This window comes from Streptomyces sp. NPDC030820, from assembly GCF_055572075.1.
Genome location: NZ_JBVIEB010000021.1, coordinates 1 through 57671, shown reverse-complemented (window position 1 = coordinate 57671; position 57671 = coordinate 1). Strand labels below are relative to the sequence as shown.

The 57671-nt window shown below is 69.7% G+C and carries 37 protein-coding genes and 2 pseudogenes (1 of these 39 running past the window's edge); 15 read left to right on the top strand and 24 right to left on the bottom strand.

What is annotated here, in order from left to right; all coding sequences use genetic code 11:
* The 6 genes from ACZ418_RS38575 to ACZ418_RS38550 form a co-directional block, all read right to left on the bottom strand.
* On the bottom strand, positions 1–905 hold the 5' portion of the coding sequence (locus ACZ418_RS38575; RefSeq protein ID WP_468372381.1) for a hypothetical protein. Its footprint begins 112 nt before the window's first position; the window shows 905 of its 1017 coding nt (coding positions 1–905); its start codon is at positions 903–905; its stop codon lies beyond the left edge, outside the window.
* Between the two features lie 47 nt (positions 906–952).
* Positions 953–2005, bottom strand: coding sequence for an NlpC/P60 family protein (locus tag ACZ418_RS38570; RefSeq protein WP_468372379.1), 1053 nt, complete (start codon positions 2003–2005; stop codon positions 953–955).
* 37 nt (positions 2006–2042) lie between these two features.
* Positions 2043–2525, bottom strand: coding sequence for a poly-gamma-glutamate biosynthesis protein PgsC/CapC (locus ACZ418_RS38565; RefSeq protein ID WP_031169214.1), 483 nt, complete (start codon positions 2523–2525; stop codon positions 2043–2045).
* On the bottom strand, positions 2522–4114 hold the full coding sequence (gene pgsB, locus ACZ418_RS38560; protein WP_468372377.1) for a poly-gamma-glutamate synthase PgsB: 1593 nt from the start codon (positions 4112–4114) through the stop codon (positions 2522–2524). Before pgsB ends, ACZ418_RS38565 begins: the two co-directional genes overlap by 4 nt.
* 6 nt (positions 4115–4120) lie before the next feature.
* Entirely contained in the window at positions 4121–6457 is a 2337-nt protein-coding gene (locus tag ACZ418_RS38555; RefSeq protein ID WP_468372374.1) for a HAMP domain-containing protein, read from the bottom strand.
* Between the two features lie 209 nt (positions 6458–6666).
* Entirely contained in the window at positions 6667–7881 is a 1215-nt protein-coding gene (locus tag ACZ418_RS38550; protein WP_468372372.1) for a CapA family protein, read from the bottom strand.
* 20 nt (positions 7882–7901) lie between these two features.
* On the opposite strand from ACZ418_RS38550, the gene ACZ418_RS38545 reads away from it, so the two are divergent.
* Positions 7902–8876 (top strand): hypothetical protein, encoded by a 975-nt coding sequence (locus ACZ418_RS38545; RefSeq protein WP_468372370.1) that lies wholly within the window; start codon positions 7902–7904, stop codon positions 8874–8876.
* Between the two features lie 38 nt (positions 8877–8914).
* On the top strand, positions 8915–9313 hold the full coding sequence (locus tag ACZ418_RS38540) for a PIN domain-containing protein (protein WP_468372368.1): 399 nt from the start codon (positions 8915–8917) through the stop codon (positions 9311–9313).
* A 210-nt stretch (positions 9314–9523) separates the two neighbouring features.
* Here the strand turns inward: ACZ418_RS38540 and ACZ418_RS38535 are convergent, their stop codons facing one another.
* The 9 genes from ACZ418_RS38535 to ngcE form a co-directional block, all read right to left on the bottom strand.
* On the bottom strand, positions 9524–11047 hold the full coding sequence (locus ACZ418_RS38535) for an amino acid permease (RefSeq protein WP_468372365.1): 1524 nt from the start codon (positions 11045–11047) through the stop codon (positions 9524–9526).
* Between the two features lie 153 nt (positions 11048–11200).
* Positions 11201–13165, bottom strand: coding sequence for a 1-deoxy-D-xylulose-5-phosphate synthase (gene dxs / locus ACZ418_RS38530; RefSeq protein ID WP_468372362.1), 1965 nt, complete (start codon positions 13163–13165; stop codon positions 11201–11203).
* 135 nt (positions 13166–13300) lie between these two features.
* Entirely contained in the window at positions 13301–14593 is a 1293-nt protein-coding gene (locus tag ACZ418_RS38525) for a sugar ABC transporter permease (protein WP_468372359.1), read from the bottom strand.
* On the bottom strand, positions 14590–15381 hold the full coding sequence (locus ACZ418_RS38520) for an ATP-binding cassette domain-containing protein (RefSeq protein WP_451007203.1): 792 nt from the start codon (positions 15379–15381) through the stop codon (positions 14590–14592). The genes ACZ418_RS38525 and ACZ418_RS38520 overlap by 4 nt, the downstream gene beginning before the upstream one ends.
* Positions 15382–15567: 186 nt before the next feature.
* Complete coding sequence (locus ACZ418_RS38515) at positions 15568–16665, bottom strand: sugar ABC transporter substrate-binding protein (protein WP_468372538.1); 1098 nt, start codon at positions 16663–16665, stop codon at positions 15568–15570.
* Between the two features lie 133 nt (positions 16666–16798).
* Positions 16799–17998: an ROK family transcriptional regulator gene (locus tag ACZ418_RS38510; protein WP_468372356.1), complete on the bottom strand. Its 1200-nt coding sequence runs from the start codon at positions 17996–17998 to the stop codon at positions 16799–16801.
* A gap of 187 nt (positions 17999–18185) precedes the next feature.
* On the bottom strand, positions 18186–19106 hold the full coding sequence (locus ACZ418_RS38505; RefSeq protein ID WP_468372354.1) for a carbohydrate ABC transporter permease: 921 nt from the start codon (positions 19104–19106) through the stop codon (positions 18186–18188).
* A gap of 15 nt (positions 19107–19121) precedes the next feature.
* The gene (locus ACZ418_RS38500) at positions 19122–20057 is read right to left on the bottom strand and encodes a carbohydrate ABC transporter permease (protein ID WP_468372353.1); all 936 of its coding nucleotides are present in this window, start codon (positions 20055–20057) and stop codon (positions 19122–19124) included.
* Positions 20058–20131: 74 nt separating this feature from the next.
* On the bottom strand, positions 20132–21574 hold the full coding sequence (gene ngcE, locus ACZ418_RS38495) for an N-acetylglucosamine/diacetylchitobiose ABC transporter substrate-binding protein (RefSeq protein WP_468372352.1): 1443 nt from the start codon (positions 21572–21574) through the stop codon (positions 20132–20134).
* Between the two features lie 361 nt (positions 21575–21935).
* Here ngcE and ACZ418_RS38490 point away from each other — a divergent pair, with 361 nt between their 5' ends.
* Positions 21936–25742: a GH92 family glycosyl hydrolase gene (locus ACZ418_RS38490; RefSeq protein WP_468372350.1), complete on the top strand. Its 3807-nt coding sequence runs from the start codon at positions 21936–21938 to the stop codon at positions 25740–25742.
* Positions 25743–25803: 61 nt separating this feature from the next.
* Here ACZ418_RS38490 and ACZ418_RS38485 read toward each other — a convergent pair whose 3' ends face one another.
* On the bottom strand, positions 25804–29079 hold the full coding sequence (locus ACZ418_RS38485) for a GH92 family glycosyl hydrolase (protein WP_468372347.1): 3276 nt from the start codon (positions 29077–29079) through the stop codon (positions 25804–25806).
* 471 nt (positions 29080–29550) lie between these two features.
* Between ACZ418_RS38485 and ACZ418_RS38480 the strand changes: the two genes are divergently transcribed.
* The gene (locus ACZ418_RS38480) at positions 29551–32220 is read left to right on the top strand and encodes a SpoIIE family protein phosphatase (protein WP_468372344.1); all 2670 of its coding nucleotides are present in this window, start codon (positions 29551–29553) and stop codon (positions 32218–32220) included.
* Between the two features lie 177 nt (positions 32221–32397).
* Here the strand turns inward: ACZ418_RS38480 and acnA are convergent, their stop codons facing one another.
* Positions 32398–35115, bottom strand: coding sequence for an aconitate hydratase AcnA (gene acnA / locus ACZ418_RS38475; protein ID WP_468372342.1), 2718 nt, complete (start codon positions 35113–35115; stop codon positions 32398–32400).
* A 378-nt stretch (positions 35116–35493) separates the two neighbouring features.
* Between acnA and ACZ418_RS38470 the strand changes: the two genes are divergently transcribed.
* Together ACZ418_RS38470 and ACZ418_RS38465 are read left to right on the top strand one after the other, a co-directional pair.
* Positions 35494–37023, top strand: coding sequence for a helix-turn-helix domain-containing protein (locus tag ACZ418_RS38470; protein ID WP_468372340.1), 1530 nt, complete (start codon positions 35494–35496; stop codon positions 37021–37023).
* Positions 37024–37078: 55 nt separating this feature from the next.
* Positions 37079–37213, top strand: a complete 135-nt coding sequence (locus ACZ418_RS38465) for a hypothetical protein (protein WP_468372337.1) — start codon at positions 37079–37081, stop codon at positions 37211–37213.
* Positions 37214–37488: 275 nt separating this feature from the next.
* On the opposite strand, the gene ACZ418_RS38460 is transcribed toward ACZ418_RS38465, so the two are convergent.
* The 3 genes from ACZ418_RS38460 to ACZ418_RS38450 form a co-directional block, all read right to left on the bottom strand.
* Positions 37489–39093, bottom strand: coding sequence for an alpha/beta hydrolase (locus tag ACZ418_RS38460; protein WP_468372335.1), 1605 nt, complete (start codon positions 39091–39093; stop codon positions 37489–37491).
* Positions 39094–39387: 294 nt separating this feature from the next.
* The gene (locus tag ACZ418_RS38455) at positions 39388–40086 is read right to left on the bottom strand and encodes a response regulator transcription factor (protein WP_351227778.1); all 699 of its coding nucleotides are present in this window, start codon (positions 40084–40086) and stop codon (positions 39388–39390) included.
* Positions 40083–41258: a sensor histidine kinase gene (locus tag ACZ418_RS38450; RefSeq protein WP_468372535.1), complete on the bottom strand. Its 1176-nt coding sequence runs from the start codon at positions 41256–41258 to the stop codon at positions 40083–40085. Before ACZ418_RS38450 ends, ACZ418_RS38455 begins: the two co-directional genes overlap by 4 nt.
* 448 nt (positions 41259–41706) lie before the next feature.
* Here ACZ418_RS38450 and ACZ418_RS38445 point away from each other — a divergent pair, with 448 nt between their 5' ends.
* The 7 genes and pseudogenes from ACZ418_RS38445 to ACZ418_RS38415 all read left to right on the top strand — a co-directional run bounded on the left by ACZ418_RS38445 (position 41707) and on the right by ACZ418_RS38415 (position 47615).
* Positions 41707–42156, top strand: coding sequence for a hypothetical protein (locus ACZ418_RS38445; RefSeq protein ID WP_468372333.1), 450 nt, complete (start codon positions 41707–41709; stop codon positions 42154–42156).
* Positions 42153–42849, top strand: a pseudogene (locus ACZ418_RS38440) (MFS transporter); the annotation flags it as partial. The gene ACZ418_RS38445 and the pseudogene ACZ418_RS38440, both read left to right, overlap by 4 nt.
* 878 nt (positions 42850–43727) lie before the next feature.
* Positions 43728–43895, top strand: a pseudogene (locus ACZ418_RS38435) (SDR family oxidoreductase); the annotation flags it as partial.
* Positions 43896–44000: 105 nt separating this feature from the next.
* The gene (locus ACZ418_RS38430; RefSeq protein WP_468372331.1) at positions 44001–44534 is read left to right on the top strand and encodes a hypothetical protein; all 534 of its coding nucleotides are present in this window, start codon (positions 44001–44003) and stop codon (positions 44532–44534) included.
* Positions 44531–45661: a peptidoglycan-binding protein gene (locus tag ACZ418_RS38425; protein WP_468372329.1), complete on the top strand. Its 1131-nt coding sequence runs from the start codon at positions 44531–44533 to the stop codon at positions 45659–45661. The genes ACZ418_RS38430 and ACZ418_RS38425 overlap by 4 nt, the downstream gene beginning before the upstream one ends.
* Entirely contained in the window at positions 45658–46374 is a 717-nt protein-coding gene (locus ACZ418_RS38420; protein WP_468064045.1) for an ABC transporter ATP-binding protein, read from the top strand. Before ACZ418_RS38425 ends, ACZ418_RS38420 begins: the two co-directional genes overlap by 4 nt.
* Positions 46371–47615 (top strand): ABC transporter permease, encoded by a 1245-nt coding sequence (locus ACZ418_RS38415; RefSeq protein ID WP_468372326.1) that lies wholly within the window; start codon positions 46371–46373, stop codon positions 47613–47615. The genes ACZ418_RS38420 and ACZ418_RS38415 overlap by 4 nt, the downstream gene beginning before the upstream one ends.
* A 160-nt stretch (positions 47616–47775) precedes the next feature.
* Here ACZ418_RS38415 and ACZ418_RS38410 read toward each other — a convergent pair whose 3' ends face one another.
* A complete protein-coding gene (locus ACZ418_RS38410) occupies positions 47776–49143 on the bottom strand; it encodes a cation:proton antiporter (protein WP_468372323.1) in 1368 nt (455 codons plus the stop codon).
* A 174-nt stretch (positions 49144–49317) separates the two neighbouring features.
* On the opposite strand from ACZ418_RS38410, the gene ACZ418_RS38405 reads away from it, so the two are divergent.
* Complete coding sequence (locus ACZ418_RS38405; protein WP_468372321.1) at positions 49318–49971, top strand: response regulator transcription factor; 654 nt, start codon at positions 49318–49320, stop codon at positions 49969–49971.
* 11 nt (positions 49972–49982) lie between these two features.
* Complete coding sequence (locus ACZ418_RS38400; protein WP_468372319.1) at positions 49983–51158, top strand: sensor histidine kinase; 1176 nt, start codon at positions 49983–49985, stop codon at positions 51156–51158.
* A gap of 24 nt (positions 51159–51182) precedes the next feature.
* On the opposite strand, the gene ACZ418_RS38395 is transcribed toward ACZ418_RS38400, so the two are convergent.
* The 3 genes from ACZ418_RS38395 to ACZ418_RS38385 form a co-directional block, all read right to left on the bottom strand.
* On the bottom strand, positions 51183–52250 hold the full coding sequence (locus tag ACZ418_RS38395; RefSeq protein WP_468372317.1) for a YncE family protein: 1068 nt from the start codon (positions 52248–52250) through the stop codon (positions 51183–51185).
* Positions 52251–52291: 41 nt separating this feature from the next.
* Positions 52292–53101 carry an alpha/beta fold hydrolase gene (locus tag ACZ418_RS38390; protein WP_468372315.1) on the bottom strand — a complete coding sequence of 270 codons (810 nt, stop codon included), beginning with the start codon at positions 53099–53101 and terminating at the stop codon, positions 52292–52294.
* Positions 53102–53120: 19 nt separating this feature from the next.
* A partial coding sequence (locus ACZ418_RS38385) for an amino acid adenylation domain-containing protein (protein WP_468372312.1) occupies positions 53121–57671 on the bottom strand: 4551 nt, incomplete at its 5' end.

Here is a 57671-nt window from a genome sequence, read left to right as displayed (position 1 = left end):
TCCGTGGTGAGGGACACCGTCGCGTCCACCGGCAGTCGCGGGCCCGACTCCGTCCACCAGGCGCCCGCCGACTCCAGTTCCGTCGGGTAGGCGGCGAAGGCGACGCGGCCGCTCGCCGAGCGCTGGGCGAGCAGGGTGCAGTCATGGCCGTCGAGTTCGCAGCGGACCGCGGAGACCGGGCCGGAACCGGTCGAGGGCAGAAGGACGGCCGGCTTGGTGCCGGGACGCCAGGCGCACAGGTCACCGTCCGTGTCCGTGTAGAAGAGCGTCGTGCTGTCGGCGGACGTGGCGAGGGCGTACAGGGTGCCGGGGCGGACCGGGGTGCGCAGGGACTCCGTCAGGACCGGCTCGGCGCCCGCCTCCTCCTGGCGCCAGTGGCGGATTCCGTCGCAAAAGGCCGCGTACAGCTCGACCCGGCCGGACTCCCCCGTCACCGCCGCCAGACCGTCCCGGACGGTCTCGCCCTTCAGGTCCCGCCAGGCCTCCCAGCCGCCCTTCTCCTTCTGTGCGAGCAGCCGCACCCCGCCCTGGCCGTCGGGCACGAAGACATGGGCGCGGCCCTGTGCGTCGACGGCGACCGCGGGCGTGCCCGTGCGGTCGCCCTTCTTCAGCGGGTGGCCGAGCGGGTTCCAGTCAAGGGCCGCCAGCCGCGGGCGGAAGTGGGTGGAGTGCACGAGTCCCGACTCGCCCTTGACGGTGGGGCGCCAGGAGACCAGATGGGCGTAGCCGTCGGCGCCCTGGCCGATCGCCAGGACGGGGTGCAGCTTCTGGTCGCCGCCCACCGTGCGCGGGGTGGTCCAGGGGCCGCCGGGTTCGCGCTCCGCCCGGCACAGGACGGCGTCGCCCGACAGCTGGTAGACACTGAGCCGGCCGTCTCGGCCGCGCAGGAGCCAGTCGCCGTTCACCGGTTCACTCTAGCCGCGGGCCGCACGGACGCCCTCGGCGCCCCTGGTCACAGCCGCTTCGCACTGCGGAACAGCCCGGCGTAGAAACCGTTTCCGTCGAGGCGCGAGACACCGCCCTGGTCGCCGATCGTGGGACCGTTCTGCTCCTTGCGGCTGGAGATGAAGACCTTGTGGCCCTCGGTGTCCGGGCCGAGGTAGATCGCGGAGTGGTCCATGTGGTTGCCGGTGCGGTGGTCCATCTTGAAGAACAGCAGATCGCCGGGCTGGAGGACGTCGATGTTCTGCGGCCGCACGTACCAGGGGCTCGGGCCCTGGAGCTTGATGATGTCCACGCCCTCCTTGCCGCGGGCCATGCCGTCGGCCGTGCGCGGCAGCCCGTCGCCGTGGTCGTTGTCGGACATCAGCGGGTAGCGGGCCCGGTAGCCGTAGACCAGGCGCAGATAGCCGGAGCAGTCCACGGCGCGCAGCCGGTCCTTCTGCGGGTACTTGGTGACGCCGTCCCGGAAGGTGTACGGGATGCCCAGGTAGTCGTAGAAATCGGTCTGTTCGTAGCGGTCGACGCCGTCGGTCTTGAGCGGGCCGTAGGTGGCGTGCCCCGCGTACTGGACGCCCTGGTCGTCCTTCTTGGCCGGCGCGCCCACGATGTACTGGAAGGCGAACGCGAAGACGTCGTCCTCCTCGCTGCCGTAGTACTGCTTGAACCAGTCCTTGAACCACTGCTGCTTCTCGGAACCCTTGGTCCAGGTCTCCGGCATCAGGCGGACCCAGTCGTCGGTGACCACCTTGGTGGTGGTGTTGGCGGGTTCACTGAAGGTGCGGGTCGGGCCCTTGAGGGTGGCGGTGCGGGCGCCGTCCGTGAAGGTGGCGATGACCGCGCCCTTGCCGTCGCGCAGCACCGAGCGCGCCGGGTTGTTCAGCCGTTCCCAGGTCTGCTTGCCGGTCGCCCCGCCCGAGCTGTGCAGGTTCTCGGTGATGGTCTGGGCGGCCGGGAGCTTCGCCTGCTGGTCCTTGCGCAGCTCGTAGGTGAAGAAGGCACTGCCCGCGAGCAGCGCCAGGACCGTCACCGTGTGGACGACGGGGCGGCCTTTGCGCTTCGGCATGGTGGGGGCTCCAGGAATGCGTCGGATACGGGCGGGTTCAGGCGGTCGGCATGGCACCCAGGAGGATGCCGGCGGTCAGCACCACATACGTGGCGAGGGAGACGGACGCGACGGACAGCAGGGTCGCGCCCTTGGGCTGGCGGACCAGCTGGTAGCCGATCAGGCCGGGGACGATGAAGCCGAGCGTCTGGTTCGCGTACAGCAGCGGGAACTCCATCTGCAGCACGATGATCACGGTGGCCTGGATCAGCACACCGCTGAGCACGACGGCCGCGAAGAGCCGCTTGCCGTACAGGATCACGAACTTCTGCATGAGCAGCGTGGCGAGGTACGTCAGCACGGTCACACCGACGACGAGCGCGGCGCGCTGGAGGTCCTCGATGAGCGTGAGCGCGAGCCAGCCCGGAGTGATCATGCCGCCCGGCGACAGGTTGGTCGTCAGGTAGCACATGAGCGAGAACATCAGGCCCAGGCCGATGCCGATCGCGGCGATCTCGGGGGTGAGGACGGAGGGGATCAACGCTGTTCTCCTGGGCTGTGCCACTGCTGGCTGTCGTCGGCGGAAGGCTGGGGTGGGATGCGGGGCTCGAACAGCCCGCGGGACCGGTCCGGTTCGGCCGCCCGGCCCGTGTCGGCGGGTGCCTGCAGCGCGGCGGGGGCGGACCCGCCGGGGTACGGCTGCGGCTCGGTCCAGGTGTCCTGAGCGGTCTCGTACGACGGCGCCTGCTCGTACCCTGCCTGGTGCACCCGGGCCTGGGGGGCGTAGGGCTGCTGGTACTGCGCGTAGCGCGTCTCGTACGCCTCCGAGTAGTGCTGGTACGGGTCGATGCGGGGCGCGTACAGCTGCATGGTCTCGGAGGAGTCGACCGCGGCGGGTGCCGTCCCGGTCCGGTCGGCCGGGGCGGTGGCCACCGGTTCGTCGGCGCTCTCGTCCGGCGGCAGTTCGGCGAGGTGCTCCAGCAGGATCTCGCCCTGGCCGTGGATGTTGCCGATCGCGACCATCGACGAGTCCGGGCCGAGCATGTCCAGCATCTTGCCCATGAACTCCTCGGGGTCGCGCCGGTCGCCGCCGAGGTCCACGGCGCGCGAGCGGAACTCGGCGGGGATGGCGTCGATGGCGGACTTGGCCGGGTGGCCGATGACGAAGACGCGCTCGGGGTCGAGGTCGGGGATGATCTCGCCCATCTGCCCGTTGCGTTCGACGCGGTCGGGGCGGCAGTTGATCACCACGTTGAGCGGGCGGTGGATGGCACCGAGGTCGAGCAGCTGGTTGATGTTCATCAGCGTCGACTCGGGGTCGTTGGCGGCGAAGACGTTGGCGAAGCGCAGCTTCTTGCCCTCGTGCGTCAGATAGCGCTCCACGGAGAGGACACCGGGGTCCGGCGGGGCGTCGTACATGCCCTGCAGGGCCGTCTCGCGGTCCACGCCGAGGAGTTCGGCGACGGCGAGGGCGATGGCCACGTTCTCCTTGAAGGTGAACCAGCTGAAGCCGCGCAGCTCCTCGTCGGTGACCGTCTCCGGGTCGGCGTAGATGAGCTTGCAGTTACGGGCGTCCGCCTCCTCCTGGAGGATGGGGAAGCGGTCCTTCTCGGCGGTGACGCAGATGCCGTCCTCGGGCATCGAGCGGCACAGCGAGCGGGCCACGTCGTCCAGGGTGGGGCCCATCTCGGCGAGGTGGTCCTCGCGCACGTTGCACAGCACGCCGATGGTGGAGCGGATCAGCTTGGACTGATTGACCTCCTGCAGGGCCGGCATGACGGCCATGCACTCGATGACCAGCGCGTCCGGCTTGTACGCGGCGGCGCGCCGCACGATGCCGATCTGCTCGACCACGTTGGCGATGCCGAACTTGCGGTAGACCGGTTCCTCGGTGGCGTCCGGGTGGATGAACCGGGCCGCGGTGCCGGTGGTCTTGGCGACGGTGGTGAGGCCGCCGCCGCGCAGGGCGCCCGCGCACAGCCGGGTGATGGAGGACTTGCCGCGGATGCCGTTGACCAGCACCCGGGTGGGTATGTGGTCCAGGTTGGTGAAGTGCCGCCGCTGTTCCACGATGCCCGCGGCGAGCAGTATCGCGCAGCAGACCAGCAGCACGGTGTAGAGGAAGAGCACGGGTGATCAGTTCCTTGTGTACTGCTGGGGCGGGTACTGCTGAGGCGGGTAAGGGTCCGGGTACGACGGCGGCTCGTACTGCTCGGGCGGGTCCTGCCGCGGTGCGGAGGGCGGGGCCGGCGGGGTCCGGCGGGGCTGCTGTTTGCGCTGGCCCTGCAGTTGCTGCCGGATGAGTTCCAGGGAGCGGGTGACGGCGCCGACCTCGTCGTGGTGCTGCGGGAAGAGCACGGTCTTGCGGTCGCCCCCGGCGAGGGCCTCGGCCCGGTCGGCGAGGGTGCGCAGCGGCCGGGCCACGACGATGTGCAGCCAGCCCAGGCAGGCGACGGCCGCGGCGGCGCCGAGCAGACCGGCGAGGACGGTGCGGTTCTGGGTGTCGTACTCCGGGATGGCGAGCCGTTCGACGGGCTGCCAGCTGACCACGCTCCAGTGCAGCGACTCGGCCGAGCCGCTGCCGGAGAACGGCGCGGCGGCGGCGATCCGTATCCCGTTCTCCCGGTACAGCACGCCGTTGGGCCGCGGCTTCTTGCCGAGCCGCTGGGAGCTGGCCTCGACGAGGTCCTTCAGGTGCTGGTCGGGCAGCGACTGGAAGGCGAGGAAGCCGGTGTTGCCGGCGATGACCCCGTTCCGGTCGTCCACGAGCCGGACGGCGCCGAGGCCCGGCCGGGTCAGCAGGCCGTTGAGGAACTCGACGCGGAACTCGCCGACCAGCCGTTCCCCGGCCCGGCCGGGTATCTCGGCGGAGGCGACGACCACGGGCTCCTTGCCGCCGCGGCCCAGCAGCCGCAGGGGCTTGTCGGAGACGCGGTTGGCCCGGATCAGCTTCGGGTCCTTGCCCTCGCGGACCCGGATCTCGCCGGAGGAGTCGACGACGTAGAGGGAGCGGTAGCGCTTGTTCTCGTTGTAGGTGCGCTCCAGCACCTCGTTCATGGCCTCGGGTGAGGTCTTGTCACCGATCATGGAGGCGACCAACTGCAGGTCGGCGTCGCCCTCGTCCAGCGCGCGGCGCACTCGGTCGCTGAGCGTGTCGGTGCGTTCGCGCTGGTCGTTGACGAGCTGCCGGGGGACGTCGGCCGTGCTGTCGGCGCGGTTCACCAGCAGCATCAGCGGCGCGGCCCAGGCCAGCAGCAGCACGGCGCAGACCGCGAGGAGGGCACGGGTGCCCACCCGGCGCGGCCCGCGCGGGCGTTCGGCCTCTCCGGTGGCCTCGGCGCTCTCGCCGAGCAGCTGTCGGCGCAGCCGTTCAAGGGCGCCGCCGATGCGGCGCGCCTCGCCGTAGCCCGGGACGGTGACGGGCCGGGTCAGATCGCCGCGGGTGAGTCGGCGGGACTCCAGGAACAGCCGGATGAGCGGGCGCTGCACGGTGCCCAGCAGCACTGCCACGGCCAGGGCGCCGACGACGAGCAGCGCGGCGCCCGCCGCCAGCCCGAACACCGGGGACTGGGTCCCGCCGGACTCCTCGGTCACCTTGACCATGGCGACCACGGAGAGGCCGAGCCCGGTGGCGGTGGTGGTCGCGCCGGAGGGCTCGGCCGCGGCGAGCGAGGCGTATCCGGCGACGGACCGGTCGCCGAGCAGCTTCCCGCCCAGGAGGCTGCCGCTGACTCCCTGGTAGCCGCCGCTGCCGGGCTCCTTGCTGCTGCGCGGATCCTGCTGCGCGCGGCGGGCGGCCTGCACGGCGAATGCCTTCAGCTGCTTGCGGGAGTCGGTGATGTCCTTGCGGTCGATGCTGTTGCGGGCGGACTCGGGTTCGGCGATGCCGTCGCTGCTGAGGATCGTGCCGGCCGCGTCGACGACGGCGATGGAGCGGAACTGGCCGAGGCTGATGCCGGGGAACTTCAGGTTCCGGGAGGCCACCAGCAGCAGCTGCGGCTTGCCCGGCCAGGTCAGCAGCCCGAAGGACAGCAGCCGCACCTCGCCGTTCTTCAGCCGCACCATGCGCGGGGCCAGCCCGTCCTCGCCGTTGAGGGAGGAGAAGTCCACGGAGGTCAGCGGCACCGTCTCGCCGCGGGCCGCGACCAGTTTGCCGGTGCGGATCTCCACGACGGCCGTACCCATCCACTTCTGGTAGGTGCTGCCGAGTTTGTCGAGGACCGCGTCACCGGAGACCGGCTGTCCGGCGCTGAACAGCGCGGCGGAGCGGGTGACGTCCGTGACGGACACGTCGATGGAGGCGCGCATGGCGATGGCGCCGTCCTCGGCGAAGTGCTGCTGGGACGTCAGCACCGCCTTCGGCACCCCGGCGTCGTCGACCCGGCCCAGCACGAGTGCCGTGATGGCGGCGAGCGTCAGCAACAGCGCCGAGAGGACCGCGATCGGCGGGCGTATGCCTCCGATCAGCGACATGTCGGCTCGACGACGGGCTCGGTGGTGCCGCGCCGGGGGCGGTGACGCCAAGGGAGGTGTCCTCTCATGAATGCGGTCCGGGCGCGCCGATGGTAAGACCCCGCACCCCGAAACCTCAGACAGATAAGAGAGGCATTAAGTTGCAGTAAGTCCCACGTGATCTAGGCAACATCGCGCAACCGGCGGACAAGTTGCGACAAATGCCCTGCTTATTCCGGCAGCGGCGTGAGCGGCTTCAGCCCGTCCTGGCCCGCGCCGCGGTTCAGCAGGGTGCCCTCGGTGCGCTCGAAAGCCAGCCGCAGCCGGGCCTTCTGAGCGTCTGTGAGGTCGTGCTCGTCACGCAGCGCGGCCGGCACGTCCAGCAGGCGGTAGTCCCGTACGTCGTCGTCGGTGTACGCGGCGGTGCCGCCGTCCCGTACGTTCTCGGCGTCCGGCGGTATCGTCAGCAGCGTCGGCTCGAATCGCGGCTGGACGTCCCAGTGGCCCTTGCCGCGCTCGGTGAACGTGAACCAGGCGATCACGCCCTCCTCGGTCAGACCCGTCGGCACCTCGTGCCGGGCGATCTGGTTGCCGAGGCCGTAGGAGATCCAGGTCCCGTCGACCTTCTCCATCGGCTCCACGACGTGCGCGTGATGACCGATGACCAGGTTGATGCCGGTGTTGCGGGCGATCTGCCGGGCGAAGGAGATCTGCGAGACCGACGGCTCCGGATGGTGCTCACGGCCCCAGTGCAGGGAGAGGATCACCACCTCGGCACCGGCCCTGCGAGCCCGCTGCTCGGCGGCCTTGATCCGGCCCAGGTCCTGCAGATTGGCCAGCCACGGCTTGTCCTTGGGCAGCGTGTGCGGCTCGTTGAAGCCGTAGGCGAAGGAGATCTGCGCGACCTTGACGCCCTTGACGTCCATGATCAGCGGGGTGTTCGCCTCCTTCTCGGTGCGGGCGGAGCCGGTGTGCTTCAGACCCGCGGCGTCCAGGGCGTCGAGGGTGCGCTTCACCCCGTCGTAGCCGTGGTCGAGGGTGTGGTTGGAGGCGGTGGAGCAGGTGTCGTAGCCGATGTCCTTGATGGTCCTGGCCTGCTGCGGCGGGACCTGGAAGTCCGGGAAGCCCTCGAACGGGCCTTGCGCCGGGCCCATCACCGGCTCGAAGTGGCAGATCGCCAGGTCGGCCTTGCCGATCAACGGCTTGATGCCGGCCATCATCGGCCCGAAGTCCAGCCCGTCCACGCCCTTGCCGGTGCGCTTGGCGTCCTTGCGCGCCTGGTCGACCAGTTCGGGGTGCATGAGGATGTCCCCCGCGGCCGCGACGGTGAAGGAGCGCCCCGAGGCCCCGGCGTCGTCCGAGAGGAGTCCGCATCCGGAGACGGCGGCGAGCAGGGAGAGCGGGGTCAGCAGGGACAGCAGGGTCCGGCTACGGCGTCTGTTCACCGGGATATCTTGATACAACCATGAGAGCCCATCGCTCACGTCTCATAACGATCGCAACACTGCTGCTGGTCGTCACCGGTCTCGCCGCCGGTCTGACCGTCCTGCTCCGCACCCCGCGCGGCACCGTGGACGACGCCCGCCGGCCCGCGCCGAAGGGGGTCGAGCAGATCGACCTGGCCCGCGAGGTGGCGGACTACACGAGCCGGTTCGCCCCCGGCCGGGGCTATCTGCCGCCCGGCCGGGCCGACCGCGAGGACATCGCCGCGGCCATCGGCCTGTTGCTCGACGGTCACCGCGCACAAGCGGAACAGCGTCTCTCGCAACGGGACTTCACCGTACGCACGGTCTTCGACCGGCCCTCCGGCCACCGCTATGCCGAGGTGGCCGACCGCACCGACTCCGCGGTGAGACCGCGTGGCTGGGGCCGGGTCTACCTCGATCTGGACCACCGCCCGAGCTGGTCGGTGCAGGTCCCCCATCCCGGCTTCGATCTGGGCACCGAGCAGCTGGGCGTGCGGGTGCTGCGCGGCTCACCCGGCGGGGTCCTGGTGATCGCAGGAGCACATCGCAAAGCCGGAGTCGGCAATTCCGCGGATGTGGCGCACCGCCTGGACACCGTTTTCCACGCGGTCTGCGCCGAGCTGGCCCGCCGCGGGATGCCCGGGATCCAGCTGCACGGCTTCGCCGCCTCCGCCGCGCCCGGCTACGACGTGGTCGCCTCCACCGGTGCCGGGTCGGCGGGCCGGCAGGACGGCCGCGACCTGGCCGACGCCCTGCGCGGCCATGGCTTCAGGGTGTGCCGGGCCTGGGCGCGCTCGTGTCCGCTGGAGGGCCGGACGAACGTGCAGGGCCAGGCGGCCGACGCCGACCATGTGCCGTTCCTGCACGTCGAGTTCTCCCCCGAGGTGCGCGCGGGCGGGCGGCCCGCGGAGCGCGCGGCCGCCGCGATCGCCGGGATCACCCGGCGGTGGGCGAGCAGACCCGTGACAGACTGAGTCCGCCAGGAACACGGCAGAACAGGGCTGTCAAGGACATGACGGACACTACGGGTGCTGCGCGCGGGTCGCTCCCGCTGCTCATCGTCGACGGCGCGAACGTCGTCGGGTCGGTGCCCGACGGCTGGTGGCGCGACCGCCGCGGCGCCGCCGAGCGCCTGCGCGACCGGCTGGCGCCCCTCGCCCGGTCCGGCCTGCCCGGCCTGCCCGGTCCGCTGGAGCTGGTCCTGGTGGTGGAGGGCGCGGCCCGGGGCGTGGAGTCGGTGCCCGGGGTGCGCGTCGAGGACGCCCCCGGCAGCGGCGACGACCACATCGTGAACCTCGCGGCGGCGGCCGGCGACCGCCCATGCCTGGTCGTCACGGCCGACCGCGAACTGCGGCACCGGGTCCAGGAACACGGGGCACAGGTGACGGGGCCGCGCGCGGTACTGGGTTGACCCGGCCGGCTGCACGGTTCGGCACCGGGCCGGGCGTCCGTGCGGTACGGCGCCGGGCCGGACGCCCGTGCGGTACGGCACCAGGCCCGTGAGCCCCCGAAGGTCGTTGGCGAGGACGTGGAGTTCGGAGCCGGTGCAGGAGGCGTGGGCGGCGGAACCGGTCACGGTCTGCGCCGGCAGCCTGCACGAGGAGCCGCCGGGTGGAGGCGGTTACGGAGCGTTTCCGGCGGGCGGCCGCTGGGTCTCTCCGGTGGCGGTCTGTCCGCCCGGGGCCAGCCGGCTGTGGGTGCGGCCGTAGAAGAAGTAGACGGCGAAACCGATCACCATCCAGATGGCGAACCGCAGCCAGGTCTCGGCCGGCAGGTTGAGCATCAGCCACAGCGAGGCGCACACCGACAGGACCGGGACGACCGGGACCCACGGGGTGCGGAAGGCACGCGGCAGGTCCGGCCGGGTGCGGCGCAGGATGATCACGCTGATCGCGACGACGACGAACGCGAAGAGCGTGCCGATGTTCACCAGCTCGGCCAGCGCGCTGAGGCTGGTGAAGCCGGCGACGATCGCGATGATCACGCCGAGCAGGATGGTCGGCCGGTGCGGGGTGCGGAAACGCGGATGGACGCGGGAGAAGAAGCGCGGCAGCAGTCCGTCGCGGCTCATCGCGAAGAACACCCGGGTCTGGCCGAGCAGCAGGATCATGCACACGGTGGTCAGGCCGACGGCGGCGCCGAAGCTGATCACACCCGCGAACCAGGGGTGTCCGATGGCCTTGAAGGCGTCGGCGAGCGGGGCCTCCACCTTGAGGTACCGGTACTTCTCCATGCCGGTGACGACAACGGAGACGGCGACGTAGAGCACGGTGCAGATGAACAGCGAGCCGAGGATGCCGCGCGGCATGTCCCGCTGCGGGTTGCGGGTCTCCTCGGCGGCCGTGGCGACGATGTCGAAGCCGATGAATGCGAAGAACACCACCGAGGCCGCGGTGAAGATGCCCATCACACCGAAGTTGGACGGTGCCCAGCCGAACATCAGCTGGATGAGCGGTGCCTTCAGACTGCCCTGGGCGGCCGCGGACTTGGCGGGCGGGATGAACGGCGAGTAGTTCGCCGACTTGACGAAGAAGGCGCCGGCGACGATCACGATGAGGACGACGACCACCTTGATGACGACGACGAGCGAGGTGATCCGGGCCGACAGTTTCATGCCGAGGACGAGGATTCCGGTGAGCACCAGCACCAGGGCGGCGGCGAGGATGTCGAAGCCGAAGCCGGAGGCCGTGTCCCGGCTGGCCAGGTAACCGGGCAGATGCCAGCCGACGTTGTCCATCAGGGAACGGATGTAGCCGGACCAGCCGACCGCGACCACCGCCGTACCGAGCGCGAACTCCAGGACCAGGTCCCAGCCGATGATCCAGGCGGGGAGCTCGCCCAGGGAGGCGTAGCTGAACGTGTACGCCGAGCCCGCCACGGGGACCGTGGAGGCGAACTCGGCGTAACAGAGGGCGGCGAGCGCGCAGACCACGCCGGCCACCACGAAGGCCAGGGACACCGCCGGGCCGGCGTTGTTCTTGGCGACCTGTCCGGTGAGGACGAAGATGCCGGTGCCGATGATGACGCCGACGCCGAAGACGGTCAGGTCGAGAGCGGAGAGGGACTTCTTGAGCGAGTGCTCGGGTTCCTCGGTGTCCTGGATGGACTGCTCGACGTTCTTCGTCCTGAACAGCGCGCTGCTCACGTACCTGCCTCCCACGCTTGGGGACCTCGCCGTGGCCCGACATGATCGAGAGGGTCGGGATGCGTATGCCCCGGCACAGGCAGGTTCACGCAGACGGGCCGGTTCCGCCACCGCAAGGAGTGGCGTGACCGGCCCGTGAGGGACGCGTTCGTGTCAGTCGCGCGCGGGCTCGACCGAGTCCACCTCGGCGGCCGTACGGTCGGTGGGGGTCCCCCCGCTCGGGCGAAGCCGAGAGTGGGGGAGGCCGTCCAGCCTGGCGACCAGTCCGGTGACCTGGCGGGCGATGTCCGGGGCGGTCAGGCCGATCTCGGCGAGGACCTCACCGCGGGAGGCGTGGTCGAGGAAGCGCGGCGGGATGCCGAAGTCGCGCAGCGGCACGTCCACTGCGGCGTCGCGCAGGGCCTGGGCGATCGCGGAGCCGACACCGCCGGCCCGGCTGTTGTCCTCGACGGTGACCACGACCCGGTGCCGCTCGGCCAGCGGGGCCATCGCCTCGTCGACGGGCTTGACCCAGCGCGGGTCGACGACGGTGGTGGAGATGCCCTGCTTGTCGAGCAGGCCGGCGATCTCCAGGCACATCGGGGCGAGGGCGCCCACGGAGACGAGCAGCACGTCCGGCCGGTCGGTGCCGGGCTCGCGCAGCACGTCCATGCCGCCGACCCGGCCCACAGCGGGTACGGCGGGACCGACGGCGCCCTTGGAGAAGCGCACCACGGTCGGGGCGTCGTCCACCGCGACGGCCTCCCGCAGCTGGGCCCGCACCTGCTCGGCGTCCCGCGGGGCGGCCAGTCTGAGCCCCGGCACGACCTGCAGGATCGACATGTCCCACATGCCGTTGTGCGAGGCACCGTCCGTTCCGGTGACACCGGCCCGGTCCAGCACGAAGGTCACCCCGCACTTGTGCAGGGCCACGTCCATGAGGACCTGGTCGAAGGCGCGGTTGAGGAAGGTGGCGTACACGGCGAAGACGGGGTGCACCCCGGCGTACGCGAGGCCCGCCGCGGAGACGGCGCCGTGCTGCTCCGCGATGCCGACGTCGTACACCCGTTCGGGGAAGTGCTTGGCGAACTTGTCGAGACCGACCGGCTGCAGCATGGCCGCCGTGATGGCGACGATGTCCTCGCGCTCCTCGCCGAGCCTGACCATCTCGTCGCCGAAGACGGAGGTCCAGTCGGCGCCCGAGCTGGCGATCGGCAGGCCGGTGTCCGGGTGGATCTTGCCGACGGCGTGGAAGCGGTCCGCCTCGTCCTGCAGGGCGGGCTGGTAGCCGCGGCCCTTCTCGGTGAGGCAGTGCACGATGACCGGCCCGCCGAACCGCTTGGCTCGGGCCAGGGCGGACTCCAGCGCCTCGATGTCGTGGCCGTCGATCGGGCCGACGTACTTCAGGCCCAGGTCCTCGAACATGCCCTGCGGGGCGATGAAGTCCTTGAACCCCTTCTTCGCACCGTGCAGGGTCTCGTACAGCGGCCGGCCGACGACCGGGGTGCGCTCCAGGAGTTCCTTCGTGCGGGCGAGGAACCGCTCGTAGCCGTCCGTCGTGCGCAGGGTCGCCAGGTGGTTGGCGAGGCCGCCGATGGTGGGGGCGTACGACCGCTCGTTGTCGTTGACGACGATGACGAGCGGGCGGTCCTTGGCGTCGGCGATGTTGTTCAGCGCCTCCCAGGCCATGCCGCCGGTGAGCGCCCCGTCACCGATGACGGCCACGACATGGCTGTCCCGCTTCTTCAACTGGTTGGCCTTGGCGATGCCGTCGGCCCAGCCGAGCACCGTGGAGGCGTGGCTGTTCTCGATGACGTCGTGCTCGGACTCGGCCTGCGAGGGGTAGCCGGACAGGCCGCCCTTCATCTTCAGCCTGGAGAAGTCCTGCCGACCGGTGAGCAGCTTGTGCACGTAGGACTGGTGGCCGGTGTCCCAGAGCACCTTGTCCTTCGGCGAGTCGAAGACCCGGTGCAGGGCGATGGTCAGCTCCACCACACCGAGGTTGGGGCCGAGGTGGCCGCCGGTCTTGGAGACGGCGTCGACGAGGAAGGTCCGGATCTCCTCTGCCAGCTGGTCCAGCTGCTCCAGGCTGAGCCGGTCCAGATCGCGCGGTCCCCTGATGCGGGTCAGCAGCGGCACCCGTGCCTCCTTGCAGTAGAGCTGATCGAGCTTTCGCCGGGCTCGCCAGAGTCTAATGTTCCGGCTTTGCACGACACGACAGCGCCCGGCACGTTTCGATGTGCCGGGCGCTGGTCAATCTGTGAAGACCAGGCGTTATGCACGCCCTGCTGTCTTCTGGGTCTTGCGCGTCACCGCGTCGATCACGACCGTGGCCAACAGCACACCACCGGTGATCATGTACTGCACCGGCGAGGCGATGCCCTCCAGCGCGAGGCCGTACTGGATCGAGACGATCACCAGCACACCGAGGAGCGCGTTCCAGGTGCGGCCACGGCCACCGAAGAGGGAGGTGCCACCGATCACGGCCGCCGCGATCGCGTTCATCAGCAGGTCGCCGCCGCCGGCGCCCTGGTTGGCGGACGCGATCTTGGAGGCGATGAACAGACCGCCGATCGCCGCGAAGGTACCGGAGATGGCGAACACCGAGATGCGGACCATGTCCACGTTGATACCGGCACGGCGGGAGGCCTCGACGCTGCCGCCGAGCGCGAAGACCTTGCGGCCGTAGGAGGTGCGGCGCAGCACGAAGTCCGTGATGAACAGCACGGCGACGAAGACCACCACGGCCAGCGGCAGGCCCTTGTACTGGTTGAAGACGACCGCGGCGGCGAAGGCCACGACGGCCAGCAGCGCGGTGCGCAGGATGGTCTCGCTCAGCGGGCGGGACGGCACACCGGCGGCCTCGCGGCGCTTGTTGCCGAAGTAGGAGCTGAGGAAGAACAGCACCGTCACCGCGATGGCCAGGCCGTAGGCGGCGGCCACGTCGGAGAAGTAGTAGCTGGTCAGCTTGGCGACCAGGCCGCTGTCGTTCAGGTTGATCGTGCCGTTGTCGCCCAGGATCTTGAGCATGAGGCCGTTCCAGAACAGCAGACCGGCCAGGGTCACCGCGAAGGCCGGCACGCCGATCTTCGCGAAGAAGAAGCCCTGCACGGCGCCCGCGACCGTACCGGTGAGGATCGACAGCACCAGGGCCAGGATCTCGTTCATGCCGTGGGTGACGTTCAGCACCGCGAAGGTCGCGCCGGCGACACCGGAGAGCGAACCGACCGACAGGTCGATCTCGCCGAGCAGCAGGACGAACACGATGCCGACGGCGATCATGCCCGTGCCGACCATGGCGACGGAGATGTCGGAGAGGTTGCCCGCGGTCAGGAAGTTGGAGTTCAGGCTCTGGAAGATGATCCAGATGACCGCCAGGCCGATGACGACCGGGATGGAGCCGAGGTCACCGGCCTTCATCTTGCGCTTGAACTCGGTGACGTAGCCCGCGAGGCCCTGCTCGCGCACCAGCAGACGGGGGTCGACGGCGACGTCGGAGCCGCGTGCCGCCTCGGGGTTCTCCACGGGGATGTCCTCGGGAGGCGTGGAGGTCTTGTCGATGCTCACTTCTTGATCTCCCCATTGCTGCGCGCCGCACGACGGGTCACGGCGTTGTCCGTGGCGCCGGTGATGGCGGAGATGATCTCTTCCTGCGAGGTCGACTTGACCTCGAAGACGCCGTTGTTCTTGCCCAGACGCAGCACGGCCACCTTGTCGGCGACGGCCTTGACGTCGGCCATGTTGTGGCTGATGAGGATCACGGCGTGACCGCGCTCCCGCAGCCTCTCCACCAGGTCGAGGACCTGGGCGGTCTGCTCGACGCCGAGCGCGGCGGTGGGCTCGTCGAGGATGACCAGCTTGGGCTCGCCGAGCATGGAGCGGGCGATCGCCACGACCTGGCGCTGACCGCCGGAGAGCGAGGCGATCGGGATGCGGACGCTGGGGATGCGGATGGAGAGCTGGTCCAGCAGCTCGCGCGAGCGGCGCTCCATCTCGACCTCGTCCAGCACACCGCGGCGGCGGATCTCGCGGCCGAGGAAGAGGTTGCCGACGACGTCGATGTTGTCGCACAGCGCGAGGTCCTGGTACACCGTCGCGACGCCCAGGTTCTGGGCGTCGTGCGGCTTGTTGACCTGGACGGCCTTGCCTTCCCATTCGATGACGCCCTCATCGATGGGGTGCACGCCGGCGATCGTCTTGACCAGCGTGGACTTTCCGGCACCGTTGTCGCCCACCAGGGCGACCACCTCACCGGCGTGGACCTCAAGCTCTACGTCGGTGAGCGCCTGAACGGCACCGAACCGCTTGGAGACCCCGCGCAACGCCAGCACGGGCGTAGCGGACACGTGAACCATCTCCTTCGCCGCCTGACCCGGCGGGAGGTTGTGCAGAAGTTTGGGGGGTAGTTTCCGTCCGGCACCCCGCACCGAGCTTGCGGGGCTGTGTGTTTGTGCGGGGCGCCGGAGGAGCTTGTGGCGCCTTCCTCCCGCTAGGGAAATTCAAGGGTGAATTCCCCTAGTTGGAAAGGCGCGTGCGGCTGCTTACTTCAGACCGATCTTGTCGCAGGCGGCCTTGTACTGCGGGGTGCAGATGTCGGCGACCGTGTAGACGCCGTCCTTGATGACGGTGTCCTTGATGTTGTCCTTGGTCAGCGCGGTGACGGGCACCAGGACCGAGGGCACCTGCTTGGTGGTCGGGCTGTCGACCTTGTCCTTGGCGACGGAGTCGAGCGACTTGCCCTGGGCGAGGTCCACGGCCATCTCGGCGGCGGCGGCGGCCTCGGGAGCGTACGGCTTGTAGACGCTCATGTACTGCTCACCGGCGACGATGCGCTGGACACCCGCGAGCTCCGCGTCCTGGCCGGTGACCGGGACCTTGATGCCCGCCTGCTTGAGGGCGGTGATGATACCGCCGGCCATGCCGTCGTTGGCGGAGTAGACGCCGATGATGTTCTTCTTGCCCAGAGCGGAGATGGCGCCCTCCATGTTGGAGTTGGCGTTCTCCGGCTTCCACTCCTTGGTGTCGTACTCCTTGCCGACGTTCACCTTGCCGTCGAGCACCTCGTGGGCGCCCTTCTTGAACTGCGCGGCGTTCGGGTCGGTGGAGGAACCGTTCATCATGACGATCTTGCCGGACTTGGCCTTGGAGCCCAGGGCCTTCAGCAGGGCCTCGCCCTGGGTCTTGCCGACCGTCTCGTTGTCGAACGAGGTGTACGCGTCGATCGGGCCCTGCGCCAGGCGGTCGTAGGCGACGACCGGGATGCCGGCGTCCTTGGCCTTCTGGACCGAGTTCTTGATGGCCGCGGCGTCCACCGCGTCCACGATCAGGACGTCCACCTTGTTGGTGATCATGGTGTCGACCTGCTGGTTCTGCAGGGTCGCGTCCTGCTTGGCGTTGGCGTAGACGATCTTGCCCTTGCCGTTGGTGAGCTCCTGGACCTTCTTCTCGATCAAGGGCTTGTCGAACTTCTCGTAACGAGCGGTCTGGTTCTCCGGCAGGAGCAGACCGACCGTGATCGCGTCGCCCTTCTTGGGGCTGGACGACTTGGAGGAGCCACCACCGGACTGCTTGGCGCTACCACAGGCGGCGAGCGAGACGGCCATGGCACCAGCAGCAACGGCGAAGGCCGCACGACGCATACGCATGTTCACTTCAGAAACCTCCCTGACGAGGCCGCGTCGTTGCGGCCGAGGTGGCTGGAAGTCAACTCGGCCACACGTGCGACGTCAAGAAGTAAATCCTTAACGAGATGGCAACGGTGCCATCCGTTCTCTAAGTGAAGGCAGGGGCCGCCATGGACAGCGAACCGTCCAAAAGGGTCGAATCGCCCATCTCGCTGAGGGCGAGGGCGAGCGCCCCGAGCACCTCGGCACGACCGCCAAGTGCCCCCGGGAGAACGGACAGTTGGCGCGCCGCGCTGGGAATGGCGTAGCGGCCGACGGACTCCCTGATCGGCCCGAGCACCAGCTCACCGGCCTCGGCGAGATCACCGCCGAGGACCACCCGGCTCGGGTTGAGGAGATTGCAGAGATTGGCCACTCCACTGCCGATGTGGCGGCCGACGTCGGCGATCACCCGACGGCAGCCCGGGTCTCCGTCCCTGGCCAGCCGCACGACGCCCTCCATGGTCAGGTCCGGGCCATGACTGGGCTGGAGCAGCGGCAGCACATAGCGTGCGGCCGCAAAGGTCTCCAGGCAGCCGCGGTTTCCGCAACGGCAGACCGGGCCGGATTCATCGAGTGTAATATGTCCGATTTCCCCGGCCGTGCCGCCCGGCCCCCGGTAGATCTTCCCGTCGATCACCAGACCGGCGCCGACACCGCTCGCGACCTTGATGTACGCAAGGTCACGGACCCCCTTGCCGGCACCCCAGACCAGCTCGCCGAGAGCGCCGAGGTTGGCGTCGTTGTCCACGTGCACGGGCACACCGAGCCGCTCGCGCAGCTCCTCGGCGGGCTTGGTGCCGGTCCAGCCCGGCAGGATCGCGGTGGATCCCAGTGTCCCCGACTCCACGTCGATCGGGCCCGGCACACCGAGCCCCACGCCGGCCACCTTCGACCGGTTCACGCCCGTGGCCGCGATCAGGCGGCTGACCAGCTCCTCCGCCCGGTCGAAGCCCTGCGCGGCGGAGGCGTCGACGTCCAGCGGCTCGGCCTCCTCGGCCAGCACCTGGTGGGCGAGGTTCCCGATCGCGACGCGCAGATGGGTGTGCCCGAAATCGACGCCGATCACAATCCCGGCGTCCCCGCTCAGACTGACGCTGCGGGCCCTGCGCCCGCCCGCCGACGTGGGCGTGACCTCGACGGTTCCGCCGTCCTTCAGCTCCCGCACGATATTGGAGACCGTCGCGGCGGACAGACCGGTCGTCCGCGCGATCTCCGCCTGCGTGAGGGACCCGGCCAGGCGCACGGCCCGTACGACCCGCTCCAGGTTGGCTCGGTGCAGCGACGACTGCGACCCTGGAGTCTCCACGACGACCTCCTGAGCGCGAGGCCGCTTCGGCGAGGCCCCGCGTATGTCCAACTAGTGAACTCTAAGCTGAGCCGTTCGGGGTGTCTTCCGTCAAGAGGTTGAACCGTTTCCGGGTACCCGGACACACGTGTGCACACCGCTCCGGAGCCCGGAACGGCGTGCACACGGACGGTCGCGGAGCGTTCCGCTACTTCAGGGTGGCCGAGGTCAGACCCGCCTGCACCTGGCGCTGGAAGGACAGGTACACGACCAGCATCGGGATCATCGCGATCGTCACACCCGCGAACAGAACCGGCAGGTCGGAGGCGTACCCCTGCTGCTGTTGCAGCTGGATCAGACCCTGGGTGAGGACATAGCGCTCCGGATCGGAACCGCTCTGCGGCTGCATGAGCACCGTGGGCAGGATGAACTGGTTCCACTGACCCAAGGTGTTGAAGATCCCCACGCTGATCAGGCCCGGCTTGGCCATCGGCAGCATCACCTGGAAGAAGGTCCTGGTGTGCGAGGCACCGTCCAGGATCGCCGCCTCGAACACCGCCGTGGGCAGGGTCCGGAAGAAGGCGTGCATGAAGAACACGGTGAACGGCATCGAGTAGGCGACGTAGACCAGGATCAGACCCTGGTAGGTGTTCAGCATGTCCAGCCGCTTGACCATGAAGAACAGCGGGACGAGCGCCAGGAACACCGGGAACATGGCGCCGGCCACGAAGAAGTAGTACAGCAGCCGGTTGCCCCAGAACTGGTACCGGGCCAGCACGTACGCCGCCATCGACCCGAACAGCATGGTCAGCGGCACGGAGAACACCAGGACGATCACGGTGTTCAGGAAGTAGTCCCCGATGCCCTTGTTCCAGGCCCGGTGGAAGACGTCGAAGGACCAGCTGTGCGGCCAGCCGAAGGCGGAGCCGCCGATCTGCGCGTCGGTCTTGAAGGAGCTGAGCACCAGCCACAGCAGCGGCAGCACGATCAGCAGCGCCCACAGGGCGAGGAACCCGTGCGAGAAGACGTTCAGTACGACGCCCTCGCCGCGCCGGTCACCGGACCGGACGGGCACCTTCGCCACAGGCCCCTCGGCCGGAGCGGGGGCGGTCTCCTTGAGTGCAGTCATCGTCGTTGCTCCGGCTCAGAACTCGATGCGCTCGCGGCGGGTGGCGCGCAGCGTGACCACGGACAGGACCAGGGTGAGCAGCAGCATGACCACGCCCATGGCACAGGCGTAACCGCTCTTCCCGTAGTAGAGGAAGTTGCGCATCATCACGGTCGCCATCACATCGCTGTGATGGTCGGGACCGCCGCCGTACGCGCCCATGCTCTGCGTCATGGAGGAGACCAGCACGAACATGTCCATCGCGACGATGCCGAGGTAGACCCAGGCGGTCTGCACGGTGTCCCACAGCAGCGGCAGGGTGATGCGGAAGAAGGACTGGTTGCGGCTCGCGCCGTCGATGAGCGCTGCCTCGTAGATGTCCCTCGGGATGGACTGCATCGCGGCCGAGAACAGCACCAGATAGAAGCCCACGCCCTGCCAGATCACGGCCACCATCAGCGCCCACAGCACCAGGTTCGGCTCGTTCAGCCACTCCACCGGGTTGTCGGTGTCGACCAGGCCGATCTTGATCAGCACGCCGTTGAGCAGACCGCCGCCGTCACTGCGGTACACCGCGTTGAACAGCACGGCGAGAATCGCCAGCGACAGCACCTGCGGGAAGAAGTAGACGATTTTGTAGAACTTCGACCCCGCCACGCCCTGCACTCCGCCGGCCCTGCTGCGCCCGCCCGCGTTCAGCATGAAGGCGAAGAACAGGGCGAGCAGAATCGTGATCACCGGGATGAAGATCAGGAACAGGATGTTGTGCCAGATCGCCTCCAGGAACACATCGTCCTGGAACAGCGCCTTGTAGTTGTCCAGACCGACGAAGCTGAAGGTCTGCGACTGCCCCTTCCAGTCGGTCAGTGAATAGCCGAACGTCTGGATGTACGGCCAGATCACGAAGATCAGATAGAGCGCCACGGGAACGAAGAGAAACCCCGCGACGAACCGGTACTGCCCTTTGCGCATACCTGCCCCTGGTGTGCCGGACCGGACCGGGAGTCACGAGAACTCCCGGTCCGGAATCCGATGGTCGAGCCGGCTCAGCTGTGGACGTTCTTCTTGCTGGCCGGATCCTTCGCCTGCTTGTCCACCGCCGCCTGACACCTCTTCAGCCATTCCTTCGGCTGAATACGCTTCGCCATGAGCTCATTGGACGCGTTCTGGATCGCCGTGTCCATCTCGCTGTACCAGTCGGGGTACAGATACCGGAACGTGTTGGAGCCGGCCGCCTTGGAGGCCTCCACCGTGGACTGCGTACCGGGCCGCAGCTTCACACTCGGGTCCACACCGTCCTGGAGGATGGTCAGCGAGTTCGCCTCCTTGGCGAACAGCGTCGACCACTCCTTGGACAGCATCCGCCGCATGAACTCCTTGGCGCCGGGCAGGTTCGCCGCCTTCGCCGGGATGATGAAGGGCTCACCGGAGCCGGCCCGGATCGCCTCGAACGGCATCTTGCTGCCGGGCAGCAGCGGCATCGGCAGGAACTTCATGTCGAAGTCCGTCGGCGTCTGCTTCAGCTGCTCGTTCTCCAGCCAGGAGCCACAGGTGATGAACGCGGCCTTGTACTGGTTCCAGCGGGTCTGCGACTCGGTGTGGGTCAGGCCGTTGGTGCCGGGCATCAACAGGCCCTTCTCGACGACCTCGTAGATCGCCTCGACGCCCGCCTGGGCCGCGTCGGAGCCGACGAACGCCTTCGGGTCGAGGTTGTCGATCGCCTTGACCGCGTCGATGCCGCCCTTCTTGGCGATCATGTCCATGATGGCGACATTGATGTAGTACGGGTACTTGCCCTGGTGGGCGAGGCCGCCGATGCCCTGCTTCTTGGCGTCCTGGCAGATGGCGAGGAAGTCGTCCCAGGTCTTCGGCGGCGTCCAGCCCTTCTGCTTGAAGAGCTTGCCGGAGTACCACAGGCCCCACACCGTGTAGATGTAGTTGAGGGCGACGACCTTGCCCTCCTGGATGCCCGGGTCGAGGGTGCCGGGGATCAGGGTGTCACGGACCTTCTTGCTCGGGTCGTCGGCCGACGGCGCGTCGAGGACCTCGGAGAGGTCGAGCAGCGAGCCGTTCTTGTACAGGACGTCGATCTTGATCTGCTGGGCGCCGGAGTCGTCCACGATGTCCGGCGGGTTGCCGGCGTTGAAGCGCGGCTGCAGCTTGCCGGTGATCTCCTGGGTGCCGGTGTGGGTCGAGGTGATGCCGAGCTTCTTGCTGAAGTCGGCCTCCCACGCCTTGGCGTAGTCGTCGCCGTATCCGCCCTTGAAGACGACGACATCGAGTTTGCTGCCGCTCTTCGCACCGAAGGGGTTGTCCTTGGACGCCTTTCCCTTGGTGTTGCCCTCGTCCGAGTTGCCACCGCCACCGCCGCTCGCGCAGGCGGACAGCAGGCCCATTGCGGGGGCCGCGACCAGGCCCAATGCGGCCGAACGCTTGATCAGATCGCGGCGGCCGACACCCTCGCCACCGTGGTGCTCAGTGGATCCCATGCTCAAGTCCTCGCCTTCTCCAGGACTCAGGCGGTGAACCGGATCCTCCCCGGCACCGCGGTCGGGTAGTGCTGGGTCGTGCAGAGTAGTGCTGGGTCTTGCTGGAAGTGCCGACAGGTATAGTCCACTTCCCGTCGGCGGAGCAAGATCGAATACAGGGTTCGCGATGGGTCTTTTCCGAGTTGAGACCTGGCGGAAATATGAGGCCCCTGTGGAGTGCCCGGCAGAAAAACCCGCGGCATAAGTGCCCGAATGCCACAGCCAACACCCTTGACACCATGGGCCACTTGACGCCCTACTGGTTCCTGCGCACCGAAGTTGACAACGTTGTCCAGAGCGGTCGCAGGAGGGGAATCCGTAGATGCAGCGGAGAACTCGGCACAGATGGGGTCCGGCGGTCGTTCTCACGGCCGCCTTTGTCTTGGCCGTCGGCGCACAGGGCGCGGCGGTCGCCCTGCCCGCCAAGGCTCCGGCAGCCGACCGGGAGTTCGCATCCTCGTTCGAGACGGGCGATCCGGCGCCCGACTGGCTCGATACCGTCGACACCGCGCCCGACGGCACCAAGCGCGCCTCGGGGGTCGACGGCGGCTACAGCACCGGCATTCCGGGCAATGTGAACGACCATGTCACCGAGGTCCGGGCGAGCGGCGAGAACACGGGCCCGGGCGAGGTCAAGGAGAACCTGGTCGACGGCGAGTCCGGCACCAAGTGGCTGACCTTCGAGCCCACCGGCTGGGTCGAGTTCGACCTCGACAAACCCATCAAGCTGGTGACGTACGCGCTCACCTCGGCCAACGACTACGCCGAGCGCGACCCGAGGGACTGGACGCTGCTCGGCTCCACCGACGGCAAGGACTGGAAGACGGTCGACACCCGGGCGGGCGAGACCTTCTCCGAGCGGTTCCAGACCAAGTCCTACGACCTGGCCGAGCCCGCCGAGTACCAGCATTTCCGGCTGGAAATCACGAAGAACTCCGGCGCCGACATCCTGCAGCTCGCCGATGTGCAGTTCTCCACCGGCGGCGGGGGCGGCCCGGTGCCGCAGGACATGCTGACGCTGGTCGACAAGGGCCCGACCGCCTCACCGACGGCCAGGGCCCGGGTCGGGTTCACCGGGAAGCGGGCGCTGCGCTACGCCGGGCGGCACACGGCGGGCGGCCGGGCGTACTCGTACAACAAGGTCTTCGACGTGAACGTGAAGGTCGGCGGCGACACGGAGTTGTCGTACCGGATCTTCCCGCAGATGGCCGACGGCGACCGGGACTACGACGCCACGAACGTCTCCCTGGACCTGGCCTTCACCGACGGCACCTCTCTGAGCGATCTGGGCGCGCTGGACCAGCACGGGTTCCCGCTGTCGCCGCGCGGGCAGGGCGACTCGAAGTCGCTGTACGTCAACCAGTGGAACAACGTTGTCACGCGGATCGGTTCGGTGGCGGCCGGCAAGACGGTCGACCGGATCCTGGTGGCGTACGACTCCCCCGCCGGGCCGACGAAGTTCCGGGGCTGGATCGACGACGTGGCGATCAGGCCCGCAGCGCCCCAGGAGCCGAAGGCGCATCTGTCGGACTACGCGCTGACCACGCGCGGCACCAACTCCAGCGGCAGCTTCTCGCGCGGCAACAACTTCCCGGCGACGGCTCTTCCGCACGGTTTCAACTTCTGGACGCCGGTGACCAACGCGTCATCGCTGAGCTGGCTGTACGAGTACGCACATGCGAACAACGCCGACAACCTGCCCACGATCCAGGCGTTCAGCGCGAGCCATGAGCCGAGCCCGTGGATGGGTGACCGGCAGACCTTCCAGGTGATGCCGTCGGCCGCGTCCGGCACTCCGGACACCGGTCGCCAGGCGCGCGAGCTGCCGTTCCGGCACGAGAACGAGACCGCGCGGCCGTATTACTACGGGGTCCGTTTCGAGAACGGTCTCAAGGCGGAGATGACGCCCACCGACCATGCGGCGATGCTGCGCTTCACCTATCCCGGCGACGACGCGAGCGTGCTGTTCGACAACGTGACCGAGCAGGCGGGCCTGACGCTCGACAAGGAGCACGGGATCGTCACCGGTTTCTCGGACGTGAAGTCGGGCCTGTCGACCGGTGCGACGCGGCTGTTCGTGTACGGCGAGTTCGACAAGCCCGTGACGGACGGCGGATCGGGCGGGGTGAAGGGTTATCTGCGCTTCGACGCCGGCGCGGACCACACCGTCACGCTGCGCCTGGCGACCTCGCTGATCAGCATCGACCAGGCGAAGGACAACCTGCGCCAGGAGATCCCGGACGGCACCTCCTTCGACACTGTCAGGGAGCAGGCCCAGCGCACCTGGGACGAGCTGCTCGGCAGGGTCGAGGTGGAGGGCGCGACGCAGGACCAGCTGACCACGCTGTACTCCGGCATGTACCGGCTGTATCTGTACCCGAACTCGGGCTTCGAGAAGGTGGGCGGCAAGGACCAGTACGCCTCCCCCTTCTCCCCCATGCCGAGCCAGGACACCCCGACCCACACCGGCGCGAAGATCGTCGACGGCAAGGTGTACGTCAACAACGGTTTCTGGGACACGTATCGGACCACGTGGCCGGCCTACTCCTTCCTCACGCCGTCCCAGGCGGGCGAGATGGTCGACGGGTTCGTGCAGCAGTACAGGGACGGCGGCTGGACCTCGCGCTGGTCCTCCCCCGGCTACGCCGACCTGATGACCGGCACCTCCTCGGACGTGGCGTTCGCCGACGCGTACGTCAAGGGCGTGAAGTTCGACGCGAAGGCCGCCTATGACGCGGCGCTGAAGAACGCGACCGTGGTGCCGCCGATGCCGGGCGTGGGCCGCAAGGGCATGAGCACCTCGCCGTTCCTCGGATACACCAGCACCGCCACCTCCGAGGGCATGTCCTGGGCGATGGAGGGTTACGTCAACGACTATGGCATCGCGAAGATGGGCGAGGCCCTGTACAGGAAGACGGGCGAGAAGCACTACAAGGAGGAGTCCGCGTACTTCCTCAACCGCGCCCGGGACTATGTGAACCTGTTCGACTCCAAGGCGTCGGGCGGCTTCTTCCAGGGCCGTGACGTCAAGGGTGACTGGCGGGTGGACTCCGCGACGTACGATCCGCGCGTCTGGGGTTACGACTACACGGAGACGAACGGCTGGGGGTACGCCTTCAGCGTCCCGCAGGACAGCCGGGGCCTGGCCAACCTGTACGGCGGCCGGCAGGGTCTCGCCGACAAGCTGGACGCGTTCTTCTCCACCCCGGAGACCGCCTCCCCGGACTTCGTCGGCTCCTACGGCGGTGTCATCCACGAGATGACCGAGGCCCGGGACGTCCGGATGGGCATGCTGGGGCAGTCCAACCAGGTCGCGCACCATGTGTCGTACATGTACGACGCGGCCGGCGAGCCCTGGAAGACGCAGGCGGCGGTCCGGGAGATCCTCTCCCGGCTCTACGTCGGCAGCGAGATCGGGCAGGGCTACCACGGCGACGAGGACAACGGCGAGCAGTCGGGCTGGTACCTCTTCTCCGCGCTCGGCTTCTATCCGCTGGTGATGGGCAGTGGCGAGTACTCCATCGGCTCCCCGCTGTTCAAGAAGGTCACCGTGCACCTGGAGAACGGCCGCGACCTGGTGATCAAGGCGCCGGCGAGCAGTGCCAGGAACGTGTACGTCCAGGGCGTGACGTTCAACGGCCGCCCCTGGACGTCGACTTCGCTGCCCCACTCGCTGCTGTCCAAGGGCGGGGTGCTGCAGTTCTCCATGGGCGCCAGGCCGTCGGCGTGGGGCACGGGCAAGAACGCGGCCCCGGTCTCCATCACCCAGGACGACAAGGTGCCGGCGCCGCGCTCGGACGTCCTGAAGGGCGACGGCGCGCTGTTCGACAACACCTCGGCGACGGACGCCACCGTCACCTCGGTGGATCTGCCGGTGGACGGGGCCGTGAAGCCCGTCCAGTACACGCTGACCTCCTCGGCTGACCACACCAGGGCGCCGACCGGCTGGACCCTCCAGGGCTCCACGGACGGCACGACCTGGCAGACCCTGGACCACCGCTCCGGCGAAACGTTCAGCTGGGACCGCCAGACCCGGGCGTTCACCATCGCCACGCCGGGCACGTACTCGAAGTACCGGCTGGTCCTGGACGGCGAGTCGACGCTGGCGGAGGTGGAGCTGCTGGCCTGACCCGGCCACGGGAAAGGGGGGCGGGCCCGTTCGGGTCCGCCCCCCTTGTCATGTGAGTCGGTCAGCCGGTGGCCAGGGTGAACACGTGCAGGTCGCCGTTCTGCGGGAGCCGGACGCTCGCGATGGTCTTCCCGTCCGGCGCGGTGAAGGGCCTGGTGGCGAAGACATAGGTCGCCACCGGGTCCTGGTCGGCGCCCGCGACATTGCGGTACGCGGTCCTGGCAACGACCTCGTTGCCGTACTGGACGGTGCCGCCTCCGCCGCCGATGGTCCAGTCGGTGAAGGAGAGGTCGACGGTGTCGGTCGTGCCGTCGGTGTAGGTGACGGTCGCCGTGGTCTGCTGGTTGCCGTTGACCGCGCTGCCGAGGAAGGACAACCTGTCGGCGGGGGTGGCGAGTTGGATGGTCCGGCCGGTTCCCGAGGCGTTGTCCGGGCGGCCGTCGGGTGAGTCCGGCCAGGTGAAGGCGAGGCCGTCGACCGTGCCCTGTCCGCCCGGCGTCAGGCCGGCCGCGGCGAGGGCCTGGCGGGAGTAGCTCCAGCCGCCGCCGTCGTAGTCGGCCTCGTCGTGGTCGCCCGTGTCGTCGGAGATCCCGGTGTTGTCGTAGGCGGCGAGCAGGGTGCCGGGGGCGGCCACGGTGAGCGCGACCGGCTGCCGGTAGGAGGTGTCGCCCGAGGTCACCGTGATCGTGACGTCGGCGAAGCCCTGTGCGGCGGTCTTCGCGGCGGTGAGGGTGACCTCCTGGACGCCGTCGGTGACCGTGCCCTCGGCGGGCGTGGCCGTGACGCCGGCCGGGGTGTCCACCCGGAAGCGCACCTCGGGGCCGGTGCCGCCGTTCAGGGACAGCGCGCGGACGACGGTCTTGGTGCTGTCTCCGGGGGCGAGCGTGGCGGCGGTGGGGCCGACGCCGATCTGGTACGGCTGCTCGCCCTCGCGGAAGGACGGCGGGGCGGACCCCGGGTCGCTGCCCCAGGTCCGGTTCGGGGTGCCGGAGAGGGTGTAGTCCAGGGTGCCGCCGTCCCGGACGAAGGACGCCGGCACCCAGGGGCGGTCGCTGGTGCGGCCGTCGATCTTCAGGGACTGGACGTACGGCGCGTCGGGCGCCGCTCCGGCCGCGCGGACGGAGATGTCGTTGCCCTGCGGTCGGCTGATCTCCACGCGCTCGAACAGCGGTGAGGCGAGGACCAGTTCGGCGCGGGAGGGCACCTGCGGATACATGCCGAGGGCCGAGAAGACGTACCAGGCCGACATCGCGCCGAGGTCGTCGTTGCCGGGGATGCCGCCGGGCGCGGTCGACCACAGCTGCCGCATGGCGGCCCGCACGGTCTCCTGTGCCCTGTACGGGGCGCCCGCGTAGTCGTAGAGGTAGGGGACGTTGATCGACGGCTCGTTGTCGAGCTCGGACTTGGTGCCGCCGTGGCCGGTCAGGGCCCAGCCGCCGTCGGCCTCGTGGAAGAAGTCGTCGAGCCGGGCGAGCGCCTTGTCCCGGCCGCCGAGCGCGGCGAACAGGCCCGCCGGGTCGTGCGGGACCATCCAGGTGTACTGGGCGGCCGTGCCCTCGACGAAACCGTTGCCGGTGTCCGGGGTGAAGCCGGTGACCCAGCTGCCGTCGGCCTTGCGGTTGGCGCTGTAGCCGCCGCTCCGGTCGGCGGCGATGTCGAAGTTGTTCTGCCACCACTGGGCACGGCGCGCGAACGTGGCGGCCGTGTCCTTCTCGCCTGCGGCGGCGGCGAGCTGGGAGATCGAGAAGTCGGCCGTGGACATCTCCAGGGTCTCGGCGGCGCCGCCCCAGGCGTTGGAGACGCTCGGCATGTAGTGCAGCGCGAGGTACTTGTCCAGCGAGGGGCGCTGGCCGGCGGACAGCACCGGCTTGCCCGCCGGGGACAGGTCCTGCGCGGTCGGGACGGTGGCCGCCCGGGCCAGCGAGTCCAGCGCGCCGTGCAGGTCGAAGCCGGTGCCGCCGAAGGCCCGGATGCCGGCCAGTGCGGTCGGCGAGGGGTCGCCGTTCATGACGTGGGTGCCGCTCGCGCCGTGCAGCCAGCGGTCCCAGGTCCCGCCGTTCTGCCGGGCCAGCTCGTACAGCGACTGGGCGATGTCGGAGCCGGTGCGCGGGTCGAGCAGGGTGAGCAGCTGCACCTGGTCGCGGTAGACGTCCCAGCCGGAGAAGGTGCCGTACTGGGCCTGATGGCCGTGGCCCACCGTATGGACCTTGCCGTCGCTGCCGCGGTATCCGCCGTCGGCGTCGCTGATGACGTTCGGATGCAGCAGCGCGTGGTACAGCGCGGTGTAGAAGGTGGTGCGGTCGGCGTCCGTGCCGCCGCCGACGCGGACCTGGCCGAGCCGTTCGCGCCAGGCCCGGCGGGCCGCGCTCGCGACCGCGTCGAAGGAGCGGCCGGGCGGGTTCTCGGCGGCGAGGTTGGCCTCGGCGGCCTGCCGGCTGACGTAGGAGATGCCGACCTTGACGTTCACCGCTCCGGTGCCGGGCGCGAACTCGACGTACCCGCCGGCGCCCTTGCCCGTGACGGGCCGCCCGCCGTGCGTGAAGCCGCCGGTGCCGCCGGAGGCCGTGCGGGAGCCGGGGTTCAGCCGGCTGTCCTGCCAGGTGCCGGTGCTCTGGAAGGCGCGGTCGAAGCGGGCGGTGAAGTACAGGGTGTAGTAAGCGCGCCGGCCTTCCGGATCGAGGTAGCCGCAGAAGTCGCCGGAGGTGACGGATCCGGAGATCGTACGGCTCTCCGGGTCGATCGTGACGGTCGAGTCCTGTGAGCCGAGCTCCGAGTTGGCGGTGCGCACCAGCAGCGAGGCGGGCCGGCCGGCCGGGAAGGTGAAGCGGGCCGAGCCGGTGCGTGCGGTGGCGGTGAGGTCGGCAGTGACGCCGGAGGCGAGGCCCACCTTGTAGTGGCCGGGCTCGGCGGCCTCGTCGGCGTGGCTGAAGGCGGAGGCGTAGACGGCGTCGGCGGTGTCGCTCGCCGGGGAGGAGGTGACCTCGCCGGCGTACGGGAAGAACGGGATGTCGCCGCTGCCGCCCGCGCAGCCGGTGCCGGACATATGGGTGAGGCTGAAGCCCCGGATGCGGGTGGCGTCGTACTGGTAGCCACCGGGGGCGGCGGTTCTGGTGGCGTCGCCTCTGGTGTTCTCGGGGCTCCAGGAGAGCATGCCGAAGGGCACGACGGCGCCCGGGAAGACATCGCCGCCGTTCCTGGTGCCGATCAGCGGATCGACGTACCCGGTGGGATCCTTGACGAGATCGGGAGCTGCGGTGCTCGCCGCGGGGGCGGGGGTGGCGGCGGCGCCGGTGGTGAGAAGCGCGGCCAGTAACAGGGACAGGGGACGGAAACGCATACGCGGCCCTTCCTCCTTACGGACGGGTCGCGCACCACAGGTCGCACAAGCCGCAGGGACAGTAGCGCGCCCCAGCGGTACCACGGAAGACCGCGGGAAGATCACGTACGGCGCGGCAGGCGCACGCCTGGATCACCCGGTCGGGTTACTCCAAGTGGGTTGACATCGTTGTCGGTTGGGGCGGTAGAGTCATGCACAGACCATAGACAACGTTGTCGCGCACTCGGCGCTCCTCACAAGCCAGCACCACCCGGGCGGGCTTCCACCACCCCCCTCACCCGCCCGGCTCGCGGACCCGGTGCACGAACACCGGGTCCGCCCAGAGCGGTTCGGACACCGATTCCCCCGGCAACCTCCGGACCGTCCAGACGCTCGTGACCAGGGACGATTCGCACCCATGGGGAGGTAACACGCGTCCGGCTCGTGGAACGGCCATAGCCACCCGGGTGAACCCGGTGCTAAAAAGGCCGCATGTCGGACATTACTGACCGGCTCAGGCGTCACTCCTGGCGGTCTGTGATCGGCAAAAGCCCGCGGAGCGTCGCCGGGCAGGTCTTCGTGCTGCAGGTGGCGCTGGTCGTGGCAATCGTGCTCTGCGCCGTCCTGGCCCTCGTCCTGCAGTCGCAGCGGGACACCAGCACGGAGGCCAGACGACGATCGATAGCCGTCGCCCAGACCTTCGCGCACTCCCCCGGCGTCCTGCAGGCGCTGCGCACGCCCCACCCGTCCAAGATCCTCCAGCCGCTCACCGAGGCGGGGCGCAAGTCCGCCGGCGTCGACTTCATCGTCGTCATGGACACCCACGGCATCCGCTACACCCACCCGATCCCCAGCAAGATCGGAAAGCGGTTCGTGGGCCGGATCGGCCCGTCACTGGCCGGCAAGGTGTACACGGAGAGCGTGCACGGCCCGCTGGGTCACGAGGAACAGGCGACCGTGCCGATCGACGACACCCACGGCAAGGTGGTCGCGCTCGTCTCCGCCGGGATGAAGGTCAAGAACGTCACCCACGAGGTGAACCGGCAGCTGCCGATCATCCTGACCGCCGGGGCCGCGGCGCTCGTGGTGTCGACCGGGGGCACGGCGCTGGTGGGCAGGCGGCTGCGCCGGCAGACCCACAGCCTGGCCCCGGACGAGATGACCCGCATGTACGAGCACCACGACACGGTGCTGCACTCGGTGCGGGAAGGCGTGCTCATCGTCGACGCCGACGGGCGGCTGATGCTGGTCAACGACGAGGCCAGGCGGCTGCTGGAGCTGCCCGCCGAGGCCGAGGGGCACCATGTCGCCGGGCTCTCGGGCCTCGATCCCGACTTCGTGGACCTGCTCGTCTCCGGGCGGGTGGCCACCGACGAGGTGCTGTTCGCCGGGGACCGGCTGCTGGCGGTCAACCAGCGGCCCACGGACCGGGCCGGAGGCCCCAGGGGCACCGTGGTGACCCTGCGCGACACGACCGAGCTGCAGGCACTGTCCGGACGGGCGGAGGTCGCCAGGGAGCGGCTCAAGCTGCTCTACGACGCCGGTCTGGGCGTCGGCACCACCCTGGACGTGCAGCGCACGGGGGACGAGCTGGCGCGGGTCGCCGTGCCGCGCTTCGCCGACTTCGTCACCGTGGATCTGGCCGACGCCGTGCTGCACGGCGAGGAGCCGGCGGCCACCGCCACGGACATGCGGCGCATCGCCGTCCATGGCGTCCGGGACGACCATCCGCTCTACGAGAAGGACCGGCTGATCGACTTCCTGCCGTCCACGCCCCAGGCCCGGGGGTACGGCAGCGGCCGCTCGGAGCTGGTGACCGATCTGTCGGCCGCGCGGGGCTGGCAGGCCCAGGATCCACGGCGCACGAGGGAGATCCTCGACTACGGCATCCAGTCGCTCATCGTCGCCCCGATCCGGGCCCGCGGTGTCGTGCTGGGCATGGCGAACTTCTACCGGGCCAAGCGGGACCCCTTCGACGAGGAGGACCTGTCGGTGGCGGAGGAGCTGGTCGCCCGCGCCGCGGTGAGCATCGACAACGCCCGCCGCTTCACCCGCGAGCACGCGGTGGCGGTCACCCTGCAGCGCAGTCTGCTGCCGCGGGCGCTGCCCGAGCAGAGCGCCCTCGACGTCGGCTACCGCTATCTCCCCGCGCAGTCCGGGGTGAGCGGGGACTGGTTCGACGTGATCCCGCTGCCGGGGAGCCGGGTGGCGCTGGTCGTCGGTGACGTGGTCGGCCACGGCCTGCACGCGGCCGCCACCATGGGACGGCTGCGCACCGCGGTGCACAACTTCTCCACCCTCGACCTGCCGCCCGACGAGCTGCTGGGCCATCTGGACGACCTGGTCGGCCGCATCGACCAGGACGAGGGCTGCGCGGAGACGACCGGGGAGATAGCCGGCGCCACCTGTCTGTACGCGATCTACGACCCGGTGACGCGCCACTGCACCATGGCGCGGGCGGGGCATCTGGCACCGGCGCTGGTCCACCCCGACGGCAGCGTCACCTTCGCCGACCTGCCGGCCGGGCCCCCGCTCGGCATCGGGGGCATGCCCTTCCAGACGGCGGAGTTCCAGCTGGCCGAGGGCACCGAGCTCGTGCTGTACACCGACGGTCTCATCGAGGACCGCGCCCGCGATCTGGACGTGGGTATGGAGCTGCTGCGGCAGGCGCTGGCGGGCCATCCCGGTCGGGCACCGGACGCGAGCTGCCAGGCGGTGCTGGACGAGCTGCTGCCCGGGCGGCCCACGGACGACGTCGCGCTGCTCGTCGCGCGCACCCGGGCACTGACGCCCGACCAGGTCGCCGACTGGGACGTGCCGACCGATCCGGCGGCCGTGTCGGACATGCGCCTGGCCGTGTCCGGCAAACTGGCGGAGTGGGGCCTTGACGAGCTGAACTTCGCCACGGAGCTCGTGCTCAGCGAGTTGATCACCAACGCCATCCGCTACGCCGGCGGGCCGATCCGGGTGCGGCTGATCCGTGACCGCACGCTGATCTGCGAGGTGGCCGACGGCAGCAACACCTCGCCGCACCTGCGGTACGCCGCGACCACCGACGAGGGCGGCCGGGGTCTGTTCCTGGTCTCGCAGATGACCGAGCGCTGGGGCGTTCGGTACAGCCCCCAGGGCAAGGTGATCTGGGCGGAACAGGCACTGCCGTAGGGCACCACCGGACCGGTCAGGCAGAGCTGCCCATCGAACCGGGCCGACCCGCCGAAGGCACTGCCGGGGAAGGCTGTGTTCCGGCTGAGCCGGGCCGATAGCCTGGTCGCGGGACGGACGGCGAAGGGCCGCACCCCCGGTGCCGGGGATGCGGCCCTGAACCGCTGTGCCTGCCGCTTACTTGCGGATCAGGTTGCGCAGCACGTACTGCATGATGCCGCCGTTGCGGTAGTAGTCGGCCTCACCGGGGGTGTCGATGCGGACGACCGCGTCGAACTCGACACCGGTGTCGGTGGTGACCTTGACCGTACGCGGCGTGGTGCCGTTGTTCAGCTCGGTCACGCCGGAGATGGAGAAGGTCTCCTCGCCGGTCAGACCGAGGGACTCGGCGGAGGCGCCCTCCGGGAACTGCAGCGGCAGGACGCCCATGCCGATGAGGTTCGAGCGGTGGATGCGCTCGTACGACTCGGCGATGACGGCCTTGACGCCGAGCAGCGCGGTGCCCTTGGCGGCCCAGTCGCGGGACGAACCGGAGCCGTACTCCTTGCCGGCCAGGACGACCAGCGGCACACCGGCCGCCTGGTAGTTCTGCGAGGCGTCGTAGATGAAGGAGACCGGGCCACCCTCCTGCGTGAAGTCACGCGTGTAGCCGCCCTCGGTGCCCGGCGCGATCTGGTTGCGCAGGCGGATGTTGGCGAAAGTACCGCGGATCATGACCTCGTGGTTGCCGCGGCGCGAGCCGTAGCTGTTGAAGTCGCGGCGCTCGACGCCGTGCTCCGTGAGGTACTGGCCGGCCGGGGTGTCGGCCTTGATGGCACCGGCCGGCGAGATGTGGTCGGTGGTGACCGAGTCGCCGAGCTTGGCGAGGACCCGGGCGCCGGCGATGTCCTCGACCGGGGCCGGCTCCATGCCCATGCCCTCGAAGTAGGGGGGCTTGCGGACGTAGGTGGACTCGGCGTCCCACTCGAAGGTGTTGCCGGTGGGGACCGGGAGCGACTGCCACTGGGCGTCGCCGGCGAAGACGTCCGCGTAGGACTTCTCGAACATGTCCTCGCCGATGGCATTGGCGACGACCTCGTTGACCTCGGCCTCGGTCGGCCAGATGTCCTTCAGGTAGACCGGGTTGCCGTCCTGGTCGGTGCCCAGGGCGTCACGGGTGATGTCCACCTTCATGGAGCCCGCGATGGCGTAGGCGACGACCAGCGGCGGGGACGCCAGGTAGTTCATCTTGACGTCGGGGTTGATACGGCCCTCGAAGTTGCGGTTGCCGGAGAGGACCGAGGTGACGGCGAGGTCGTGGTCGTTGACGGCCTTGGAGACCTCCTCCGGCAGCGGGCCGGAGTTGCCGATGCAGGTGGTGCAGCCGTAGCCGACCAGGTTGAAGCCCAGCTTGTCCAGGTACGGGGTGAGGCCGGCCTTCTCGAAGTAGTCGGTGACGACCTTCGAGCCCGGGGCGAGGGTGGACTTGACCCACGGCTTGCGGGTCAGGCCCTTCTCGACCGCCTTCTTGGCGACCAGGGCGGCGCCGATCATGACGTACGGGTTGGAGGTGTTGGTGCAGGAGGTGATGGCCGCGACCGTCACCGCACCGTGGTCCAGCTCGTAGGTCGTGCCGTCGGGGGCGGTGACCGGAACCGGGTTGGACGGGAAGCCGTTGGGGTGGACGGCCGGGGCGTCGGAGGCCGGGAAGGACTCCTTGCCCGCCTCGTCGATGTCGTCGACGTAGTTGCGGACGTCCAGCTTGAACTGCTCGGCGGCGTCGGCGAGGACGATACGGTCCTGCGGGCGCTTCGGGCCGGCGATGGACGGGACGACCGTGGACAGGTCCAGCTCGAGCTTCTCGGAGAAGTCCGGCTCGGCCTTCGGGTCCAGCCAGAGGCCCTGCTGCTTGGCGTAGGCCTCGACCAGCGCGACCTGCTGCTCGGAGCGGCCGGTCAGGCGCAGGTAGTTCAGGGTCTCGTCGTCGATCGGGAAGATCGCGGCGGTGGAGCCGAACTCCGGGGACATGTTGCCGATGGTGGCGCGGTTGGCGAGGCTCGTGGCCGCCACACCCTCGCCGTAGAACTCGACGAACTTGCCGACCACACCGTGCTTGCGCAGCATCTCGGTGATGGTGAGCACGAGGTCGGTGGCGGTGGTGCCGGGCTGCAGCTCACCGGTGAGCTTGAAGCCGACGACGCGCGGGATGAGCATGGAGACCGGCTGACCGAGCATGGCGGCCTCGGCCTCGATGCCGCCGACGCCCCAGCCGAGGACGCCGAGGCCGTTGACCATGGTGGTGTGCGAGTCGGTGCCGACCAGGGTGTCCGGGTAGGCCTTGCCGTCGCGGACCATGACGACACGGGCCAGGTGCTCGATGTTCACCTGGTGGACGATGCCGGTGCCCGGCGGGACGACCTTGAACTCGTCGAAGGCGGTCTGGCCCCAGCGCAGGAACTGGTAGCGCTCCTTGTTGCGGCCGTACTCCAGCTCGACGTTCTGCTTGAAGGCGTCGTTGGTGCCGAACTTGTCGGCGATGACGGAGTGGTCGATGACCAGCTCGGCCGGCGCCAGCGGGTTGATCTTGGCGGGGTCGCCGCCGAGCTCCTTCACGGCCTCACGCATGGTCGCGAGGTCCACGACACAGGGCACGCCGGTGAAGTCCTGCATGATCACGCGGGCCGGCGTGAACTGGATCTCCTGGCTGGGCTGGGCCTGGGAGTCCCAGTTGCCGAGGGCGCGGATGTGGTCGGCGGTGATGTTCGCGCCGTCCTCCGTGCGGAGCAGGTTCTCCAGCAGGACCTTGAGGCTGTACGGCAGGCGGGCCGAGCCCTCCACCTTGTCCAGCCGGAAGATCTCGTACGACTCGTCGCCCACCTGCAGCGTGCTGCGGGCGTCGAAGCTGTTCGCCGACACGACAGTCTCCTTCATTGATGTGCGCGTACCACCGTCAATCCTGCCGCCACCCCGGCTGGGCCGATCCGCTGAGGTAAGGCTTAGTTAGGTAACCCTTAGTGAGTGGCGGCTGCGGTGCGCCTGGCAGATATCTCGATGTCGAGATAACTCTAGTACATGGGCGCGGGATGGTCATGCCCGGCCAGGTCGGGCCGTGTCGCTTCCCTCGCCCGCGCGGGAATGACGGACGGTGCGCGCGGGAAGCCGAATAACGGGACACCCAGGGACGAATCATCCACATGTACGACATCCCCCGTGAACCCGCAGGCCACTGACGTGCCGTCACCCGAATGGACCCCCCAGCGGGCGCCATCTCATATCTGAGATAACCTCAACCTCATGGCAGACGACTACCTCGTACGCATCGGCAAGCTCATCCGTGACGCCCGGCAACACCGAGGCTGGACACAGACGCAGCTCGCGGAGGCGCTCGGCACCAGCCAGAGCGCGGTCAACCGGATCGAGCGCGGCAACCAGAACATCAGCCTTGAGATGATTGCCCGCATAGGAGAAGCCCTGGACAGCGAGATCGTGTCGCTGGGGTACGCGGGCCCGATGCATCTGCGCGTGGTCGGCGGTCGCCGTCTGTCCGGCGCCATCGACGTGAAGACGAGCAAGAACGCCTGCGTCGCCCTGCTGTGCGCCTCGCTGCTGAACAAGGGGCGCACGGTGCTGCGCCGGGTGGCCCGCATCGAGGAGGTGTACCGCCTGCTGGAGGTCCTCAACTCCATCGGCGTGCGCACCCGCTGGATCAACGACGGCGTCGACCTGGAACTGGTGCCGCCGGCCCAGCTGGAGATGGCGGCGATCGACGCGGAGGCCGCCGTACGCACCCGCTCGATCATCATGTTCTTCGGTCCGCTGCTGCACCGCATGGACCACTTCAAGCTGCCGTACGCCGGCGGCTGCGACCTCGGCACCCGGACCATCGAACCGCACATGATCGCGCTGCGCCGCTTCGGCCTGGACATCGCGGCCACCGAGGGCCAGTACCACGCGCAGGTCGACCGCACGGTCCGTCCCGACCGGCCGATCGTGCTGACCGAGCGCGGCGACACCGTGACCGAGAACGCGCTGCTGGCCGCCGCCCGGCACGACGGCGTGACGGTCATCCGCAACGCCTCCTCCAACTACATGGTCCAGGACCTGTGCTTCTTCCTGGAGGCGCTGGGCGTCAAGGTCGAGGGCGTCGGCACCACCACGCTGACCGTGCACGGCGTGCCGAACATCGACGTCGACGTCGACTACTCCCCCTCCGAGGACCCGGTCGAGGCGATGAGCCTGCTGGCCGCCGCGGTGGTCACGGAGTCCGAACTGACCGTGCGCCGCGTCCCCATCGAGTTCCTGGAGATCGAGCTGGCGGTCCTGGAGGAGATGGGCCTCGACCACGACCGCTCGCCCGAGTACTTCGCGGACAACGGCCGCACCCGCCTGGCCGACCTGACGGTCCGCCCCTCCAAGCTCGAAGCCCCGATCGACAAGATCCACCCCATGCCCTTCCCGGGCCTGAACATCGACAACGTCCCGTTCTTCGCGGCGATCGCGGCGGTCGCGCAGGGCAAGACCCTGATCCACGACTGGGTCTACGACAACCGCGCGATCTACCTCACGGACCTCAACCGCCTCGGCGGCCGCCTCCAGCTCCTCGACCCGCACCGGGTCCTGGTCGAGGGCCCCACCCGCTGGCGCGCCGCCGAGATGATGTGCCCGCCGGCCCTGCGCCCCGCCGTGGTCGTCCTGCTGGCGATGATGGCGGCCGAGGGCACGTCCGTGCTGCGGAACGTGTATGTCATCAACCGGGGTTACGAGGATCTCGCCGAGCGGCTGAATTCGATCGGGGCGCAGATCGAGATCTTCCGGGACATCTGAAGGTTCTTGGAAAAGCACCGCTACACCCTTACTGACCTGCAGCCTGCGCGGGCAGGTGATCGTGGCCACCGGGCTGGCCTGCCTCGACACCGCCACGACCAGCTGGCTCGAACGCGGCGGCCAGGGCGGGATCGAGGAACTCGAACAGTACTGCGACCAGGCGCTCGCGGCCCTCCGTAACAGCTTTTGAGCCGGAACATTGCCCGGCCCGGCGGCTACCCGGCGCGGATCGCTCGGCGCACGGTTCGGTGACGGGGTGCCCGACCGCGAAGAACACGCGGATGCCTCGGGCGCGCTGAGATCGGATACGGTGCCGGACCGCGCCAACATGGCCTGGTCCAGCACCGTTTGCGCCCCGGCTCCTTCCGGCGAGCTCGACAGGACGGGCAACGGCCCGATCCGCGGATACTGCGTGGGTGGAGGGCACGGACTGTCTGGAGGATGGGACCACCGGGTTCCGGCGGGTTACTTCTGGGTGACGTCGGTGCAGTAGACGTCCTTCTTCGGCAGGTGGCCGGTGGTCAGGAAGCCGACGGTGGCCTTGTCGATGCAGGCGGAGCCCTCGTTGTAGACGTAGTGCCCGCCGTTGTCGACGCCGACGAAGGCGGAGCCGTCGCCGAGGGCCTTGTGCAGCCCGACGCCGCCTTCCCACGGGGTGGCGTTGTCCCGGCGGTTCTGCAGGATCAGGGTGTTGCGCGGGCCGCCGGCCACGACCTTGACGGTCGCCTCGGCAGGCTTGTTCCAGAAGGCGCAGGCCCAGATGTTGGCGGGCATGCCCGCGGTGAGCGGCCACTTCTCGCGGTCGGCGGCGGTGCGGGTGGCGTAGCCGTCGACGTCGTGCGGCCATTCGGCGTCGCCGCAGGTCAGAGCCATGAACATGGTGGCCTGGTTGTCCGCGGGGACGCCCGGGGACGACGGTGAGTCGGCGAACACCTCCTTGAGAACCGCGGCGTCGGCGGCCGTGGTGCTGCCGTGGGACAGGTCGTCGGCGGCCTTCCAGAACTTGGCGAGTACGGGAAGGGTGTTGTTGTGCAGAAGCAGGGCGTAGGTCATGTTCCGCAGCAGCGCCCCGTCCAGTGACACCGATGCGCCGGGAATCGCTGCGGGCGTGCGGTCTAGCCGGTCGGCGAGGGTGAGGTAGGTGTGGGTCACCTGCGCGACGTTCGTGCCCAGCTGGAGGGTGCTGTTCTGCGCCGCGGCGACGCGGGCGGCGTCGGGGAACCGGTCGGCCATGCCCTTGCCCCAGGTGTCCGCGACCTGGTTGGCCCATACCTTGGTGGGGTCGACGTTGCCTTCCAGGATCATCCGGTCGGTGTGGTTCTGGAAGAGCGAGCGGTAGACGGCGCCGAGGTAGGTGCCGTAGGACTGGCCCCAGTAGGAGATCTTCTTTTCACCGAGCGCCTGGCGGATGCGGTCCATGTCGCGGGCGGTGTTGGCGGTGTTGTAGTACCGCAGGTTCTTGCCCACGGTGTCGGCGCACTGCTTGGCGTCGGCCTTGGCGAGGGCCACGTTCTTGGTGATCGAGCCGTCCGCGGCGGGATAGGGGAACAGCCCGGTCACGCTCGGGTCCTTCAGACCGCAGCTTTGCGGGGTGCTGTGTTCGACGCCGCGCGGGTCGAAGCCGATCAGGTCGTAACGGTCCAGCACGGACTTCGGCAGTGTGGACGCCATGGTTTCAGGCATGTCGAGACCGCCCAGCGCCGGCCCGCCGGGGTTCAGCAGCAGGACGCCACGTCGCTTCCCGGGTTTGGCGGTGGACAGCCGGGAGACCGCCACGTCGATCTTCGCGCCGCCCGGGTTCTGGTAGTCCAGTGGGACCTCCAACGTCCCGCAGGCCAGGTGGGGGTTACGGGTTTGTCCCTCGGCCAGTGCCGGGCACTTGCCCCAGGTGATCTTGGCGTCGCCCGTGGTCTCGCCGGTGCTGGCGGAGACCTTGGCCGTTTGCGCGCCCTGGGCCTCGGCGCCACACGCGGCCAGTGCGGTTCCTGCGAGCGTGGAAACCAGCAGAGCCGCGGCAAGCCGGCGGCCTCTGGGAAAACCGTGCTTCGCGGAACTGCATATCGTGGTCATGGCGTTGTCCTTAGCTACTCGGCTGGTCGGCCTGCCTGGTCCGGCCGTTGTGTTGACGGTTCGAGTCAACAAGAGAGCACCAGTGGCGCGCGTCACCGCAGAGAGGACAAATCCGGTAGCTCGCTCGGGGGATGCGGGGACCCTTGGAACATCTGAGAGAGCCATTGCGCAGGGCGGGGAGCACGCTGATCGAGCCGCCAGTCCATGAGTCTGGAACACCGCCTCGGCGGGGCGGTCGGTCGGGGAGGAGCGCGGCCGTGGCACTTGCCCGCCCCGGCCGGCATCTCAGGGCCGTCAGGCTCGGTTGCCGCCCCCTGCCAACCCCGCCCGGTAGGCCAGGACCACCGCCTGGACGCGGTCGCGGAGGTCCAGTTTGGTGAGGATGCGCGAGACGTAGGTCTTCACGGTCTCGTGGCTGATGACCAACTCGGTGGCGATTTCGGCGTTTGACAGGCCCTCGCTGATGAGGAGGAGGACCTCGTGCTCGCGGGGGGTGAGGACCTTGAGGCGCTCGCGCTCGGGGGACGCGTGGGCGGCGGAGGGGCGTACGCGTTCGGCGAAGCGGCCGATCAGGGTGCGGGTCACGGCGGGGGCCAGGAGGGACTCGCCGCGGGCGACGACGCGTACCGCGTTGATCAGTTCGGGCGGTGGGGCGTCCTTGAGAATGAAGCCGCTGGCGCCGGCGCGCAGGGCCTCGTACACGTACTCGTCGACGTTGAAGGTCGTCACGACGAGGATCCTGGCGGGGCTGGCGGAGTCGGGCCCCGCCAGGCGCCGGGTGGCCTCGATTCCGTCGAGCAGGGGCATGCGGATGTCCATGACGACGACGTCCGGCTTCAGCTCCTGCGCGCTGCGGATCGCCGCTCGGCCGTCGACGGCCTCGCCCACGACCTCCATGTCGGGCTGGGCGGAGAAGATCGTGACGAAGCCGGCACGCACGAGGGCCTGGTCCTCGCACACCAGCACCCTGATCGCAGCGGGCGGAACACTCACGCGGCACCTCCCGCGGGGATGCGTGCGTGCACGCGGAACCCGCCATCCGGGCTGGGCCCCGCCGCGAATTCGCCCCCCAGCATCTCCACCCGTTCCCGCAGTCCGGTCAGGCCCCGGCCGCCCGAGACCTGCGGGCCGCCGCCCGGCAGGGCGGCGGACGCGGGAGCGCCGTCGGCCGTCCCGGCGGTGGTGACCTCGACGTCCGTCCAGTCAGAGGTGTGCGCGAGCCGTACCAGCGTCCGCCGGCCCGGGGCGTATTTCACGGCGTTCGTCAGGGATTCCTGCACGACGCGATACGCCGTGAGTTGGGCACCTATGGCCATGGCCGACTGCTCTCCGTCCTCGACCAGTTCGATCGGCTGGCCGCCCGCTCGCGTCTGCTCCACCAGATCAGGCACCCGGCCCGGCAGCGGCGTCCGCTCCCGGGGCGCCGAATCACCGGTCGCCTCCAGCACGCCGAGCAGGAACCGGAGTTCGGCCAGCGCGCGACGGCCGGTGCCGTTGATGGCGTCGAGGGACTCATGGAGGCGGTCCGGCGACTCGGTCAGGTACTGTGCTGCACCTGCCTGCACCACCATCGCGGTCACATGGTGGGTCACCACGTCGTGCAATTCCCGGGCCAGGCGGCTGCGTTCCGTCGCGATGGCCACCTGCACGGACAGGCGCCGACGCTCGGCCTCCTGCGCCCGCCGCCCGCGGACCTGGACACCCAGGCCCCACACCACCGCCAGGACCATGTAATAGAGCAGGTAGTCGGTCAGTCCCTCGGGCGAGCCCAGCACATGCAGCACGACGCCGAAGACCACGTAGCCGCCCGTCGCCGCCAGCGGTACGACCCGCCGGAGGCGCTCCTGGTGGGCACCCACGGAGTACAGCGCGATGTACACCCCCAGGCTGCCGAAGGTCGGCGGGTAGCCCAGGCACTCGTGCACCGCGAACGAGGCCCCCACCACCGCGAGGCAGGCGGCCGGCCACCGGGTGCGCACCGCAAGCGGCAGGGTCTGCCCCAGGTTCAGCAGCACACTCGCGACCGAGGTGCCGTGGGTGGCAAGGCCGCCGAACTGCGCCCCGACCCGCGACAGCGGCGCCGCGAACGACAGCACCGTGAAGACAAGCGCGACTCCGCGGTCCCTGGTGGCGGCAGGGCGTGATCCCCACCACCGCAACAGCACGCGAAGCCGTGCGGCTGCGGCGGCCACCGGGTTCACGCGTGCGGAGGGGCCCCTGTCCTGCGCACGCGCCGTTGGCGCGGGGGACGCCGAGCCCGATGGTTCACGCGCTGCTTGGTCTTCCGTCATCATCATCCACGATCCCGTGGGTCCGGCGCTGAGCGGCATGAGGACCGGGCCGTGGTCCGCTACCCGCCCGCCCGTTCGCTACGACCTGTTCGGTATCGAACACCACACGGCGCCGCGGGCCGGACCGTCTTGCACTCTGAGCCTAGCGTCCTGGGGCGGGGGCTGCGTCCCCCGGGAGAGGACAGCCGGGTAGCTCGCTCGGGGGACCCGCAAAGACGGTAAGTGCCCACCCGTCGGTGACGACGCGCAGGAGTCGCGGCCCGTAACTTTCCGGCATCGAGAGCGCAGACCGAACCCGGGAGCGGGCCCTGAGGAGGAAGCCGTGTCGCCCGACCACCGTCAGTCACCGATGCAACTCGCCGATCGCGGGGTCAACACGACCGGATCGGCCGAGAAGAACACCGGGCGCCCTGTGCGGTGGGCGACGTCCGCGCGGGTGGGTCTGCCGGTGCTGGTGGGGTTGCTGCGGCAGTACGGCCCGTCGACGGCTACCCGCCGTGCGGAGCGGCTGGGCGTCAATGCCTGGCGGGACACGTTCGACATGAGTGACTGGGCCCTGCGGCTCACGACCGCAGAGGCCGCCGCCTTGCATCAGGAGCTGAGGGCTGTCATCTCCGGTTACCGGAGAGATACGCCGGAGGCGGCGGCGAGTGCCCCCGCGGGGGCGGAACGGGTCGTCGTGGTCACGCACCTCCTGCCGGAGCTGGATGCGTCCGCCCCGTCGGCCACCTGTTCCAGTTCTCAAGAAGCGACAGTAACGGAGACGTCGTGACAGAGGATGTCCTGGAGGCCGACGGCATACCCGGGAGGCGGTCCGTACGGGCGCTGGGCGGGGTGCTGGCGGCCATGGCCGTATCGCTGACCGGTACTCGGATCTCGGCCGTGGCACTGCCCTGGTTCGTTCTTGTCACGACCGGCAGTGCCACCCAGACCGGACTGGTGGCCTTCTGCGAGATGGCCCCCTACGTGGTGGTCAAAGCGTTCACCGGGCCGTTGGTGGACCGGATCGGCCCGCGGGCCGTTTCCTGGACCACGGATCTGGCCAGCGCAACCGCTGCCGCCGCGGTTCCTCTGTTCCATGCCCTGGAGCTGCTGTCCTTTCCGCTCCTGCTGGCCCTGGTCGCGCTGATCGGCGCGGTGCGGGGCCCCGGCGACCTGGCCAAGGGAGTCATGGTCCCGGAGGCGGCCGAGCACGGCGGGGTGCAACTGGAGCGGGCCACCGGTCTTGCCGGCGTGACCGAGCGGCTCGCCTCCACCATTGGCCCGGCGGCCGGCGGCTCCCTGGTGGCGCTGCTCGGCCCCCTGACGGGACTCGTCGTCAACGCGGGCTGCTTTGCGCTCGGATCGGTGATCATCGCGCTGGCGCTGCCCCGCGGGATGGGGCATGCGGTCGAGGAAGCCCCCTCCCAGGCTGGGGAGACGGAACCGGGTTACTGGCGACGATTCGGCGAGGGCTTCAGGGCTCGCCGGTCCCTTCCGGGACATCTGAAAGTCCTTCGGCGGAATGCCGCCGCATCCACTCTGACCTGCATAAATGCGGCTCTGAAGAGGATGCGGCGGCATCTGTGGGACTTCTCTGGGACTTCGGGCGGGGACCGGGCTCTCTCCGGTCTCCGGGCCACACGAAGAACGCGTCGACGGCTCGCCGGTTCGTCAGCCGGTCTCCCGCAGTGCTGCCGCGATGCGCCGGGCGGCTTCTCGTAGCCGGTCGACGGGATGCGCGGCGTAACCGAGGACCATTCCGGGGCGGGCCGGGCTGAATCCGGTGCCAGGCAGGAGCCGACGACGCTGACGTCACGTGAACAGGACCAGGATCTGACGGCCAGCGGGCCACCGCTCGACGTGGTCATGGGCATCCTGTCGCGGCTCAGCGATCTGCGGGCAGCCCGCCGCCGGCCGGATGCGCCGACTGCGCGCCGCCGCGTTCCGTTCGCAGTTCCCGATGCTGGAGAGCAAGGCGTACTTCGCGACATGTAGTCAGGGGGCGCCCTGTCCCGGGCGTCGGCGGACGCACTCGCCGAGCCTCACCGACGCGGTGGTCGTCGCCATCAACTGCCGCCTCGGCCGGCTCGGTTACCTGGACCTGCCCGAACTCACCCAGGACGACGCGTACGACTCCAGTTCCTTCGGGTTGATGCTTCATCGTCGTCCTTCGTCAGGAGTGAGCGACGTCTGCCGGCCGCAGCGCGGGGCGGTGCGGCCGGTGACGTCGGACAGGACGGGTGTCCCTTCGGAGAATCAACCTCGTCGCGTTGGCCGCGCCCGGCCGGATCGAGACCAACCGCATGAAGCAGGTGTACGGGGCCGTGGTCGAAGGCCGGGGGGGTCTGCGAAGAGCAGGTACGGGACGCTGCCCGGGCGGAAATCCCGGCGGGCCGGTGCGGTACCCCTGACGAGTTCGCCGCGGCCGTCACGTTCCTGGCCGGCGCCCAGGCCTCCTACGCCACCGGCGGACCACTGCGCTGTGACGGCGGCCTGGTCCGCGCTCACCGACAGAGCCCGATCGGCTGATTCCCTACCGTTTTCGCAGGTCATCGCCGGTTAATCTCAGCCTAATCAGGTGGCCGGTCAAATGGTCCTCGCCGAGGCAGGGAGCCCCGGTGAGGAGGTGGGACCGTGAGGATCCGGAACATGGCCGTGGCGGCGGTCATCCCGTTGGCGCTGACGCTGGCCGCGTGCAGCAGCAACAGCGGCGGGGACGGCGGAGTCGCCAGCGCCGACAAGAGCAAGAACTCCGCCGCGACCGCCCAGCCCAGCAAGTCGGCGGACGCCCGGGAGGCGCAGCTCAAGTACGCCCAGTGCATGCGCGAGAACGGCGTCGACGTCAAGGACCCCGAGCCGGGCCAGCCGCTCCGGGTCACCGGCAGTGGCGGCCCCGGCAAGAACGCGCTGGAGGAAGCCGCGAAGAAGTGCCAGAAGTACATGCAGGACGCCGCGCCCGGCGACGCGGACGCGAACGACACCAAGGCCCATGACCAGATGGTCAAGTTTGCGCAGTGCATGCGCGAGAACGGCGTCAACATTCCCGACCCGAAGCCGGGCGAGGGCCTGAAGATGACGGTTCCCCAGGGCTCCCAGGCGAAGGCCGAGGAGGCACAGAAGAAGTGCCAGAAGAACCTGCCCGGTTCGATGCAGATGGGACCCTCGTGAGCGCACAGGACACCATCAGTGAGTCGTCCCCGAACGGCGCGGCCGGCTCCGGGCCGGAGGAGCCCGGGGAGCGGCGCAGGGGCAAGCGCGCCTTCCTGATGGCGGCCGTGCTGGTCGTCCTGGTGGCCGGCGCGGCGACCGCCGCCCTGACCCTGAAAAAGGACGGCACATCGGACGGCAAGGCCGAGAAGGCGGCCATCGCGACGGCACCGGTCACCCGGGGAGACGTCGTCGAGACCGAGGACGTCGACGGCAAGCTGACCTACGTCGACGAGCGGTCGATCCCGGCGACCGCGAACGGCGTGGTCACCTGGGTCCCGTCCGAGGGCACGACCATCACCCGCGGCAAGCCGCTGCTCAAGATCGACGACAAGCCGGTCACCCTCATGTACGGGTCCCTGCCGCTCTACCGGACCTTGAAGGAAGGCGTCGAGGGCGCCGACGTCAAGGAGCTGGAGAGCAACCTCAAGGCTCTCGGCTACGGCGACGGCCTCTCGGTCGACAAGGAGTTCACCTCCGCGACCGCCAACGCCGTCAAGGAGTGGCAGGACGACCTGGGACTGGACGATACGGGCGTCGTCGACGCCTCCCAGGTGGTGTTCCAGTCCGGGCCGCTGCGGGTGAGCCAGGTGGCCGTGGCGAAGGGCGGCAGGGCCGGCGCCGGCGCGAACGCGCTGACGGTGACCGGTACCGTGCCGACCGTCCACGTCGACCTGGACGCCGCCAAGCAGAACATGGCCAAGGAGGGCCTCACGGTCGGCGTCATCCTGCCCGACGGCAAAGAGGTCAAGGGGAAGATCACCTCGGTGGGCAAGGTGGCCAAGGCCGCCAAGGAGGAGGGCAAGTCCACCATCGGCGTCGACATCAAGCTCTCCGACAAGGAGAGCGGCAGCATCGACCAGGCGCCGGTCACCGTCAAGCTGGAGAGCGAGCGCGCCAAGGCCGTGCTGTCCGTACCGATCGAGGCGCTGCTCGCGCTGCGGGAGGGCGGCTTCGGAGTGGAGGTCGTCGAGGGCACGACGACGCACATCGTGCCCGTGAAGACCGGCACCTACGGCGGCGGGCGGGTCGAGATCTCCGGCTCCGGCATCGGCGAAGGAACGAAGGTCGAGGTGCCCAGGTCATGAACATCGTCGAGCTGACCGGCGTGACCAAGGCGTATCCGGGCGGCGTCAAGGCACTGCGCGGGGTGGACCTGGTGATCGAGCCGGGTGAACTGACCGCCATCGTCGGGCCGTCCGGCTCGGGCAAGAGCACCCTGCTCAACCTGATCGGCACCCTGGACCGTCCGTCCACCGGCCGCGTGGAGATCGCCGGGTACGACGTCGCCAAGCTGTCGGACCGCGAGCTGTCCGCGCTGCGCGCCCGGCACATCGGGTTCGTGTTCCAGTCCTTCCATCTCGCCGACGGCGTCAGCGCCCTCGACAACGTGGCCGACGGACTGCTCTACGGCGGGGTCTCCCTGTCGAAGCGGCGCAAGCTCGCACGCGCCGCCCTGGAACGGGTCGGCCTGGGCCACCGCCTCGGGCACCGCCCGAACCAGCTCTCCGGTGGTGAACGGCAGCGGGTGGCGGTGGCCAGGGCGGTGGCCGGGGAACCCGATCTGCTGCTCGCGGACGAGCCGACCGGAAACCTCGATACCGCGGCCGGCTCGGAGGTGCTGGGTGTGCTGCTGGACCTGCACCACTCCGGCACCACGATCGCGATCATCACGCACGACCAGGACATCGCGCAGTGGGCGCCCCGTCAGGTCCGGGTCCGGGACGGCCAGATCGTCACGGACGGCGGCGCGGGCACCGGACGCAATCTGACCGAGGCATGGAAGGGGGTGTCGGCATGAGCGGCGCGGACCGGGCCGCGTCCGTCGGGACCAGAGAGTCGACGCGGTCCACGCGGCGGCTGTCGCCGGCCCGGCTCGCACCCAGTGACATCTTCCGGGTGGGACTGTCCGGGCTGCGGTCGCGGCCGACCAGGGTCGTACTGTCGGCGCTGGGCATCGCCATCGGCATCGCCACCATGGTGGCCGTCATCGGTATCTCCTCGTCCAGCAAGGAGCAGTTGCTGCGTCAGCTGGACTCGCTGGGCACCAACATGCTGACGGTGCAGCCGGGCCAGACCATCTTCGGTGGCGATGCCAAGCTGCCCGAGACCTCGGTCGCGATGACCAAGCGGATCGGTCCGGTCACGACCGCGTCGGCGACCGGAAAGACCGACGCCACGGTCCGGCGCAACAACCTGATCCCCGAGGAGGTCACGCAGGGCATCGCGGTCTCGGCCACGACCCCCGAGCTGCTCAAGACGCTCGACGGGTCGGTCAGCAAGGGCACCTGGCTGAACGCCTCCACCGCCAAGTACCCGGCCGTGGTGCTGGGTTCGGAGGCGGCCACGCGGCTCGGCCTGTCCCGGGTGGGCGACCAGGTGTGGATAGCGAACCGCTGGTTCACCGTGGTGGGGGTTCTCAAGACGCTGCCGCTGGCACCGGAGATCGACCGCTCGGCCCTGGTCGGCTGGGACGCCGCCAAGAAGTACCTGGACTTCGACGCCCATCCCACGATGATCTACGAACGCTCCACAGACGCCTCGGTGGAAGACGTCCGCAACGTCCTGCCCCGCACCGTCAACCCCAAGAACCCCGAAGAGGTGAAGGTCAGCCGGCCCTCCGACGCGCTGGAGGCCAAGGCCGCCGCCGCCGGGACGTTCACCAGTCTGCTGCTCGGACTCGGCGCGGTCGCGCTGCTCGTCGGCGGCGTCGGGGTCGCCAACACCATGGTGATCTCGGTTCTGGAACGGCGCCGCGAGATCGGTCTGCGCCGCTCGCTCGGCGCCACCCGCGGGCAGGTGCGCACCCAGTTCCTCGTCGAGTCGCTGCTGCTGTCCCTGCTCGGCGGCTGCGTCGGAGCGGTCCTGGGATCGGCCGCCACGATCGTGTTCGCGATCTACCGGGACTGGCCGCCGGTCGTACCGTCGTGGGCGTTCGGCGGAGCCATCGGCGCGACGCTGGCCATCGGCACCATCGCCGGCATCTATCCGGCGATGCGGGCGGCCCGGCTCTCTCCGACGGTGGCCCTCGCCACCGCCTGACCCCGTACCCCCCGGCGACGTCCCCCCTGTCCGTCGTCGGGCAAGGCTCCGGCGGCCGCCCGTTCCCACCGGGCCGGCCGCCGGAGGCCTGGGCCCTGCCGAGGGGGTGTCTTCTGGATCGCGCCGACGTCCAGAGGACACCCCCTCGTCCGCGTCACGTTCAGCCGTTCGCAGCCGCTTCCGTCCGTGCCCGCAGCCGCAGGTCCTCCTCGGTGGTGCACTCGACGCGTTTCATGGCGACGCGCAACAGCGGGGGTGCCATGACGGAGGTCGCCACGGCGACCAGCACGATGATCGTGTAGGTGGCGGTGTCGAGGATGCCGAGCCGCAGACCGACCATCGCCACGATCACCTCGATGACGCCGCGCGCGTTCATGCCGGCGCCGAGCGCCAGGGCCTCCCAGCGGGTCAGCCTGCTCAGCCGTGCGCCGAGGTAGGCGCCCGCGAACTTGCCGAGGACGGCGACGGCGAGCACGAGCAGGGCCGCGGCCAGCACCGCGGGGTCGGCCAGCGCCGTCAGGTCGATGCGCAGGCCGGCGGTGGCGAAGAAGACCGGGGCCAGGAAGCCCAGGACGACCGTGCGCAGGGAGCGGGTGCGGGCCCGCGCGACGTCACTGCTGGAGCCGATGACCATGCCGCAGAGAAACGCGCCGAAGACCCCCTCGAGTCCGAGGGCATGTGTGCCGGCCGCGGCGAGCAGGATCATCGCGGCGGTCACCGCGACCGTCTGCTGCTCGGACCCCTCACTGGCCCGCAGGACGAGCCGGACGAGCGGCCGTCCGGCCACCAGCGCGATCACGACGACGAGCACCAGGGACAGGAGGGCCTTGACGACCATTCCGGCAGCAAGCCCGCCGGCGGCCATCGCGGAGACGACCGACAGCATGAACCAGCCGAAGGCGTCGTCGATCATTCCGGCGGCGAGGGTCAGCTGGCCGATGTTGCGGTGCATCAGGTTCATGTCCATCAGCGTCTTGGCGATGACCGGTATCGCGCTGACGCACATGGCCACTCCGAGGAAGAGTGCGAACACATGCGTGTGGGCCTCGCCGGTGCCCAGCAGGCGCGCGAGCGGATAGCCCAGTCCGATGCCGAGGACCAACGGAATGACCAGTCCGGCCAGGCTGACCCGCAGCGCGGTGGCCCTGCGGCGGCGCACCATGCGCAGGTCCATGTCGATGCCGGTGAGCCCGACGAGCAGCAGTACCGCGACCTGTCCGACGGCGTCGAGCAGATGCGTCTGGTCCGGCAGTGACGGCAGCAGCCATCCGGCGGCGTCCGGCGCGAGCTGACCGAAGAGCGAGGGCCCGAGGATCACGCCCGCGCTCAACTCGCCGACTATGGCCGGCAGGCCGAATTTCGCCGCCAGACGGCCGAGAAGAATCGCTAAGAGAAGCAGGAGGCCTACCTGGAGAAGGAAGACCAGGAGCGCATGGGAGGCGATCGGTTGTACCGGAGCGGCAGCCAGCAACACGGGACTCCTTGTGGAAACGGTGGGACGAATACACGGGGCATGGCGCACGCGCATGGATCTGATGGCGCGGGGCACGGGAGGCGCACGAACACGTTCCGTGCGCTCTTCGACCGGTGAACGCGGATTTTCGAGTCCTCGAAATCCTCAAATACCCTTTGGAACCACCTTATTGGAACCTAACATCCTTTGCGCAACCATCGGACCGGACAGTGACCCCGGGGGAGAAACATGCGCGTGCTTGTCGTCGAGGACGAGGAAATCCTGGCGGAATCCATCACCGAGGGACTGCGGGACCAGGCCATCGCCGTGGACACCGTCTACGACGGCGCGGAGGCCCTGTACCGCACCAGCTACACGGACTACGACGTGATCGTGCTGGACCGCGACCTTCCGGAGGTGCACGGCGACGACGTGTGCCGTCAGCTGGTGGCCAAGCGCAGCAGCAGCCGGATCATCATGCTCACGGCGGCCGACGACGTGACGGAGAAGATCGACGGCCTCTCGCTCGGCGCCGACGACTACCTGGCCAAGCCGTTCGTGTTCGATGAGCTGGTGGCCCGGATCCGTGCGCTGGCCCGCCGCTCGGCCCCGCCGCTGCCGCCCGTCCTGGAACGCGCGGGCATCCGGCTCGACCCGCAGCGCCGCACCGTCGAGCGCGAGGGACGGCCGGTCGTCCTCACGAAGAAGGAGTTCACCTTGCTGGAGGAGCTGATGCGGGCCGACGGACGGGTGGTCAGCGTCGAGCACCTCCTCGACAAGGCCTGGGACGAGAACATCGACCCGTTCAGCAATGTGGTGCGGGTGGCCATGGTGGCGCTGCGCAAGAAGCTCGGTGAACCGCGTGTCATCGAGACCGTCACCGGCGTGGGATACCGGCTGTGAAGAGCATGCACATGAGCCTGCGGACCCGGCTCACCGTCGTCTTCGGAGCGCTGTTCCTGGTCATGGGCACCATCCTGGAGGCCGCCACCTACGCGGTCACCGCCCGTGCCGTGCGCACCGAGTTCAAGGTGCTGGTCACCGAGCCGCCCCAGGGCGAGGTCCCCGGATCGACGACGATCACCGGCCAGAACGACATGGCCGAGCAGATCGCCAAGCAGCAGCAAGCGGTCCTGGACCAGACGGTGCAGAGCGCGGTGCTCACGCTGCTGGCCCTGGCCGTCCTGTCGGTGCTGCTCGGCTATCTGGTGTCGGGGTGGATGCTGCGGCCGCTGCAGCAGATGACCGCCACCGCCCGGAGGCTGTCGGAGAGCACCCTGCACGAGCGGATCGGCCTGACCGGGCCGCGCGACGAGGTCAAGGAACTCGCGGACACCTTCGACAGCCTCCTCGAACGGCTCGACCGGGCCTTCAACGCCCAGCGCCGGTTCATCGCCAACGCCTCGCACGAACTGCGCACTCCACTGGCGATCAACCGCACCATGATCGACGTGGCCCTGGCCAAGCCGGGCGGGGTGCCCGACGCGGTGAAGACCCTCGGGCACAAGTTGCTGGGCACCATCGGCCGTCAGGAGCGGCTGCTCGACGGTCTGCTCCTGCTGGCGAAGTCGGAACGCGAACTGCAGGACCGGTCCCCCGTCGACCTCGCCGCCCTGGCGTCGCACGCCGTGGAACAGCTCGCCGAGCACGCCCGGCGGGCCGACGTGACGCTCCATCATGTTCTCCACCCCGCACGGGCCGTCGGCGACCCGGTGCTTCTCGAACGCTGCGCGGTCAACCTGATCGAGAACGCCATCAAGTACAACGTCATGAACGGGCAGATCTGGATCTGGACGCGTGAGTCCGCCGGCTGGTCGTATCTCCAGGTCGAGAACACCGGCCCGGAGGTCTCCCCGGAACAGGCCGAGTCGATCTTCGAGCCGTTCCGCCGGCTGCGGGCCGACCGGGTCGGCTCCGCCAAGGGAGCCGGGCTCGGGCTGTCGATCGTACGGGCGGTCATGAACGCCCATGAGGGCACCGTCCAGGCACACCCGAGGCCGACCGGCGGACTCGTCATCACGCTTCAGCTTCCGGCGCCTTCTTCCCAGGGGCACCGACGGATGCCCGAGGAGAAGGCCGTGCCGCAGTAGGTCTGTCCGGACAGGGCCTGGCGTCTACCGCCCGGCCCGCGTGACCACCGACACCGTGTTGTCCAACTGGTTGGAGACGTACACGGTGCCGGTGAGCGGGTCGACCGCGACGCCGAACGGTATCTGGCCGGTCGTCACCTTCGCCCGCACCGTGGCGGTCCGGCCGTCGATCACCGTCACACCGCCGTCGGCGCCGCTGGCCGCGTACACGGTGCCGGTCAGCGGATCGGTCGCGATCTGCGCCGGGAAGGCGCCGACGGGCACCGTCCCCACCACCTGACGGGTGCGTTCGCTGATCACCGCGACGGTGTTGGTGGTGCCGTTGGTGACGTAGACGGACCTGGTGAGCGGGTTCACGGTGATGCCGGGCAGCACGCCGCCCACCGTCACCGTGCCGGTGACGGTGCCGCTCCGGCCGTCGATCACCGAGACAGTGCCGTCGCCGGCGTTGGCGACGTAGGCGACGTCGGTGTGCGGGTCGACCGCCACCGCGCCGGGCGCCTTGCCGACGAGGACTCTCGCGCGCACCTCGTTCGTGCGGGTGTCGACCAGGGACACGCTGTGGCCGTCCGGCCTCTGGTCGGTGACGTAGAGGGTGTGACTGACCGGGTTCACCGCGATGCCCGTCGGGGCGCCGCCCACGTCGATCGTGTCCAGCAGGGCGTGGGTGCGTCCGCTGAACACCAGGACCTTCCCCGCGAAGGCACTGGTGACATAGACGCGGTTGGTCACCGGGTTCACCGCGATCCCCGCCGGCACGCCGTCGAAGGACAGGGTGTCCGTCACCGTGTTCGTCCGGCCGTCGATGACCGACACCGAAGCGGAATGGGAGTTCGCCACGTACACCTGATGCGTGAGGGGGTTCACCGCGACCGACGCCGGGGCCAGGCCCACCGGGACCGTGGCGGCGACCGCCGGGACCGCGGCGTTCCGCCCCTCCGTCTGCCGCACCGCCGTCTGCCGCGCTTCCGCCTGCCGCACCGCCGCCGGCTGCGCCGCCGCGGCGACCGGCGTGGCGACCGCCGTCACGGAAAGCACGGCCATCGCCACGCCGAGCATGCCGAAGCGCCGACGGGTCTTCGCGAATTCCATTCTTGTCTCTCCCCTGTCGTGACGCGTGGACATCGCCACGGTCAGTTCCGAATACCGCGAAAGAACTCGACGAGAGCCGAGTTGACTTCGGCGGGACGTTCGATGAATCCGTAGTGCCCGCATCCGGGAATTTCCCGGTACGCACTGCCCGGAATGCTGTCCGCCACCTCGCGGCACAGATGCGGCGGTGTCAGCAGGTCGTCGGCGAAAGCCAGCACCATGCAGTCGGCGCCGATGTTCCGGTAACTCGACAGCCGGTCGGGCAGTATGTCGATTTCCAGCTGGGACCGGCTCACCGACGAACTCAGCGGCGACATCTCGAAGATGTCCAGCCAGTCCCGGAGGGTCGCCTCGTCCCTCAGCGTGCGCGGCGAGAAGCCCTGCATCACCCGGACCAGTGCCTCGTACCGGGGAGGCAACCCGGTCTTGTCGTCGAGCACCTCCAGCTCCGCCTCCGTCATGGCTCTGCTCAGGGTGTCGCTGCGCCCCCGCGTCGCCATCAGGACCGCCTGGCGCACCAGGTCGGGGCGGACGAGCAGGAGTTCCTGCACCAGGATCGCCCCCATGGAGAAGCCCACCACCCGGCAGGGCCCGGCCCCCAGGAACTCCACCAGGCCCGCCGTGTCGGCCACCATGTCCGCGAGGGTGAAGCCCTCCTCGCACAGATCGCTCGGCGCCACACCCCGGTTGTCGACGGTGATCACCCGGAAGCCGGCCGCGGTGAGCGCCGGCACCTGATGGGTGCGCCAGATCCGGCCGGGCGCGCCGGTGCCCGCGATCAGCAGCACCGGCTCGCCGGACCCGTACACGTCGTAACTCAGATCGATCCCGTTGATCCTGGAGACCGGCATCCTCTTCTCGTCCCCGCGCTCAGTACTTCTCGGTGATGACGCGGGCGATCTCGGCCAGCGGACCCGCGTCCATGATCCCGCGGTGGTCGGTGCCGAGCTCGTGGCTCTCCACGGTGCCCGCGGTGTACGGGCGCCATATGTCCGGCGCCCCGGACGCCGGGGAGAAGGCCGGCCGGCCCTCCGCCGCGACGAAGAGGAGCAGGTCGCCGTCGAAGACGTCCGGGGTGAAGTCCCGCATGAGCCGCTCGTTGTTGGCCTTCACCCGGTGGACGTCCAGCAGCGCCTCGGCGCCGGCCGCCCGCTCCTCGCCTCCACCGATGCCGGCGGGCACCTCGACGCCGTCCTCGATGCGCACGACCGGTCCCACCGGTTCCTCTCCCGGCGCGGCACCGCCACCGACGGCGCCGCCTGCCGCCGCGTCCCCGCTGCGGTGCGGATAACCGTCCAGGCTCACCAGCAGGGCGACCTGCTCACCCTGGCTGCGGATGTGCGTGGCCAGCGCCTGCGCGACCACACCGCCGAACGACCAGCCGAGCAGGTGGTACGGACCGGTGGGCTGGACCTCGCGCATCCGCTCGAAGTACTCCGCGACCATCTCCTCGATGGACTCCGGCAGCTCCGGTTCGCCCTTCAGGCCGCGCGACTGCAGACCGTAGACCGGGTACTCCGGCGGGAGGTGCCGGGTGAGCGCCGCATAGCGCCAGCTCAGTCCCTGACCCGGATGGACGCAGAACAGCGGAGGCCTGTCGCCCCCGGTGCGGAAGGGCAGCACCTGGTCGAAGTCGCCCACGTCGGAGCGGTCGTTCAGGGCGGCGGCGACGGCGGCCGGCGTCGGCCCGGTGAACAGGTCGCGGATGCCCACCTCACTGTCCAGTACGGTCCTGATCCGGTCGATCAGCCGCATGGCCAGCAGCGAGTCGCCGCCCAGGTCGAAGAACGAGTCCTCGCGTCCGACCGTCTCCACACCGAGCACGTCCGCGAACAGCCCGCACAGCACCGCCTCGGCCGGGGTGGCCGGGGCCTGCCCGGAGGCCTGCCCCACGAAGTCGGGGGCCGGCAGCCTGCCGCGGTCCAGCTTGCCGTTCGCGGTCACGGGCAGGGCCTCCATGGGCACGACGGCGGCAGGGACCATGTAGTCCGGCACCCGGGCGGCCGCGAACTCCCGCAGGGCGGCGGGGTCCACGTCGTCGCCGGGAACGGGGACCGCATAGGCGACGAGGCGCTTGTCGCCGGGGCGGTCCTCACGCACGATCACCGCGGCCTGGCCGACCGTGGCGTGGGAGGCCAGGACGGTCTCGACCTCGCCGAGTTCCACCCGGAAACCGCGGATCTTGACCTGCTGGTCGGCACGGCCCGCGTAGACGACCTCGCCGTCCGCGCTACACCGCGCCAGGTCTCCCGTCCGGTACATGCGCGTCCCCGGTTCGCCGAACGAGCACGCCACGAACCGTTCGGCGGTCAGACCCGGCCGGCCGAGATAGCCGCGCGCCAACTGCACACCCGCGACATAGAGTTCGCCCGTCACGCCCACCGGCACCGGCTGCAGGAACTCGTCCAGCACATACACCCGGGTGTTGGCCACCGGGCGACCGATCGGAACGACCCCGCTCACATCACCCGCCGGGCACGGCCGGAACGTGACGTCCACCGCCGTCTCCGTCGGGCCGTACAGATTGTGCAGCGGAGCATCCAGCCTGCGGTGGAACTCCGCCACCAGCTCCGGCGCCAGCGCCTCACCACTGCAGATCACCCGCCGCAGACCCGCCAACCGCCCCACCGAGGGTTCCCTCAGGAAGGCCGCGAGCATGGACGGCACGAAGTGCACGGTGGTGATCCGCTCGCGCTCGATGATCCCGGCGAGGTAGGCCGGATCGCGGTGGCCTCCGGGCTTCGCGACGACGAGTCCGGCGCCGGTGATCAGGGGCCAGAAGAACTCCCACACCGAGACGTCGAAGCCCGCCGGGGTCTTCTGCAACACCCGGTCGTCCGCGCCCAGACCGTACTCCTCCTGCATCCACAACAACCGGTTGACGATCGCCTCGTGCGAGACCACCGCCCCCTTCGGCCTGCCCGTCGAGCCCGACGTGTAGATCACATACGCCGCATCACGCACCGACACCGCCACCGACGGCGCCACCGGCGACCGCCCGGCCAGCCGGGCCACCACCACCGGATCGTCCACCACCAGCCGCGGAGTCCTGTCGCCCTCCGGCAGCCCTTCTTCCGTCGCGGTCGTGCACACCACCAGGGCCGGGCTCGCGTCGTCGAGCATGAACGCGATCCGCGCCGCCGGATACTCCGGGTCGACCGGAACGTACGCCGCCCCCGCCTTCTCGATGCCCAGCAGCACCGCCACCAGCTCGGCCGACCGCTCGACCATCACACCGACCAACGCGCCCGGACCCACACCCCGCCCGATCAACTCGTGCGCGATCCGGTTCGCCGCGGCATCCAGCTCCGCATACGACCACGTCACATCACCGAAGATCACGGCCGGCGCGTCCGGAGTACGGGCCACCTGAGCCCCGAACAGACCCGACAGCGTCCCGGAGGACAACGGCCGAGCGGTGTCGTTCCAGTCGAGGAGCGCCGTGCGACGCTCGGCCTCGTCCAGTACGTCGATGTCCCCGATGCGTACGCCCGGATCGGCAGCCACCTGCTCCAGCACCCGCACCAGCCGCTCGGCCAGGGACCGTGCGGTCGCCTCGTCGAACAGGTCGGTGGCGTACTGGATACCGCCGACGATCCCGCCGGGGGCGCCCTCGCCGTCACGGCGCTCGGCCAGGCTGACCATCAGGTCGAAGCGGGCCGCCGACTCGCCGGCGGGCTGCACCGGGCTCACCCGGAGCCCCGGCAGCTGCCACTGCGACTGGCCCTCCGGCAGGTTCTGGAAGAGCAGCATGACCTGGAAGAGGGGGTGGCGGGCCAGCGAGCGGGAGGAGCTGAACTCGTCCACCAGCCGCTCGAACGGCACGTCCTGGTGGGCGTAGGCCGCCAGGTCCGTCTCCTTCACCCGGGCCAGGAGGTCCGCGAAGGACGGGTCACCGTCCACCTTGGTACGCAGGACCAGGGTGTTGACGAAGAACCCGGTCAGCGCGTCCAGTGCCGCGTCCCCACGACCCGCCACGGCCGTGCCGACCGGGATGTCGGTGCCCGCGCCCATACGGGCCAGCAGCACCCCGAGCGCCGCCTGGGCGACCATGAACATCGTGGCGCCCTGCCGCTGCGCGATCTCCTCGAGCCTGCTGTGCACGCGCGGGCCCACCTGCACCGGGACCGACGCACCACGGAACGTGCCGAACGTGGGGCGGGGACGGTCGTGCGGGAGGGTCAGCTCCTCGGGCAGGTCCGCCAATGCCTCGCGCCAGTAGCCGAGTTGGCCGCTGATCACGCTCTCCGGGTCGTCCAGTTCGCCGAGGACCTCGCGCTGCCACAGCGCGTAGTCCGCGTACTGCACCGGCAGCGGAGCCCAGTCCGGGGCGTGGCCCTGGCGCCGTGCCGTGTAGGCGGCGGCGAGGTCGCGGGCGATCACGCCCATGGACCAGCCGTCGACCGCGATGTGATGCGCGATCAGCGCGAGGACGTACTCGCCGTCGGACACCTCGTACAGCCGGGTCCGCCACGGCAGCTCACGGGTCATGTCGAAACCACGGCGCGTCTCCGTGGCCAGAGCCCGGTCCAGGTCGCCCTCCGCAACCCGGTCGACCACCAGCGGGGCCCGACCCGCCGCACCCTCCAGCACCTGCTGACGGGGGACGCCACCGCTCTCGGGGAAGACCGTGCGCAGGCTCTCGTGCCGGTCGGTCACGTCGTGCAGGGCCGCTTCCAGCGCCGGGATGTCCAGGTCGCCCGAGAGCCGCATCGTCAGCGGCATGTTGTACGCCGCACCGGCACCGGCCTCCTCCAGGCGGTTGAGGAACCACATGCGCTGCTGCCCGTACGACAGCGGCACCACCTCGGGACGCGGCCGCGCCACCAACGCCACCCGTGCCGAGGCATTCTCACTCTCGATCAGCTGGGCGACGCCGAGCACCGTGGGAGCGGTGAAGAGCTCACCGATGCTGATCTCCGCGTTCAGGACGGCCCGGATACGGGCGATCAGCCGCATGCCGAGCAGCGAGTCGCCGCCCAGCTCGAAGAACGAGTCCTCGACACTCACCCACTCCAGGCCCAGCACCTCGCCGAACAGCCCGCACAGCACCTCCTCCACCGGCGTCGCCGGACCACGGCCGGCCACGGCGCCCGTGAAGTCGGGGGCGGGCAGCGCCTCGCGGTCGAGCTTGCCGTTCTCGGTGACCGGCAGCGTGTCCAGCACCATCACGGCGGCCGGGACCATGTAGTCCGGCAGCCGGCCCGCGACGAAGTCCCGCAAGGCAGCGGTGTCGGCCGCGTCTTCGGCGGCTGGGACGACATACGCCACCAGACGCTTCTCCCCCGGCCGGTCCTCGCGGGCGATCACCACAGCCTGGGCGACAGACTCGTGCGCGGTGAGCACCGTCTCGATCTCGGCGGGCTCGACACGGAAACCACGGATCTTCACCTGCGCGTCCGCACGCCCGGCGAAGACCAG

Bases quoted from the DNA above. Each gene is read 5' to 3' on its own strand.
- ACZ418_RS38570 (WP_468372379.1), bottom strand. From the start codon at position 2,005: ATGCCGAAGCGCAAAGGCCGCCCCGTCGTCCACACGGTGACGGTCCTG.
- ACZ418_RS38555 (WP_468372374.1), bottom strand. From the start codon at position 6,457: ATGTCGCTGATCGGAGGCATACGCCCGCCGATCGCGGTCCTCTCGGCG.
- ACZ418_RS38545 (WP_468372370.1), top strand. From the start codon at position 7,902: ATGAGAGCCCATCGCTCACGTCTCATAACGATCGCAACACTGCTGCTG.
- ACZ418_RS38540 (WP_468372368.1), top strand. From the start codon at position 8,915: ATGACGGACACTACGGGTGCTGCGCGCGGGTCGCTCCCGCTGCTCATC.
- ACZ418_RS38520 (WP_451007203.1), bottom strand. From the start codon at position 15,381: ATGGTTCACGTGTCCGCTACGCCCGTGCTGGCGTTGCGCGGGGTCTCC.
- ACZ418_RS38515 (WP_468372538.1), bottom strand. From the start codon at position 16,665: ATGCGTCGTGCGGCCTTCGCCGTTGCTGCTGGTGCCATGGCCGTCTCG.
- ACZ418_RS38505 (WP_468372354.1), bottom strand. From the start codon at position 19,106: ATGACTGCACTCAAGGAGACCGCCCCCGCTCCGGCCGAGGGGCCTGTG.
- ACZ418_RS38500 (WP_468372353.1), bottom strand. From the start codon at position 20,057: ATGCGCAAAGGGCAGTACCGGTTCGTCGCGGGGTTTCTCTTCGTTCCC.
- ngcE (WP_468372352.1), bottom strand. From the start codon at position 21,574: ATGGGATCCACTGAGCACCACGGTGGCGAGGGTGTCGGCCGCCGCGAT.
- ACZ418_RS38490 (WP_468372350.1), top strand. From the start codon at position 21,936: ATGCAGCGGAGAACTCGGCACAGATGGGGTCCGGCGGTCGTTCTCACG.
- ACZ418_RS38485 (WP_468372347.1), bottom strand. From the start codon at position 29,079: ATGCGTTTCCGTCCCCTGTCCCTGTTACTGGCCGCGCTTCTCACCACC.
- ACZ418_RS38480 (WP_468372344.1), top strand. From the start codon at position 29,551: ATGTCGGACATTACTGACCGGCTCAGGCGTCACTCCTGGCGGTCTGTG.
- ACZ418_RS38470 (WP_468372340.1), top strand. From the start codon at position 35,494: ATGGCAGACGACTACCTCGTACGCATCGGCAAGCTCATCCGTGACGCC.
- ACZ418_RS38460 (WP_468372335.1), bottom strand. From the start codon at position 39,093: ATGACCACGATATGCAGTTCCGCGAAGCACGGTTTTCCCAGAGGCCGC.
- ACZ418_RS38420 (WP_468064045.1), top strand. From the start codon at position 45,658: ATGAACATCGTCGAGCTGACCGGCGTGACCAAGGCGTATCCGGGCGGC.
- ACZ418_RS38415 (WP_468372326.1), top strand. From the start codon at position 46,371: ATGAGCGGCGCGGACCGGGCCGCGTCCGTCGGGACCAGAGAGTCGACG.
- ACZ418_RS38410 (WP_468372323.1), bottom strand. From the start codon at position 49,143: ATGCGCGTGCGCCATGCCCCGTGTATTCGTCCCACCGTTTCCACAAGG.
- ACZ418_RS38405 (WP_468372321.1), top strand. From the start codon at position 49,318: ATGCGCGTGCTTGTCGTCGAGGACGAGGAAATCCTGGCGGAATCCATC.
- ACZ418_RS38400 (WP_468372319.1), top strand. From the start codon at position 49,983: ATGAGCCTGCGGACCCGGCTCACCGTCGTCTTCGGAGCGCTGTTCCTG.
- ACZ418_RS38395 (WP_468372317.1), bottom strand. From the start codon at position 52,250: ATGGAATTCGCGAAGACCCGTCGGCGCTTCGGCATGCTCGGCGTGGCG.
- ACZ418_RS38390 (WP_468372315.1), bottom strand. From the start codon at position 53,101: ATGCCGGTCTCCAGGATCAACGGGATCGATCTGAGTTACGACGTGTAC.